The 54,956-nt window shown below is 46.8% G+C and carries 77 protein-coding genes and 1 pseudogene (2 of these 78 cut by a window edge); 65 read left to right on the top strand and 13 right to left on the bottom strand.

The annotated features are described in order from the left end of the window. From RE317_RS03645 to RE317_RS03655, 3 genes are all read left to right on the top strand, one after another. A protein-coding gene (locus RE317_RS03645; protein ID WP_303266180.1) for a hypothetical protein crosses the window boundary here: on the top strand, positions 1–302 show its 3' portion. Its footprint begins 136 nt before the window's first position; 302 of the gene's 438 nt are visible here — the last part of the coding sequence; the start codon falls outside the window, past its left edge; the stop codon is at positions 300–302. A gap of 151 nt (positions 303–453) precedes the next feature. Next, complete coding sequence (locus RE317_RS03650) at positions 454–675, top strand: hypothetical protein (RefSeq protein ID WP_217723729.1); 222 nt, start codon at positions 454–456, stop codon at positions 673–675. Between the two features lie 6 nt (positions 676–681). After that, positions 682–1,140 carry a hypothetical protein gene (locus RE317_RS03655; RefSeq protein WP_217723727.1) on the top strand — a complete coding sequence of 153 codons (459 nt, stop codon included), beginning with the start codon at positions 682–684 and terminating at the stop codon, positions 1,138–1,140. Positions 1,141–1,568: 428 nt separating this feature from the next. Here the strand turns inward: RE317_RS03655 and RE317_RS03660 are convergent, their stop codons facing one another. Further along, on the bottom strand, positions 1,569–2,348 hold the full coding sequence (locus tag RE317_RS03660) for a hypothetical protein (protein WP_303266181.1): 780 nt from the start codon (positions 2,346–2,348) through the stop codon (positions 1,569–1,571). A 1,868-nt stretch (positions 2,349–4,216) separates the two neighbouring features. Between RE317_RS03660 and RE317_RS03665 the strand changes: the two genes are divergently transcribed. The 16 genes from RE317_RS03665 to RE317_RS03740 all read left to right on the top strand — a co-directional run bounded on the left by RE317_RS03665 (position 4,217) and on the right by RE317_RS03740 (position 13,734). Further along, on the top strand, positions 4,217–4,954 hold the full coding sequence (locus tag RE317_RS03665; RefSeq protein ID WP_155268420.1) for a molecular chaperone DnaJ: 738 nt from the start codon (positions 4,217–4,219) through the stop codon (positions 4,952–4,954). A 522-nt stretch (positions 4,955–5,476) separates the two neighbouring features. Next, on the top strand, positions 5,477–5,869 hold the full coding sequence (locus tag RE317_RS03670) for a hypothetical protein (protein ID WP_032577786.1): 393 nt from the start codon (positions 5,477–5,479) through the stop codon (positions 5,867–5,869). A gap of 23 nt (positions 5,870–5,892) precedes the next feature. Then, positions 5,893–6,174: a hypothetical protein gene (locus RE317_RS03675; RefSeq protein ID WP_032534365.1), complete on the top strand. Its 282-nt coding sequence runs from the start codon at positions 5,893–5,895 to the stop codon at positions 6,172–6,174. Between the two features lie 101 nt (positions 6,175–6,275). Then, positions 6,276–6,524, top strand: a complete 249-nt coding sequence (locus RE317_RS03680) for a hypothetical protein (RefSeq protein WP_032577813.1) — start codon at positions 6,276–6,278, stop codon at positions 6,522–6,524. Beyond that, positions 6,521–7,048, top strand: coding sequence for a hypothetical protein (locus RE317_RS03685; RefSeq protein ID WP_032577788.1), 528 nt, complete (start codon positions 6,521–6,523; stop codon positions 7,046–7,048). The genes RE317_RS03680 and RE317_RS03685 overlap by 4 nt, the downstream gene beginning before the upstream one ends. 40 nt (positions 7,049–7,088) lie before the next feature. After that, complete coding sequence (locus RE317_RS03690) at positions 7,089–8,186, top strand: hypothetical protein (RefSeq protein WP_032577790.1); 1,098 nt, start codon at positions 7,089–7,091, stop codon at positions 8,184–8,186. A gap of 12 nt (positions 8,187–8,198) precedes the next feature. Next, positions 8,199–9,089 carry a hypothetical protein gene (locus tag RE317_RS03695; RefSeq protein ID WP_032577791.1) on the top strand — a complete coding sequence of 297 codons (891 nt, stop codon included), beginning with the start codon at positions 8,199–8,201 and terminating at the stop codon, positions 9,087–9,089. Continuing rightward, positions 9,086–9,544, top strand: coding sequence for a hypothetical protein (locus tag RE317_RS03700; protein WP_032577793.1), 459 nt, complete (start codon positions 9,086–9,088; stop codon positions 9,542–9,544). Before RE317_RS03695 ends, RE317_RS03700 begins: the two co-directional genes overlap by 4 nt. A gap of 15 nt (positions 9,545–9,559) precedes the next feature. Beyond that, positions 9,560–9,835, top strand: a complete 276-nt coding sequence (locus RE317_RS03705; protein ID WP_032577794.1) for a DUF3846 domain-containing protein — start codon at positions 9,560–9,562, stop codon at positions 9,833–9,835. A gap of 4 nt (positions 9,836–9,839) precedes the next feature. After that, positions 9,840–10,319 carry a hypothetical protein gene (locus RE317_RS03710; RefSeq protein ID WP_308821641.1) on the top strand — a complete coding sequence of 160 codons (480 nt, stop codon included), beginning with the start codon at positions 9,840–9,842 and terminating at the stop codon, positions 10,317–10,319. Positions 10,320–10,325: 6 nt separating this feature from the next. After that, the gene (locus tag RE317_RS03715; protein WP_101602782.1) at positions 10,326–10,643 is read left to right on the top strand and encodes a hypothetical protein; all 318 of its coding nucleotides are present in this window, start codon (positions 10,326–10,328) and stop codon (positions 10,641–10,643) included. 13 nt (positions 10,644–10,656) lie between these two features. Next, a complete protein-coding gene (locus RE317_RS03720) occupies positions 10,657–10,836 on the top strand; it encodes a hypothetical protein (RefSeq protein ID WP_032534373.1) in 180 nt (59 codons plus the stop codon). A 12-nt stretch (positions 10,837–10,848) separates the two neighbouring features. Further along, positions 10,849–11,094, top strand: coding sequence for a hypothetical protein (locus RE317_RS03725; protein ID WP_057279729.1), 246 nt, complete (start codon positions 10,849–10,851; stop codon positions 11,092–11,094). A gap of 30 nt (positions 11,095–11,124) precedes the next feature. After that, on the top strand, positions 11,125–11,781 hold the full coding sequence (locus tag RE317_RS03730; RefSeq protein WP_303266183.1) for a hypothetical protein: 657 nt from the start codon (positions 11,125–11,127) through the stop codon (positions 11,779–11,781). A 43-nt stretch (positions 11,782–11,824) separates the two neighbouring features. Then, positions 11,825–12,451 carry a hypothetical protein gene (locus RE317_RS03735; protein ID WP_303266184.1) on the top strand — a complete coding sequence of 209 codons (627 nt, stop codon included), beginning with the start codon at positions 11,825–11,827 and terminating at the stop codon, positions 12,449–12,451. A 17-nt stretch (positions 12,452–12,468) separates the two neighbouring features. After that, complete coding sequence (locus RE317_RS03740) at positions 12,469–13,734, top strand: reverse transcriptase domain-containing protein (RefSeq protein ID WP_303266185.1); 1,266 nt, start codon at positions 12,469–12,471, stop codon at positions 13,732–13,734. A gap of 375 nt (positions 13,735–14,109) precedes the next feature. Here the strand turns inward: RE317_RS03740 and RE317_RS03745 are convergent, their stop codons facing one another. After that, entirely contained in the window at positions 14,110–14,346 is a 237-nt protein-coding gene (locus RE317_RS03745) for a hypothetical protein (protein WP_303266187.1), read from the bottom strand. Positions 14,347–14,604: 258 nt separating this feature from the next. On the opposite strand from RE317_RS03745, the gene RE317_RS03750 reads away from it, so the two are divergent. The 14 genes from RE317_RS03750 to RE317_RS03815 all read left to right on the top strand — a co-directional run bounded on the left by RE317_RS03750 (position 14,605) and on the right by RE317_RS03815 (position 22,420). Next, positions 14,605–15,084, top strand: coding sequence for a hypothetical protein (locus tag RE317_RS03750; RefSeq protein WP_196045610.1), 480 nt, complete (start codon positions 14,605–14,607; stop codon positions 15,082–15,084). Then, positions 15,081–16,169, top strand: a complete 1,089-nt coding sequence (locus tag RE317_RS03755) for a ubiquitin carboxyl-hydrolase (RefSeq protein ID WP_303266189.1) — start codon at positions 15,081–15,083, stop codon at positions 16,167–16,169. Before RE317_RS03750 ends, RE317_RS03755 begins: the two co-directional genes overlap by 4 nt. Positions 16,170–16,558: 389 nt before the next feature. Then, positions 16,559–16,711 carry a hypothetical protein gene (locus tag RE317_RS03760; RefSeq protein ID WP_303266190.1) on the top strand — a complete coding sequence of 51 codons (153 nt, stop codon included), beginning with the start codon at positions 16,559–16,561 and terminating at the stop codon, positions 16,709–16,711. A 12-nt stretch (positions 16,712–16,723) separates the two neighbouring features. After that, positions 16,724–17,011, top strand: coding sequence for a hypothetical protein (locus RE317_RS03765; protein ID WP_303266191.1), 288 nt, complete (start codon positions 16,724–16,726; stop codon positions 17,009–17,011). A gap of 41 nt (positions 17,012–17,052) precedes the next feature. Continuing rightward, the gene (locus RE317_RS03770) at positions 17,053–17,283 is read left to right on the top strand and encodes a hypothetical protein (protein WP_303266192.1); all 231 of its coding nucleotides are present in this window, start codon (positions 17,053–17,055) and stop codon (positions 17,281–17,283) included. Positions 17,284–17,324: 41 nt separating this feature from the next. Next, positions 17,325–17,750 (top strand): hypothetical protein, encoded by a 426-nt coding sequence (locus RE317_RS03775; RefSeq protein ID WP_234207078.1) that lies wholly within the window; start codon positions 17,325–17,327, stop codon positions 17,748–17,750. Between the two features lie 11 nt (positions 17,751–17,761). Next, a complete protein-coding gene (locus tag RE317_RS03780; RefSeq protein ID WP_032577803.1) occupies positions 17,762–18,346 on the top strand; it encodes a hypothetical protein in 585 nt (194 codons plus the stop codon). A gap of 33 nt (positions 18,347–18,379) precedes the next feature. Beyond that, positions 18,380–18,595, top strand: a complete 216-nt coding sequence (locus tag RE317_RS03785; RefSeq protein ID WP_230297199.1) for a hypothetical protein — start codon at positions 18,380–18,382, stop codon at positions 18,593–18,595. A 1-nt stretch (position 18,596) separates the two neighbouring features. Continuing rightward, complete coding sequence (locus tag RE317_RS03790) at positions 18,597–19,529, top strand: hypothetical protein (protein ID WP_032577805.1); 933 nt, start codon at positions 18,597–18,599, stop codon at positions 19,527–19,529. Between the two features lie 11 nt (positions 19,530–19,540). After that, on the top strand, positions 19,541–19,804 hold the full coding sequence (locus tag RE317_RS03795) for a hypothetical protein (protein ID WP_032577806.1): 264 nt from the start codon (positions 19,541–19,543) through the stop codon (positions 19,802–19,804). A gap of 231 nt (positions 19,805–20,035) precedes the next feature. Then, positions 20,036–20,245 carry a hypothetical protein gene (locus RE317_RS03800; protein WP_032577808.1) on the top strand — a complete coding sequence of 70 codons (210 nt, stop codon included), beginning with the start codon at positions 20,036–20,038 and terminating at the stop codon, positions 20,243–20,245. A 60-nt stretch (positions 20,246–20,305) separates the two neighbouring features. Continuing rightward, on the top strand, positions 20,306–21,310 hold the full coding sequence (locus tag RE317_RS03805; RefSeq protein WP_032577809.1) for a hypothetical protein: 1,005 nt from the start codon (positions 20,306–20,308) through the stop codon (positions 21,308–21,310). A 3-nt stretch (positions 21,311–21,313) separates the two neighbouring features. Continuing rightward, on the top strand, positions 21,314–22,132 hold the full coding sequence (locus RE317_RS03810) for a hypothetical protein (RefSeq protein ID WP_229101765.1): 819 nt from the start codon (positions 21,314–21,316) through the stop codon (positions 22,130–22,132). A 9-nt stretch (positions 22,133–22,141) separates the two neighbouring features. Beyond that, positions 22,142–22,420 carry a hypothetical protein gene (locus RE317_RS03815; RefSeq protein ID WP_230297198.1) on the top strand — a complete coding sequence of 93 codons (279 nt, stop codon included), beginning with the start codon at positions 22,142–22,144 and terminating at the stop codon, positions 22,418–22,420. Between the two features lie 33 nt (positions 22,421–22,453). On the opposite strand, the gene RE317_RS03820 is transcribed toward RE317_RS03815, so the two are convergent. Both RE317_RS03820 and RE317_RS03825 read right to left on the bottom strand, forming a co-directional pair. Next, the gene (locus RE317_RS03820; RefSeq protein ID WP_195589105.1) at positions 22,454–22,882 is read right to left on the bottom strand and encodes a hypothetical protein; all 429 of its coding nucleotides are present in this window, start codon (positions 22,880–22,882) and stop codon (positions 22,454–22,456) included. A gap of 28 nt (positions 22,883–22,910) precedes the next feature. Then, the gene (locus RE317_RS03825; RefSeq protein WP_195589108.1) at positions 22,911–23,846 is read right to left on the bottom strand and encodes a hypothetical protein; all 936 of its coding nucleotides are present in this window, start codon (positions 23,844–23,846) and stop codon (positions 22,911–22,913) included. 307 nt (positions 23,847–24,153) lie between these two features. On the opposite strand from RE317_RS03825, the gene RE317_RS03830 reads away from it, so the two are divergent. The 29 genes from RE317_RS03830 (at position 24,154) to RE317_RS03970 (ending at position 42,147) form a co-directional block, all read left to right on the top strand. Beyond that, positions 24,154–24,966, top strand: coding sequence for a hypothetical protein (locus tag RE317_RS03830; protein WP_195589112.1), 813 nt, complete (start codon positions 24,154–24,156; stop codon positions 24,964–24,966). Next, positions 24,945–25,730 (top strand): hypothetical protein, encoded by a 786-nt coding sequence (locus RE317_RS03835; RefSeq protein WP_195589115.1) that lies wholly within the window; start codon positions 24,945–24,947, stop codon positions 25,728–25,730. Before RE317_RS03830 ends, RE317_RS03835 begins: the two co-directional genes overlap by 22 nt. 68 nt (positions 25,731–25,798) lie before the next feature. Beyond that, a complete protein-coding gene (locus tag RE317_RS03840; RefSeq protein WP_195589118.1) occupies positions 25,799–26,698 on the top strand; it encodes a DUF932 domain-containing protein in 900 nt (299 codons plus the stop codon). A 2-nt stretch (positions 26,699–26,700) separates the two neighbouring features. Continuing rightward, positions 26,701–27,291 (top strand): tyrosine-type recombinase/integrase, encoded by a 591-nt coding sequence (locus RE317_RS03845; protein ID WP_195589133.1) that lies wholly within the window; start codon positions 26,701–26,703, stop codon positions 27,289–27,291. A gap of 87 nt (positions 27,292–27,378) precedes the next feature. After that, entirely contained in the window at positions 27,379–28,035 is a 657-nt protein-coding gene (locus RE317_RS03850) for a hypothetical protein (RefSeq protein ID WP_230297239.1), read from the top strand. Positions 28,036–28,196: 161 nt separating this feature from the next. After that, the gene (locus RE317_RS03855) at positions 28,197–28,784 is read left to right on the top strand and encodes a hypothetical protein (RefSeq protein ID WP_195589139.1); all 588 of its coding nucleotides are present in this window, start codon (positions 28,197–28,199) and stop codon (positions 28,782–28,784) included. Beyond that, the gene (locus tag RE317_RS03860) at positions 28,771–30,672 is read left to right on the top strand and encodes a hypothetical protein (RefSeq protein ID WP_303266193.1); all 1,902 of its coding nucleotides are present in this window, start codon (positions 28,771–28,773) and stop codon (positions 30,670–30,672) included. Before RE317_RS03855 ends, RE317_RS03860 begins: the two co-directional genes overlap by 14 nt. Before the next feature lies 1 nt (position 30,673). Continuing rightward, entirely contained in the window at positions 30,674–31,546 is an 873-nt protein-coding gene (locus RE317_RS03865) for a DpnD/PcfM family protein (RefSeq protein ID WP_303266194.1), read from the top strand. Positions 31,547–31,686: 140 nt separating this feature from the next. Continuing rightward, a complete protein-coding gene (locus tag RE317_RS03870; protein WP_195589146.1) occupies positions 31,687–32,358 on the top strand; it encodes a tyrosine protein kinase in 672 nt (223 codons plus the stop codon). Then, positions 32,355–32,699 carry a thrombopoietin receptor gene (locus RE317_RS03875; protein ID WP_195589215.1) on the top strand — a complete coding sequence of 115 codons (345 nt, stop codon included), beginning with the start codon at positions 32,355–32,357 and terminating at the stop codon, positions 32,697–32,699. The genes RE317_RS03870 and RE317_RS03875 overlap by 4 nt, the downstream gene beginning before the upstream one ends. 12 nt (positions 32,700–32,711) lie before the next feature. Continuing rightward, a complete protein-coding gene (locus RE317_RS03880; protein ID WP_195589148.1) occupies positions 32,712–33,008 on the top strand; it encodes a hypothetical protein in 297 nt (98 codons plus the stop codon). 19 nt (positions 33,009–33,027) lie between these two features. After that, positions 33,028–33,447 (top strand): hypothetical protein, encoded by a 420-nt coding sequence (locus RE317_RS03885; protein WP_229101772.1) that lies wholly within the window; start codon positions 33,028–33,030, stop codon positions 33,445–33,447. Positions 33,448–33,479: 32 nt separating this feature from the next. Further along, entirely contained in the window at positions 33,480–33,998 is a 519-nt protein-coding gene (locus RE317_RS03890; protein ID WP_195589151.1) for a hypothetical protein, read from the top strand. Positions 33,999–34,032: 34 nt separating this feature from the next. After that, on the top strand, positions 34,033–34,212 hold the full coding sequence (locus RE317_RS03895) for a hypothetical protein (RefSeq protein ID WP_195589153.1): 180 nt from the start codon (positions 34,033–34,035) through the stop codon (positions 34,210–34,212). Beyond that, positions 34,163–34,456, top strand: coding sequence for a hypothetical protein (locus RE317_RS03900; protein WP_195589156.1), 294 nt, complete (start codon positions 34,163–34,165; stop codon positions 34,454–34,456). Before RE317_RS03895 ends, RE317_RS03900 begins: the two co-directional genes overlap by 50 nt. A 173-nt stretch (positions 34,457–34,629) precedes the next feature. Next, positions 34,630–34,971, top strand: a complete 342-nt coding sequence (locus RE317_RS03905) for a hypothetical protein (protein WP_303266195.1) — start codon at positions 34,630–34,632, stop codon at positions 34,969–34,971. A 17-nt stretch (positions 34,972–34,988) separates the two neighbouring features. Beyond that, positions 34,989–35,693, top strand: a complete 705-nt coding sequence (locus RE317_RS03910; RefSeq protein WP_230297234.1) for a radical SAM protein — start codon at positions 34,989–34,991, stop codon at positions 35,691–35,693. Between the two features lie 23 nt (positions 35,694–35,716). Further along, positions 35,717–36,172, top strand: coding sequence for a hypothetical protein (locus RE317_RS03915; protein WP_230297233.1), 456 nt, complete (start codon positions 35,717–35,719; stop codon positions 36,170–36,172). 19 nt (positions 36,173–36,191) lie between these two features. Beyond that, the gene (locus RE317_RS03920) at positions 36,192–36,662 is read left to right on the top strand and encodes a hypothetical protein (protein ID WP_230297232.1); all 471 of its coding nucleotides are present in this window, start codon (positions 36,192–36,194) and stop codon (positions 36,660–36,662) included. Then, entirely contained in the window at positions 36,616–36,957 is a 342-nt protein-coding gene (locus tag RE317_RS03925; RefSeq protein WP_195589165.1) for a hypothetical protein, read from the top strand. Before RE317_RS03920 ends, RE317_RS03925 begins: the two co-directional genes overlap by 47 nt. Next, positions 36,954–37,610, top strand: coding sequence for a hypothetical protein (locus RE317_RS03930; RefSeq protein ID WP_303266196.1), 657 nt, complete (start codon positions 36,954–36,956; stop codon positions 37,608–37,610). Before RE317_RS03925 ends, RE317_RS03930 begins: the two co-directional genes overlap by 4 nt. Positions 37,611–37,630: 20 nt before the next feature. Beyond that, positions 37,631–37,939 (top strand): LPD28 domain-containing protein, encoded by a 309-nt coding sequence (locus RE317_RS03935; protein ID WP_303266197.1) that lies wholly within the window; start codon positions 37,631–37,633, stop codon positions 37,937–37,939. 4 nt (positions 37,940–37,943) lie between these two features. Continuing rightward, entirely contained in the window at positions 37,944–38,219 is a 276-nt protein-coding gene (locus tag RE317_RS03940) for a hypothetical protein (protein WP_229101774.1), read from the top strand. Between the two features lie 290 nt (positions 38,220–38,509). Further along, on the top strand, positions 38,510–38,809 hold the full coding sequence (locus RE317_RS03945) for a hypothetical protein (protein WP_032532939.1): 300 nt from the start codon (positions 38,510–38,512) through the stop codon (positions 38,807–38,809). Next, positions 38,806–39,462, top strand: a complete 657-nt coding sequence (locus RE317_RS03950) for a hypothetical protein (protein WP_101602825.1) — start codon at positions 38,806–38,808, stop codon at positions 39,460–39,462. The genes RE317_RS03945 and RE317_RS03950 overlap by 4 nt, the downstream gene beginning before the upstream one ends. Before the next feature lie 160 nt (positions 39,463–39,622). Continuing rightward, positions 39,623–40,153 carry a hypothetical protein gene (locus tag RE317_RS03955; protein ID WP_303266198.1) on the top strand — a complete coding sequence of 177 codons (531 nt, stop codon included), beginning with the start codon at positions 39,623–39,625 and terminating at the stop codon, positions 40,151–40,153. Further along, the gene (locus RE317_RS03960; RefSeq protein ID WP_195589176.1) at positions 40,150–40,548 is read left to right on the top strand and encodes a ribonuclease H; all 399 of its coding nucleotides are present in this window, start codon (positions 40,150–40,152) and stop codon (positions 40,546–40,548) included. The genes RE317_RS03955 and RE317_RS03960 overlap by 4 nt, the downstream gene beginning before the upstream one ends. 17 nt (positions 40,549–40,565) lie before the next feature. After that, on the top strand, positions 40,566–40,769 hold the full coding sequence (locus RE317_RS03965; protein WP_195589178.1) for a hypothetical protein: 204 nt from the start codon (positions 40,566–40,568) through the stop codon (positions 40,767–40,769). A gap of 238 nt (positions 40,770–41,007) precedes the next feature. Continuing rightward, complete coding sequence (locus RE317_RS03970; RefSeq protein ID WP_303266199.1) at positions 41,008–42,147, top strand: IS481 family transposase; 1,140 nt, start codon at positions 41,008–41,010, stop codon at positions 42,145–42,147. 105 nt (positions 42,148–42,252) lie between these two features. On the opposite strand, the pseudogene RE317_RS03975 reads toward RE317_RS03970, so the two are convergent. Then, positions 42,253–42,600, bottom strand: a pseudogene (locus RE317_RS03975) (dihydrofolate reductase family protein); the annotation flags it as partial. Between the two features lie 364 nt (positions 42,601–42,964). Next, positions 42,965–44,248 carry a phage integrase SAM-like domain-containing protein gene (locus RE317_RS03980; RefSeq protein ID WP_230296887.1) on the bottom strand — a complete coding sequence of 428 codons (1,284 nt, stop codon included), beginning with the start codon at positions 44,246–44,248 and terminating at the stop codon, positions 42,965–42,967. Positions 44,249–44,794: 546 nt separating this feature from the next. Here RE317_RS03980 and RE317_RS03985 point away from each other — a divergent pair. Next, positions 44,795–45,169: a DMT family protein gene (locus RE317_RS03985; RefSeq protein ID WP_008669473.1), complete on the top strand. Its 375-nt coding sequence runs from the start codon at positions 44,795–44,797 to the stop codon at positions 45,167–45,169. On the opposite strand, the gene RE317_RS03990 is transcribed toward RE317_RS03985, so the two are convergent. The 4 genes from RE317_RS03990 to serS form a co-directional block, all read right to left on the bottom strand. Next, entirely contained in the window at positions 45,116–45,886 is a 771-nt protein-coding gene (locus tag RE317_RS03990; RefSeq protein WP_008669474.1) for a DUF4858 domain-containing protein, read from the bottom strand. The two genes, RE317_RS03985 and RE317_RS03990, sit on opposite strands and share 54 nt — an antisense overlap. A gap of 410 nt (positions 45,887–46,296) precedes the next feature. After that, positions 46,297–48,594, bottom strand: a complete 2,298-nt coding sequence (locus tag RE317_RS03995; protein ID WP_008669476.1) for a bifunctional dihydroorotate dehydrogenase B NAD binding subunit/NADPH-dependent glutamate synthase — start codon at positions 48,592–48,594, stop codon at positions 46,297–46,299. 182 nt (positions 48,595–48,776) lie between these two features. Further along, positions 48,777–49,994, bottom strand: a complete 1,218-nt coding sequence (locus RE317_RS04000) for an MFS transporter (RefSeq protein WP_005839387.1) — start codon at positions 49,992–49,994, stop codon at positions 48,777–48,779. 140 nt (positions 49,995–50,134) lie between these two features. Further along, a complete protein-coding gene (gene serS / locus RE317_RS04005) occupies positions 50,135–51,409 on the bottom strand; it encodes a serine--tRNA ligase (RefSeq protein WP_005839384.1) in 1,275 nt (424 codons plus the stop codon). Between the two features lie 119 nt (positions 51,410–51,528). Between serS and pnuC the strand changes: the two genes are divergently transcribed. Together pnuC and RE317_RS04015 are read left to right on the top strand one after the other, a co-directional pair. Continuing rightward, complete coding sequence (gene pnuC, locus RE317_RS04010; RefSeq protein ID WP_005851764.1) at positions 51,529–52,101, top strand: nicotinamide riboside transporter PnuC; 573 nt, start codon at positions 51,529–51,531, stop codon at positions 52,099–52,101. Further along, entirely contained in the window at positions 52,088–52,723 is a 636-nt protein-coding gene (locus RE317_RS04015; protein WP_005839379.1) for a thiamine diphosphokinase, read from the top strand. Before pnuC ends, RE317_RS04015 begins: the two co-directional genes overlap by 14 nt. A gap of 57 nt (positions 52,724–52,780) precedes the next feature. On the opposite strand, the gene rpmA is transcribed toward RE317_RS04015, so the two are convergent. The 3 genes from rpmA to RE317_RS04030 form a co-directional block, all read right to left on the bottom strand. Then, the gene (rpmA, locus tag RE317_RS04020) at positions 52,781–53,044 is read right to left on the bottom strand and encodes a 50S ribosomal protein L27 (protein WP_005839377.1); all 264 of its coding nucleotides are present in this window, start codon (positions 53,042–53,044) and stop codon (positions 52,781–52,783) included. Between the two features lie 21 nt (positions 53,045–53,065). Then, positions 53,066–53,383: a 50S ribosomal protein L21 gene (gene rplU, locus RE317_RS04025; RefSeq protein ID WP_005839375.1), complete on the bottom strand. Its 318-nt coding sequence runs from the start codon at positions 53,381–53,383 to the stop codon at positions 53,066–53,068. A 213-nt stretch (positions 53,384–53,596) separates the two neighbouring features. Beyond that, positions 53,597–54,956 carry the 3' portion of an HAD-IA family hydrolase gene (locus RE317_RS04030; RefSeq protein WP_308821637.1) on the bottom strand. Its footprint extends 710 nt past the window's final position, so 1,360 of the gene's 2,070 nt are visible here — the last part of the coding sequence; its start codon lies off the right edge, out of view; the stop codon is at positions 53,597–53,599.

Genomic DNA, 54,956 nt, shown 5'->3' on the forward strand with positions numbered 1-54,956 from the left:
GATATAAGGAGAGGCTGACACCCACCGGATGGGCTGTGGGATTGTTATATGGAAAAACTCCGGGCATTGTACCAATGGTACAGGCCAGGCAGGAAGCCGGAAGATGTACATTTTTCCGGGACGGCTTATGCGGGCTGCACTCTATCGGACTCAAACCTACGGAAGGAAGACTGTCATATCACACCATCACAAAGGAGAACCTGAAATTCAGCAAATCGCTCTCCTGGAACGTGCCCAGGGAGTGGCTGGACGAACGGAATGCCGGTACGATACGGGAGATCTGCCGGCTGATGGAGATATAGTCGGGAGACGGCTCCGTGAATGAGGCTAAAATATAACCCGTTAATTCCTCCGCGCCGATTTCATGGCCGTCTCTTATTAATTCATATCAATTGAAAACAATTTGCACCAGTCATGGCTATCCTTACCATGAAACCAAATAAAAGCAATGATATGGAATTAAAAAGCAGAATGACCGTCGAGGAGATGGCGGCACACCTGACGGAACATACCGGCAAGTTCGCCAACCGGGTTTCCGTGGGACGTTATGCCAAGAAACTGGGTTACTCCGTGTATAAACCGATGCGAAATGGCAAAATATGCCACTTCTATGTCAATCCCGCAATAAGGGATGATGAAGCGGGAAATTCACAAACGGACGTTTCCGGGAAATAGCGCGCCATGAAAGAAGATAATGAAAAAAAAGTGGTGGTGATACCGTTTCTGAAATGCTTCAGCGGACTGGTGGGAGCATTTCCACCGGAAGAGGTCATATTCATGATGTACATGGCGGACCGCACACGTCTGCGGGAGAAGGGATATGATACTTTGCGTAGTAAACGATATCATATGGAGAGTATGGAGATCGGTTCGCGCCTTTTTGATAAATGCGTGAAGAAGGCAACATGCATGGGATTGATTAAACGGGTTCCGCTTGGCGGAATGTATGACTATCTCTGGGATATGTGCGCTTATGACAGACTCGTGAAAATACTGGCGGAACTGAAAACATCCTTTTGTACCAAGGCATTCTGCCGGCAGGTGTTTGAGGTGGAAAAAAGAACAGTGATGTCCGTCTCTGACAAGGAGGTTTACCTCTGGAAGGAGAACGGGCAAAAGTACGGAACATGTCCGCCTTGAAAGGAGGCACATGAAAGAATAACAGACGGTATCATTGCATGCCGTCTGTTTTTTCATGTCCGTAGCCATATGCGCCAAACAACAGATGTCTATTTTGAAATAAAATATGGCGGCAGGGGGAGAAGCCCCGGACGCCCCGTTTTTTTTACCTTGAAGATGATACAAATGTACCGGATAACTGAGACGAGGGGTGTTACAAATGTAGCAACAATACTATAAGCAGTATTATACAAGAAGAAGATGGTAGATGTACTTTTTTCTTTGGAGCAAAGAAAAAAGATACCAAAAAAGAAACAAATAGATAGCAGACGGCATCGCCGTCTGTTTTTGTTTTTATAAGGGAAAGAACAAAAAAAGAAAGGGCTACTTCCCTTTCAGATTCCTAAAGGAGAGAACGATAAAATAATATTCTACCCCTGCTGCCATGTTTATCTCCTGACATCCTTGCCCCGGTTCAGCTTGACGATGGAACGTACACAGTCACACACCAGTTCGGCATCCTTACGTTCCCTGAAATAGTTTCCACATTCCAGTCGCTTTCTGTCTGACGGCCGGCTGCTGTCCCTGCATTCACAGATTTCCAGGACATCATTCAGGTAATAGTATTTCCCTCCACGATTAATATGCATTTCCAGCGGTTCAAGGCGTTTCAGCCGTCCGTTCCACACAATCCCTTCCCTGTGTAACGCAGCGGCAAACCGGCTGCGGGCACTGGTTCCTATCGGGGTAATCTGCCAATTCTCCGCAATGCCGATTTCCTCATGCAGTGAATGACGCAGGGTGCCGTCCTCCTCCATCAGGCAATACAGCACAAGATTTCCTTTCCTGTCAATCTCCTTGAACGCCCCCAATATGACATGCCCGTCCAAAAGACTCACTTTCACCTGCTGCCCGTCTTTGGGTATGTACATGGATTCTGACAATGCGCCTTTGCGCCTGTCCCATACCAGATGCCGTTTGTTCAACAGACGCTGTACCTCAATCTTCTGTTCCGTATCCGCTTCCCGGCAGTCTTTCAAGGGCATTACGACATCGTCCGTAAGAAGTTGTTTGTCCGCAGTCACCCTGACCGGGACTGAAATACACTCGCCGGAAACATCACCCACAAGTCCCGTCTCCAATGTTGTCTCATTGAACACGACCAACCCCTTGCTTATGCAGAGTTTGCCCGGAATATTCCTGATATTCTTTCTATGATATGGTTTCATTATTCATCCTTTTCTTCGCTTCCTTCCTGTAACATTCGAAAGCCATATTTTATACATAAGAGAAAAATTATGGCAAATATACACAAATCCAGCAAAAAATACAGGCGTTTAATTACCAATTCTCAGTATTCTTATACAAAATCACAAAAAACATACAAAAAAGTCAAAACTCGTACATATGCATTTCCGTATATATTCTATATGTTTAACAAATAGGCTGTAACATCGTACTCCCTATCGGTGAAAATCCCATCTTAACATACTGCTTTACAGGATTCAACAAGCCGTTTTTTACCGGTAAAACCAAGAATATGTACCAAAGGGAGGAGTACTTTGGGACTATATATTTATATCCCCATTTCCGGTGTTCCCCAAAGTCGGTCTTACCTGCAAGAAACGAAAATCTTCTGAAAGTCTGTATATCCATGAAAACCGGAAGTATGTGTATCTGTGGCCTGGAAATGTCTTATAAACGCAGGAATAACAGTTATGATTGTATTTAAATCCACTGTAAGTCCATGTCCCGTTACTATATATTTTTTGACGTCTACTTACAATTTTATGACAGGGCCCCATATTTGGCCGTTTTAAAAAACGGGATTTGGAAAAATGCCCCGAGGATAGAAATCGAATCCGCACCTTGGAGTACACCCACCCGGTTCTTTTTAAAATTGTTATTTTATTGATTTATAATAAGTTACTTGTCTTACTTTTATATAAAGTAAGCCTAAAAACGTCTTTTTTATTATCTTTACTTACAAATTGAAAGCGAAAAAAACTTTTCAGTCCTATTTTATCCGTTTTAAGTAGATAATAGTCTGATAATCAATAAACCAAACAAATTTTGATTTTATACATACATTGAAACGGGGCTTTTTTGATTTTTGCAAAGGAAAAAATTTTTTTCAAAGAAAATCACTTTTTATATTTGTTTGATATTCAATTACTTATAAACCTTCCCCGCGTGCGTGCGTTCCATATTCGCAAAAGGGTTGTTTTTGAAACAATCAAAAAAAATTTCTCAAAAAGTTTTGCAGTTCTGAAAAACGGTTTTATAATAGTCATGTACTCGAAAGCCAAACAAACGGCAAACAAGTACGGAGAAAAAAGAATAAAAATATAGATAGTAAAAAAAAAGATTTAAGAAACAGACAGACCAAACCGCCAAGAGCGAGAAACAAAAAGCCTTTTTTGTGGGAAACCTATTTTTGAGGCTTGGAAAATCAAAAATTCGCTTGTTCGCTTTGGAGCGATTAAATAGGGTGTTAAATAACCACACCGAGCAAGACTACAAACCAATGTAGCAAGTTGGAACGGCTAAAAACGTGTTTTTAGACCGCATACACAAAGCACGCAAATTTGGAAGTGCAAGTTGTATGAAAAAGGACGTGTAAGAATAATGCCATAATTGCGCCCAGTGCGCTCGGAATAAAATGCACGGTAACGGTAAAAACTATCCGTATAGGGGACGCCGGTAAATGTATATGCCAATGCTATGCGCAATATCCGGCTCGGCAGAACGCCTAAATGCCTCACCTTAAAGTTATCTGCCGGATTGGAAAAGATCCGGGACGTGCCAAAGAAACGTCTTGTCGAAATTGGAGTAAGCGAGCGTTTGCCATGATGCGAAGTTACAGGAATTTGTCATTTAACATTGCAAATATAGTATTTTTTTGCGAGCAAACTATAGGGCACGTTAAGAAAGTTGCGGAAATGAATTAAAACCCGCGCATGTAGGGTGAAATACATGGGCGGGGTATGGGCACGTGGCAATGGCTGCCACATTTCGCAGCAATGTGAGATTTCCGGTTCGATTCCGGAAGTGCTCGCAATACGCACTTTTGCGTAGTAACTAATACTTTATCATTATGGCAACAAGCAGATTAAATTCAGAACAGTTTGTAAATTTGGTGAACGGGTTGAAAGGTGTGATCCTTGTGTACAAAAGTACAGACCGTGACGGCAATGAAAAAGAAACTGCCCAACAGTTCTTCGGTGCGGATTATGAACCGAAAGACAAGACGCAGGATGAAATTTTCCGTGTGTGGAAAAATGTGGTGATGACTTTCTGGGCTGTCAAAGCCGAAGAAATCAAATTGCGTGAGGCGAACGACGGCATCCGCTCGAAACTCCGTGCCGCAACTCCGTGTGCCGTCATCTTCCGCACCGAAAAGGGTGAAACGGTGAAACGCTTTGAGTTGGAAGAGTCCGTATGGGCAAAAATCGGTCTTGTACCGACCAAAAAGGACTTTGAACGCACGGCACGTGACTACAAGAAAGCTATCCACGCCGCCGCAAAAGCGTCCTTTGATGCGCTTGGTTTCCGTGTGGCGCTGCCAAGAGAAGCGGAACAACCGGTACCACAACCTGCCGAAGTCCCGGCAGCAGTGACCGTAGAAACGACTGCCGGAACCGTGGCGGAACAGGCGGGCGCCAAAAGCAAGGGCAAAGGCAGAAACGCAGGCAGAAACAAAGCAACCGAACAACCGGCTGCCGGACAGTCCCAAGAACAGCCTGCTGAAGTAACCGCTGAAACAACCGCCGGATCTGTTTCCGAACAGGCGGCAGGACAACAACCTGCCACTGATATGAAAACTGCCGCCTGATTCATTGGAATTTCCAGTGAATTGCAGGTAACATGCCCGCATTGTATGGCAGTGTGCCGACTTTGCGGGCTTTTTCCGTCCAACTGTCTACATATCACTGTATGCCAATGGTATATCCTGCAACAAAGTGGTTTGTGAGAGTAAAGATGTTGCTATTTGCCGTATTACCGCCATTGTTATGCAGCGTGGCACATCCGGGCAAACACTTACGGGCAAAATGCCGCCATCAGCATAACTCCCGTTTTACAGGGAGATGCCAGATTAAATTCACGGGTGCTTCAGGTCTTGGCTGAAAACGGGTTCGATTCCCGTACACCCACACTTCCTATTTAACTTCCACAATTTACTTCTTTGCGTCGTGAGATGCCGTTCCCACCCCCGACATAACACGGTTGACGTAGTGCAGCAGGGCTGCCTTCAAATCACCCTTCACTGGGTGAGCTACGTCCCGCTGTTATCCCCAGTTTGGAACGTGAGGTAAAAGGAAACACTGAAAACAGATAACTTATAATATATTTCAACATGGTAGAGATATTCTCCACAGACCGTACCATGAGTCTGGGCTGCTTTGTAAATTTCAAGGCTGCCAAAGGTACACTCAGCGGGCTTGCCGATGCCGGGATACTCAGCGAAAAACCGGCTGTCATGGTGTGCAGCTACAAGAATGACGAACCTCAACAGGAATATGTCGCAACTTATTCCGGCGGGAAATGGCATACGCCACGGATACCCAAAGTTCCCCATGCCGTCGAAAACAGGACAAAAAGACGCCACAGGAAACGTTTGCGCAAAGAATACCTGACTCCGGAACACTGCTTCCGTGAAGGGTTTCCTGACTGGATGAACAGGTCATACCCGGTATATGCCGACAATCTCAGAAGTTGCAACCGGAAATGCCGGATACATGCGGTATAATGCAATAATCAAAACAAGACATAATGAGAACATTAGCAGATGTAAAAAGAAAAATGGAACTCGGTTCCAACTGGCACTGCGTCAGGCTGTCCGGAGGCAACGAGGATATGGGCGTACGTGAGGTCGGCAAAGTACAGGGCAATGCCGTGGCTTTCCTCAGCGGCGGGAAACTCTCGTGGCTCTGGTGGCCAAAAGCAAAGGACGTGCAGGTACAAGGCAACTCGTTTACCATATTCCGAAATGGAAAACCGGCACTTCGGTACACCCTTGTGGAACAGGCGCCACAGACAGTCAGTACAAAATAATATGAATTAATAACAACCATGGGGGCGGAATGCCCCTATGCTTTTACAAACAGGAGAAAAAAAAGAATGGCAAAAATAACGGAAAAACAAACAGGAGAACCATGGGAACAAACAACTTATCGACCCACCGGCGTGGTGTGATCCTGCGCGGTATCTGCGGCGGAGCCGCATTGAAAGACAAGTCACCGCAGATTTCAGAAGACAATACTGTCATAACCTGTGGTACGGAACTCAGTATCTGGGATATCTGTGTCATATCGAGCGATGCCGAAGCCTTTGGGCTGCAGGTCAAGTTCGGTTATGACGGACATACGAGAATCACTTTCACCCCTAAAGAACAACCGGAATGAAATCATATTATTACATGGATTGCCTGTACCGTGAAATCTTCCTTGAAGAGGAGGATATTCAGGCCGTGCCGGAATCAGGCAGGGCAGACGAAGCCTGTTCTGCCATTGCTGGGAAGCCGTATGTCGTGGAGCAGTTCATGGCGGACTCTTTTCGGACCCTCAAAGACGCGGTCAGCCGCCTGTGCGATTCCCCCGATGTTAAAAGCCGCCACGACGCTCTGATGTATATCGTGTGGAGGGTGGCACTGGACATTAAGGAGTGGCGGACTCTGAGCCATAGCGAAGCCGCCGTCAAGGTAACCTGTGAGGACGGTTTCGTGTGGCTGCTTGTATCAGCGGAAAATGCCCGGAAGCTATGGGAGGCAGACGTATTCTCCCTGTACAGGCTTTATGCCGATGATTCGGAATCCCTGATCGAAAGCGAGGCGGATTTGGAATCGACCATCAAGGGCGGATACCAGATAGGTATTGAAGTGGGGTTCGCCTCTGTAATGGACCATGCCGCCCGGATGAAGCAACAATAAAAATCGGAAACAATCAAATAACGAAATCAAGAAGAAAGGTATGGAAACAACATTATTGACAAAGGAAAATGCCCACCGTGTGACCATGGTGCGGCGTGTGGATGCCCCGGAAAGCGAGCCGGTGGCGTTTCTTTTCAGGGGAAAGAGACACGGGTATTGCAGCTATTCCCACCTTGTCGGGAAGCCGGGCGGGGAAGAAATCCTCACCCCGGCGAATTTCAAGGACTGGGAGGTTGTGGAAGTGGCGCATCCGGGTTATCTGGAAGAATACTTCCGCCGGGCGTGCGACTCCTATAATCTCACCTCGTTCTCACCCGAAGAGCGGGGCGAAACGGACATCGCCTCGCACGAAAAGGAACTGCACGAGGATTTGCAGTCTATGCCCGAACAGCAGCGGGAACGTTACATGGAAAACTACAAACGCTATTTCTCGGCAATGATTGCCGCCAACAGCCGCTGTGCCAGCGCGATGATCACGGGACCTGCGAGATTTAACACCGCCCGTAACGAAAAGGCCTGCAACAGCCACAACAAGAGTGTTACGGCATTCAGAGAGTGGCGCGAACGTGCCCTCGAAGCGATACGCAAGGCCCTCGAAGCCGCCAAGCCCGAAGAACGGCGTGCCGAAGAGGAATGGCAGAGGGTCAAAGCTGACATCGACGACACGGCCGCCACCATCCGTGGCATTGATACGGGCACATCACGCGGTTATAGCCGCTCCCTTTTCGTCAGCAATCTTGCCGGACGGCTCTCCACATATGCCAACCATGGCAATGTCGAAATGATCGACCGTGCCGTCGCCCGCCTCCGCGAGTGGAACGGCAAGGGCGGGAAACCCGTCGTCACGGAGCGTCATTCCATCTTCAAATACCCCGAGATTGCCCGCAAGGTGCGGGAGAAACAGCAGGAACAGGCCGGCCGTGAGAACCGTGAAATACCGTTTGACGGCGGCAGACTGGTATGGAATTACGGGGAGAACCGACTGCAGATACTTTTCGACGGGAAACCGGACGAACAGACCCGGACACTGTTGAAAAAGACCGCATTCAAATGGGCGCCGAGCCACCAGGCATGGCAGCGGCAACTGACACTGGCGGCAGAATCCGCCGCACGGCACGTATTGCGTATCGACTTCTAACATACCGGCATCATGAAATACATCATAGATTCACGTTATTTCGACGGAACATGCCTCACGTCGATGTCGGATGACATGCACAGCGACTACGGCGGCGAGACGCTGGAAGCACTGCGCGAAAGGGAGAAGAATCCGTACCTGGTCGCTGTATCACCGGTACGCATGACACTGCTTGTGAAGCGTTATACCCGGGCACTTTGCAAGCCTTTCCATGAAATTACGGAGGAACGTTATTACGAACTGCTGGAATGCCTGCCTCCGGCCCGCATGCAGAGCGACTGGTTCTTTGTCGGGGAACCGTATTACCGAAACCTGTACGCGCTCTGTTTCGAGTCGGACGGCAGGTATTTCCGAGCGGAACGTCCCATACGTCTTTCCAATGCGGAAATCTACCGCCAGATTCGGGAACACATGGAGAAAGTAAACCTGCATCCCGCTATCGTCAAGAAGGCTTCCTTTGTCAAATATGTCAATTGGTACAAAAAGACGGTCACCTACATACCGTACTATTTCGAGTATGGAGGTAAAATATATTTCCTGAAGAACCTCGCCACTCGGACGGGATCCGAATTTGGCGACCGCCGGGAACGGAACGAGATGGCGGCATTGCTGAGGAACCTGCGCGGAAACCGCTACGAATACTGCACTTTCTACTCCCAAAAGAAGGACATCTTCGAGTTTTTTGACTGGCTACGGAAGAACAAATACACGCTGGAAATCCAGGGCGACTTGTTCGACTTTGCGGATGACCGCTCCCACGTGGACTTTCACGGCAATGTATGCGAGTATTCGGCCGTGTTCCATTACCGCATCTATTCACGCGAGCTTTTTGGCCATATCATTAACCAGCTACGCACCGTGAAACGGTATCACGCGTGGCATAAAAGGAGGGAAATACGATGAAAATCTCAAATGAACCTACCCCATACCTCCTGCTCAAGGCAGGAACTGACAGTGCATGGGATTGCTGCGACTTTGCAATCGTGTACCTGTCAAAAGAGTGGAGACAGACACAGTCCGGCAGGCTGGAAGCCGTCAAGCCATTCAAGGATGACATCAGTTTCCAGTCTTTGAACTTTTATGACATATCGGTTGGTTTTTACCAGCCGGACGAGGACGGGATACTGGGCAGCGAGGACTTGCCGGAAGACAATAACTGGTGCTTCGTGGAACTGACCGAAACGGAACTGGAAAGGTTGGTTCCGCCGGACAATGTGCTGGTCAGCCATATCTTGGCGGTATTTGCAAACGGGGAAGCCAGATACCGGGCGTACGGCAAACATACCGAGGAGCGATTCTGGACTGAAAAATTTCCTTTGCAACAGATTTTGGATATACTGGCGAGTCATGAATCTTAAAATTTCAAAGCAACTATGACAGAAATCATCAAAACGGACGGAACACGCCAACCCGTGCAGCCAGCCAATGGCTCAGACTTCACGCTGGAGGAGATGCAGGCGATTGTCGGCGGCTACATCGAACTGGTGGAACTGGACGGGAACACGACAATGGTCGTCAACGAGGAAGGCAAACTTATCCCTCTGTCCCTCAATCTTGAAGCGAGCAGGATATTCCGTGCTCATCACCCGACATCGAAAGACTTCATCGTCGGGGACGTACTTGTGTGCAATAACAATCAAATCAGATAAAATTATGGATAAAGAGAAAGCAAAAACGCTCAGCGAGACCCTCGCATGCTACAAAGAATTACAAGAGAATAACAGTGTAAACCTGATCGAGTTCCATACCGCTGACGGGCAGAAACACGGTATCGGCAACCCGGAAGCCATCAAGCTGTTGCTTTCGGTGGCCGTCATCGAACTGGAACGCCAGCTCCAGACCGCACAGTTCGGTGATATTCCGGAAAGCCTGGAGAACAGCCGCGAGTACAAGGCGGCCAAACAGCTGGAATACGCCATGAACGATTTGGGATTCAAGTCCGAACGTTTCGCCCAGGCGCTTCCTTATTTCCACAAGACACTGGAACAGACATTCTTCAGAACTGTAAAAGCCGGTATTCTCGCCATGGCGGAGCGTGACCCGCGCCGTATCGACGGGCGCAACGAGGCCTCTTACGAAATGTGCCGGATGCTGGCCCCCATGTTACAGGATACCAGACTTCCATTCATCTAAAAGGACATGTTCATAGACGAGAGGACACAGAACCGGATCCATGCCATCCCCGGCGAGAGCATTTCCCATAGCACGATGCGTACGCAAGACCTGATCCCGGTGTTCATGGATGTTATCCGTGACACACCGGAGTACGTGCAGGTGATGGATGCCGTTCCCGCCCATGCCATGGAAGACAAGGATGCTGAATGGTGGAACAGCGATGACGCGGCCGGATTGCTGGAATCGCTGTTCGACACGCTTGACAGCTGCTCCCCGGAGGATTACTATTTCGGTGCCCACCCCGGTAACGGCTCCGATTACGGATTTTGGAAAATGGACTAATGAATGCCGGAACATGATACGGATTAAAAAAGACAAGTGGCATGGCATCCTCAAAGACGGGATTTGTATCGGGCAAATCTATCTTGCCCGTGCCGAAAGCAGGAAATTGAGATACTGGGCAATCTCTTGCGTGAGTGGAATCGGTTTCAACACTTTCAATGAAGCCCGCAGTTATGCCAAAAATTTCCTTTAATAAAAGAACCGCATGATAAATTGGATACAACAGATGCTTTTGTGCCGCAAAAAGACGGACAAAGGCAGAATGACACTCGGGAAGGTGCAGGAAGAGTATGGCGGGAACGATGTATGCATGGGAGAACTCCTTGATGCCCTTCCCGCCGACGGACTTTCCATAGAGGAAGCGTTCGGGCTGGCTATCGCCGCCAAGAAATGGGCGGACGGAGACCGTTTCTACCGAAGTATCAACGATGGAGAACCGGAAGAATTGTAAACAACAACAGAACAATGAAGACAAAGAAAAATGGACAGATATGATTTCATAAGATTCGGGGAACAGGTACGCTGGTACAACGAAAGCGAAGACCTGATGGAAACCATGCAGGTGTGCTGCCCCGTATATCCTCCCGTGCAGGGCGACACAAGGGTACAGCTGGTATCCGCCGGAATAGAGGCGCTGCAATCGGGATGCGGGTCGGAAAAGACGGTCAGGGCTTCGCAGCTCGTGCCCTTCATAAGCCACTTCGGCAGGGGATACTGGGAGGCTCTCATACAGGCAGCGGACAACGGGGCAGGCACGGACCTGCTCGAAGCGATGATCAGAAACAGCTGTCTGGGCCTGGGAGAACAGATATGCCTGCTTTGTGGCAAGGTGTCGGCAAGCGTGCACGCTGCATTCTGCAGGGTATATCCCGAAGAGGGAAGCCTGCTCGACGTCATTGAGTGGCAGGGAAAGGAGTACCCCATAAGGAAGCTGACACTGTTCCGGGGGACGGAACAGGAAATGGAAACAACCGTATCGGTCACCGCATTGCAGAGGAAGCTCATCGGACGCAGGAGCGGCGCACCCGTTTCAAAAGCCGCAGAAAGGATCGATGAAGGTATTTATTATTACTGTGAACAGGAAAAGGAGTTCCTCCTCCCGCAAGAAGGCCTCACCGCATTTGTAGAAAGGGGATGAGACAGGGAAATGATACGATATACACAGATAAAGACAATTGAAAATGAAAAAAGAACCGAGTAAAACGCAAGAAAACGGCATATCGGATACCGGCATTCCCATGCCGGACGACATCCTGCCGAAACTTGTCAAGGAAAAAGATGCCGGCAAAGAATATATGGCCGCTACCCGTGAAAAACTTATGCGCCTGCTCAAGGAATACCTTGGGCAAAAATACGGGCGGAAAGTCCGCTTCATCCTTCCGACGGGTGATCCGGCCGGTGACCTGCTGGACGGGAAGGGATTCTATCCCTGTTCGGTGACCATATACGACAAGTACGGTTTTGCAGCCTGCAGCAGTGCCGTATCGGTAGAGCTGACTGCGGAAGGAAAAATTCTCATCCCTACCGACGAGGCCGGAAAAATCCACGACGCGGAAGAGTACCTCTCAAATGACGACCTGCTGTCCTTGTGCGGAACGGTAGAAGAATACGAACGGCTGTTGCCTGAAATCCGCAAGGAACTGGCAGAAAACGGGAACTGGAAAGAATTTGCCCGAAGAGTGCTGGAGGAAGAATTCCCGCAGGCAAAAGCTGAGGTACGGGAGGAGTTTATCCGGGACTGCTGGGAGAACCTGCAGACAGAAAGTTATAACCTCCAACACTTTGAACGGTATTGTCAGGAAAAATAACAAAAAACATACGAACCATGTCAGACAAGATATTACAGATGTTCTTCGATATCGGCCGGTGGAGAAAGGCCATTGAGAAAGGAGTGCTGAAAGACATCCGGAAAGACCAGCTTATCCGGCTGACCGACGAGCATACCCGTATGGCCATGGCCGATGCCATGATACAGGGGAAGTACGAAATCGCCCCCCCGCATACCGCACAGATACCGAAGGAGAACGGCGAGTTCCGTACGGTATACATCAACGAGCCCGTCGACCGGGTAGTGCTGGGCATTGCCAACGACCTGCTCTTTGAACTCATGCCGGAAATGGTACACCCCTCGTGTAAGTCCTACCAAAGCGGTATCGGCTGTGGTAGCGTAGTCACCGAGGCCAGCCGCCGGATAGCGGAAACGAGAGGCGGCGGCATTCTGGGCTGGAAGTCGGACCTGAGCAAATATTTCGATAGTGTGCCGATACGGTACATTGACGAGGCGTTCGACAAGGTCGAGGCCAGACACGGACGCTCCTCCTTAATTGACGTGCTCAGGAAGTACTACCACAACGATCTTTACTTCGATGAAGACAACCGCCTTCAAGCCAAGTACCAGTCCCTCAAACAGGGCTGTCCCGTGGCAAGCTGGCTGGCCGACGTGCTGCTCCATGATCTCGACGGGGAACTCTCAGGAATGACAGGCTACTACATCCGATACTCGGACGACATGCTGTTCATCGGGAAAGACTACGGGAAAGCAATGCAAGTGCTGGAACAAAGGCTCGGCGAGAAAAGCATGAAGCTCAACCCGAAGAAGGTGGAATACCTGATGTCCGACCGCTGGTTCAAGTTTCTCGGGTTCAGCATCAAGGGGGACATGATCTCCCCTTCGGCAAGCCGTATCAAGACTTTTCAGAAAGAGATTGAACGCCGCACGATCCGCAATCCCCGCACTACCCCGGCAAAAGCGGTCAATGCAGTCAACCGCTACCTGTATAAGGGCAACGGTGAGTTCAGCTGGGCGATCCAGGTGCTTCCGGTATGCAATGTCCGCAGGGACCTTGACGAACTGAACAAGTTCGTGATGGACTGCCTGCGGGCCGTAAGTACGGGCAAGCGGAAGGTAGGCGGTCTGGGATATGTCAGTACCGGGCAGGACGGCTGCATTGTCCGGGGCAAAGGGCGCAACGTGAAGGCGAACCGGGGCAAGACCCCGGGAATCATTCCGGGCTACCTGACCATAGGATGCATGCGCGGCGCCTTATTGACGAGCCGGGCGGTGTACAATACGCTGGTAGCATCGTTATAGGGCATGCCGGGCACACGGCAGAACAGGTGAACGGGCAGGTTATTCAACGTTACAGGCTTATAACCAGAATCCATATAGGAATTAACCGGTCTAACACCCGGTTAATCCCATCTCGATTCTGGCTGCGCCTGTAATGTATCGGGAAATTAAAGTCATGTGCCGTCTGTCCCGCACCCGTTACCGGAGCACACCGGGAAAGTTCAAGGAATAGGTTTGAGCATCCCGCGTACCGACGTCTTCTTTCCGAGTCTGAAGGCGGCTGACCGTCGCCTTCGGACTCCGCAGAAGACCCATACGCGGGATACATCGGAAGCATAAAGCCATGTGCCGGTATTATGAGAACTTTCAGTCTTTTCCAGCACGGGAACGTGCGGTTCAGGGGAATGGATTCAGCCCGCTGTCCCCGATAAGCCCGTATCGCGCCGTCGTATCCCTAACGTCATACGACGGCGCCATTCCGGCTTCCGCCACAGCAGACATCGGACCTGTAAAGGAACGTGCCGGCATTCCGGGAACCGCAAAAAGAACAGCACAGGGCAAAGGGGGCAAGGCCGGGATTTCAACAGAGCCGCGATTTACGCGGCTGGAACCTTTGTCATCTCCTGCTAACACGACAGATGACACAGGATCCAGCCGTACTCGCGGCCCGTATCAGGTTTTTAAAGGGATGTGCCGTCCGGATGAGCCCCCCTGAACAGAAGGTAGCGCGACCGCATATGCACGAGGAACCCAAATTCAAGATACAGTATTCAAGCTTGGTCCTGAGCCAGGCAACTACCTGGTTCAGGACCGAAGTCCTACTGTATTTATCAGGACTATAAAGATACGCGCCAGGGGTTTGAGTGCCATTAATTGTAAACAGGTGAGAAAATGGAAGATATTTACCGAGAAACCGTCACCGCCATAGAGAACGGCGCAAATTTCCGGATTGATTTCCAGTCCAGAAGTTTAAAAGTAAACGGGAGACACATGATACGGAACGGCAGGCATGATGGCGCTCCGTGGTTGCCGGAGTACGGCTGCGGGGATTTTTTCACGGATGTGGAGGAGCTGTACCGCCGCTATAAACATTCGATACCATCGGAGCGCAGCCAGAGCAAGTCCCGCCGGTATTTCATGGCATTGCCCGAAAGTGACCTCGAGGACGGGGACATGCTGTACGGGCAACACCGGGACACCGCTCAATTCGAGCTGGAATTCTATATCCTCTGCCGGATTATGGGCGGGTTCACATGGAATCCCGAAACGATGGGCAAATGGTTCTGGCAAAGCGAAAAAGACAAGGACCTGGTGATACTCAGAGAATGGGTGGAGCCCGGAAGTAATCAACTATTAACAAATTCACAATGAGCAGAAAGAAACAAGAGACAAAAATCCTGTGTCCCGGATGTGGCACGGAATTCGCCATCGCGGACAAGGAATTTACCGCCACGGGCATCGTTGTCGGCAAGAATTCGGGTTTGGGCACGGTCTATCCGGCGGTGGCCGGTCATAATCCCCCTGCCGGACTTCCCAAAGGGGCGCGCGAGCGTATCGAGGCGCTCCGAGGCGCTGGTGTGGACGTGAGCTGTCTGTTCGCCATGCAGGGAGCCGAGGGCGGCGAGTACGTCGCCTCCAACAAGGACGGGAAACTTACCATCCTGGATGACAACGACCCGATATTCGGCAGCATCATGGCACAGGGTACCGTTCCCAACAACCGTCTCTTCCGCCGGTGGGTCATGGCGCAGATGTTCCACATGATGTCATATACGCATCACCGCCGGAAAGAGCCGGCAGGGGTGACCGAGATGATCCACAGGAAAGGCTATGATTACCAGTGGAAAATGCTTCTGAACGAGCTGTACGCCCAGATGAAGATGGAACACAAGGACATCACGGGTTTTACCGAGAGAAACCGCTGGTTCAACCGTGATGTGGTTTTGGCCATCGCGAGCGACTATGTCAGTGCGCTGAAAAAACACGTGGGTAACCTGGAAACAAGAAAATGCAAGGGAGTTCCCTACAAGCGTGTACACGGTCGTAATATTTTCGTGGAGGACCTGCAATCCAAACTGTACTACCCGCTTTCCATCGCGATAACCCACATCAGGCACGCGCTGGACGCCACACAGCTTTACAACGCGGTCAGACAGTTCAATGACCGCCGTATCCGGCTGCCATGGGATACTCCTCAAAGCAAGGCATGGATGGACGCCTATAAGGGCGCCGGGGCGTTCTTTACCATGCAGAACCTGATCCGTTTCCACGGCTGCACGGCCATTGACGATTCGGGGCGCAGGCTGGACAAGTACCAGTCACTGGCGTTCCTGTCAGCAAAAGCGGAAGAGTATAAAAACGGAGAAGGATGGCGGTTGCTGGCAGTCCTGAAAAAAATGCTGGCGGACAACAATATCAACATCAAGAAGAAGATGGCGGCATGGCGTAAGAAGTAGGCCGTCAACCCGGTCCGTCCGGTAGGCGGCACGGTGTGGCGGGTCAGAATAAATCAGTACTCCCTCCACTAAAATGATGCTCATCCCTGTTAACACAAGATGAGCTTCTTTCAATGGAGGCATTACATCGAAAACGTAAAGAAATACCCCGGTTTGACGACCATACCACTATTCTAATCAAAACGACATAATCCTTTATACGATGAGCAAGAAACAACTACGACGCAGGGCTTACCTGCTGTACCGGTTACGAAAACAGGGTATCCGATGCCTGACACGTTGCCGGACCATCTTCTACCCTTACGGGGAGGATCCTAAATCAGTACCGCATATCTGCAGCCTGATAAGCGAATTCCATTTCCATGTCCAATTTGAAATACCCGCCTGACATGAAACCGGGAGACATTGCAACATTGAAAGTGGCCTACAAGGGCTATCGCCGTATAGAGCTGCTGGAATGGCTCCAATACACCTGGCTGGTACGCATCTGCGAAAGCGGTAAGGAGATCGAGGTCTATGAAGATGAGTTCGAAACGGATTAAAGGCACGGAACAATGAAAGGAGAACAACGGGAAGAACGCATACCGAACTTTATCGGCAATGCCGTCATTATCCTCACAGCCGCCCATCTGGGCTGCGAGGTGGAAATGCTCACCACCGCACAGGAGGTGTGGCGGACGAAACGCCTGCCCGAGGCGGTACTGCTGGGCATGTACGAGAAGGCCGCACGCAAGGCCGTGTCGGCTGTCAGGAAGAAAGGCCTGGCGGAACAGGCGGACCGTCTCAGAGAGATATTTTACAAGACGGGGGAATTTCCCCCGCCGGAAGAAGACAATACATAAAAAGGAGTAACAAATGAAAACAAGGACTTTTCAGGAAATATATGACTTCTGCCGTACGGACGATACCTACCGGAGTTATTTCGAGGCATCGGACGAGTCCCGCATTACCGGAGCAAGGACAAGAAAGTACTATTACGGCGACATCCGTCGCGGCCAGTGCCGCGTGGGAACATTCATCTACTGCCAGTCGATGCGACAGCTTGAAAGGTTCCTCGGGGGCGCAAGGCAGGACCACTACATCCATGTTGACCCGCCGGCCTGCCGGGAAGTGAGCCTCAAGGACGATATGTTCCCCGGTCAGGCTGCCTATATCGTGGTACACGTCAGACAATGGGGTGTGCAGATTGAAATCGAACACCCGCTGCATGGCGGATGGGTGCATTTCACGGCACGCTCCCACCGTCCCTTCACCAGGGAGGGGATCATAGCCGAGGCGAAGTCCTACATTGACGGCCACATCCTGCTGGCACCGGGAAGATACCGGGACTTGCAGCTGGAACATATGGTTTCCAAGGAACAGTTCCCCGCATGGTACAGGCAGTATAAAATGAGGCTGCACGACCGGGCGGAAGCCGAACATCGGGACATGGTGGACAGATACAGTCACAGGAACGACCTCACCTACGGGGAAGCCCATGACATGCTCGCGGCTTCGGGTATGTTCTTCGACCTGAACTGCGACGAGTTCGAGCGGGACGAGATTACGGAACAATTTGTAAGACTTTGTAACAAGACATAATACACAGGCAAATGAACCTATATAATCAAATCAAATATAACGGGTATCACATCAACATCTACTATGATGATGACGCCCGAAGCCCGCGTGAAGCGTATGACAATCTCGGTACGCTTTATACGGCACATCGTCGCTACCGCCCGGAGAAGGAGTTCGATGACCACTTCGATATTGACAAGGTTTTTGAAGGGCATATCGGAAATTTCCGGGAATCGTTCCTGAAGGAATATATCGCCCTGCTGGTCTATCTCTACGACCATGGCGGCATTACAATATCCACCTCGCCGTTCAGCTGCCCGTGGGATTCCGGATTTTTCGGCATCATCGCGGTACCGTTGGACAAGGTGCGCCGGGAATACGGGTGGAAGAACATCACCGCGGAACGCAGGAAGCGGATCGAGGAATATTTGCAAGACGAAATCAGTACCCTTGACAACTACTATACCGGGGAAGTTTTCGGGTATCGCATCATGCCGGAAAGTGACGATGACAATGAACTGGACAGTTGTTGGGGATTCTATGGTACGGAATGTCTGAAAGAACTGGAAGCCGAATGCAGGCATATTATCGACGGGCTGAACAAAGCGGCAGCATAAAATAGAAAAATACGCATAATAACTGGAAATACAATGAAGACATCATACGGACTTGAATTTAACACGGTAACAGAAATCGATCCTGAATGGAGCGACTATGACAAGACGATAGCAGGATGTCACCTTGCCAATGCCGGGGTGGTCATCGTGGATACGGAATACGGGCAACCGATAGACAACGAGCATGACCTTGAAGAGATCTACCGGATTCTCGAAAAAGAGAAGACGAGCCATCCTAAAAATAAATGATATGGAAGGAAAACGAGATAATAAGGAAATCAGGGTACGTCTGCACCATATCGACCGTGGAAACTGCACGGAAGTGTGGGAGGTGCAGACAGAGAAGGGTAAGCCCGGACGTTATCTAGGTCGTGATGACGGTTATGGACCGAAGGAGTGGTACACGCTCTGCGATGCTCCCTACGGCTATTGCGAACGCGACTGTCATGTGAGGGAGGGCCTCACCCTCATTGTCTGCGACAAGGATTGGAACGAAGTGTTGCGTGACGGCACGGACAGGGAACGCTTTCCCGAAAGTTTCCCTTCACAGGACGAAGCCTGCAACGAGGCATGGAGCAAGGTCGTGAAAGGGCTTCCGCATGTCACGCACAAAGGTTTTGGGCAGTGGATCACCAAACAGTCATTCCTCCCGCTCAGCCAGACCGAAGAATTGAATTGGCGGGATAGCTACTATGAGGAAGAAGCGAGCGAGATACTCTCACGTTTTACATGGATCGGTGAAGAGTACGCCATATTCAAAGTTGCCCAGAGACACACCAAGTGCGACGCCCGATGGTACGAGTATTACGCGGGGAAGACAAACCGGCAGGAACACGAGTGGTATATCCGTTTCTTCGGTTACGAGTACCACGACCGGCATATCAGCGATGTGCTCCGGACACTCGGAAGGCGGTGCGACGACATTATCCGTACTGCGGTGGAAACTCGCACGGACCACTATTACGGGCGTACGGTTTCCTATTTCATGGACGAGTTCATCGGTTACGACCTGTCCCATGAACAGGTCCGTGATGTCAAAGAGTGCAGGTTGCGCAAGGCACGGGAAGATTACAACGAAGCGAACGCCTACTATTACAAACTGAAAGAGAACGAGGAAAGCATCCGTGGTATCGAGGCAATACTGCTTGCCATGAGAGAACAAATGCTAAAAGCAAAAAAATAATAAATATTGATATGGAAACAAGTAAAACGATTAAACCAGAAGAAAATGCCGAAGTATCCGAGATGCTCGGCTATGTCATGGGGCAGCTGAAACACAACGGTGGTAAATGGGACCTGACCGATGATGCGGGCAAGCCCGTCATCTTTGATGCGGAAAAGAACGTGTATATTCCTGATATCATGCTTTCAAAAGACTGTATTCCTTGTGCGGTAATCCCGCTGGGATATTTCGAGGATGACACGATCCGTGCCATCGTGGAAATGATTTCCTTGTAATAATCCTCCAAATGAGATTCAAGGACAACAGGCTGGACAACCTTCATGACCGGAAATGAGAGGAACGCGGTTTCTGCTGCATGCAACTGATCATATTCCTTACAGACAATGGAGTGAAGAGCTGGGATGAATGGCACCGGGCGCATACCGATGCGGCCCGGGGCGAATGCAGATACCGCAAGCGGTGCCCGGTTTATGAACGTAACAGACATTTAATGAACAATAAATAATATGGTACTTAATATTGTAAAAAACGACCTGCCTGCCTCACGCATTGAAGAATATGTAAGATGCGTGTTTGACAATGCCAAAGTAAACATCAAAGATGAAAATGCAGTATCCGTCGACATCGAAGTGACCGGAAAGAACGAGCTGCACTCTTTGGAAGGATTAAAAGAGTTGGAATACTATTTTAAAGATTATGACATAAGAATATGGTGACCGCCATGCAACGGGCGGCAAACCGGAAACTGTCCAACTACAGATAAAAAAACAAGCAACATGAAACAAGAGAATCCCACAGTACCGGAAACAGGCAGAATTTTTCCGGAAGATGATGACGCGCTTTACCGTGAAATGACAGTGCACATGCCTGGTTGCTATTTCCCGACTTCGCTAAGCGAGGATGGCATCCACGAATTTGCCGGGGAGGAATTTCACCGCATCAGGAATATTGTCTGCCGGCACTATAACTTCAACGAGGACAAATATATCCAAGAAAACGCCAGCGTATCCCCTTTCGATTCCGTCCAAGACAACTTCGAGATGGAAGTGTACAGGCGTATCCGTAAGGATTATGTGCAACTCAGTGTCATCTCCATCAGAGAATCACTTTTGAGGAAAATTCGCCATGCCGTGGAAAAAGAGAACAATATTATCGGCACGTTTTACCGTAACCGTGGCGTACATTACCGGGAGTCGGAATCACCGGAGTATGAAACCTCCCCGATAGTGGTGGTCCATAATCCCGTTTTTTACGGATACGGCGGTTACGAAGGTGCGACAGTTTATGAACTTTTCATCGACGGGAACGGCAAACTGCTCTGCACGCTCAACGGTGAGGGCGGCGAGGATTTTGATGAGCCTGCCGAAAACGTACAGACCGAAGGACTGCTTAATATCACCCACTGGCTGGAAGAATACGGGTTTATCCCTGATGATACTGATGACGACGGGATTACCGTATGCGACGAGTGCGGTTCAGACAATATCCAGACACAGGCATGGGTGGATCCGAATACCCGCATATTCATTGGCACTACGGGCATTGACCGTGAGGACAACTGGTGTGACGAATGCGAGGACCATCTGCCCTTTACCACGCTTAAAAAATTTAAGGAACGTATGCAGGAATGGTGGGATTCGCTGGATTCAAATCAGATGGAGAAGATTACAGGCTACCGTCAGAACAAGCGTCAGGCATTTGTAAATGCCTGCAATATATGGTGGGAAAACAAGAACTACGACGAGAAACGTAAAATATGGAAAGAACATAACAATTATTGACTCATGGTTTACAATCTTCTTAAACATATACAGAACCTGTTGGTCTCCAAGCCGTCCGAAACAAAGGAGGAATTGGAAATCCTAAATCTGGTCAACCAGACGCTTCCTACAATGCTCAATGGGTGTGACACCGAAACACTTGCCCCCAATGAACTACTGGTACGGATATGTCCCGACACCAAACATCCGGTCCTCGTATGCCATGACGGCAACGGGCAGTGTCTGTGCCTGCATAACGGGACAACGGAAGAGGATGCCATTGACGTGGACTTATGGCTGCGTTCCAATGGTAAAGACTGTAATGGCGGTTTCAAATTGTTGGAAACCGTTGCTGATCTGGCCTATAATGCCGGGGCGGACGACCTCTGCAAAGACAAGGATTCCCGTGCGGTCATGGCCGATATCGTTGAATGGGCCAAAGAATTTTCTGAACATCATGCGAAAACTGCTTGGGAAACTGAAGACTACATTTTGTCAATTGACAGATTCTATCGGAAAAAAGTTCCGACGCAGATTGGTAACATATATCTGTCCACTGTAAAGCATAATCATGCCGGTTCCCCAGAAACGTCAGTAGAAGAAACGGACAGCTATGAGACTATGGAAGATGTTCTTGCCTCGGAAGAGAATTGTGAAACTTTTATTGAAACGCTTTTGGGAGAGATAAACAGCGATGATGAGACTTGCCGCCATAAGGCGAGAGACTTGATAAGTTCCTACCGTATAGATGATTGTGAAGGATTGCTAATGGCTCTTTGCGGTTGGTCCATGAAAACTCTGCTGTCAAAATATAGGAAAAATAAGGAGGACGACAATGGATAGGGACTTGGATTGAACATCATCCGGGAGCAGCGCATCCCGGACGGACAGGAGTTACAGACTTACGAAGCCGAACGCCCGCATGAATTTGGTGGATTCCAAAACGAAGAGGAACAGCTTGACGACTTCGACCGCTGGCTGCAGGTTGGAGGACGAACACTTTTACAAGAGAATGCAGGAAATCAATCATTGGTCATCATTGTAGCCCAGCCCGGTAATGAACAAATAAAAAACGAATTATCCGGTAAACTCCCTCTTGTAGTCGGTTCTCGTTTTTCTCCTGATTCATGAGTTAAACGGAGATTCAGCATTCCACTGTGAGTTTTATTTTTGTAGGGATTTCGTATCACAGCTCCCCTCACGAAAGGATTGCAGCAATTCCAAAAAAGCGGGAACATCCTGCGGATATAGGAATGCACGCTCTTTACCGTTGTAACGGATGACCGCCCTGGTAAGCAGGAGCCCCCTCTCCAGAGAGGCGCTGTCTATTTTCTGAATATCAATTGTTTCACAGAAAAGACTGTTGGACGGTTTGTAGACCAGTTCTCCTCCGTCTGTAACCACTATTTTCATTCTATGGATGAGAATATAGTAGATAAAAAGACAGGGAATTCCCCAAACAGGCACATTGTACAAAGTCTCCGTGACGTTACGGGTTACCACATAACAAGCAAAAAGATAAGTAAAATAAACAGCCAGAAGCCCCAGCATATACCACAACTTATATTTGAAACTGACCTGTATTGTTTTCATATGGAAAATATAGATAAAAGTTAATATATCATTGGACTGTTGTCCAATAAAGTTTACTATTCACTATAATGTTATCCAAAATTTTAAAGCTTTGCTTTTGTGTTTCCGAAATATTAGAATCATCTATGATCTTATAAAGTTTTTCTCCATATTCTATAGTCTTTTCATTTTCCAAGTAGAGTATGACATTTGATATTTTACTACATATTTCTTTTATGCTACTGAGCTCCTTTACAGATATCCCTAATGCTTCACCTTCCGACTCAAAACTTGTAAAACTCTTGTCGAGAGTCTGTTCATCATCTGGATTGAGCGTGTTTATAAAAATAGATACAGGGGAGGAAAAGGCTGCAAGTTCATTTTGAACTGAAGCTCCAGAATGTACCTGTTTTTTTTCATCAAGCATAGCTGTTATATCTGTGAATAACTCTTCCATGTCTACCTCACCGTTCTGATCAAGATATGTCTTACCCGATTTTGCGATCTCTGCCAACAGCATATTATGATAATAACCGACAGAATCAACAAACGTCATATTTCCTCTTTCGGGTGCGAATATAACCACTGGAACAAAAGCCTGATTGTCGGTTCCTGTGGACGAACTGCTTTCAACTTTGTCCAGAATATTACCCAAATATTCCTCATATGCCCATGAAGCTCCTGTGCCTATAATTGTTCCTCCTATGGGAGTAGTGGCCGCTGAAGCCACAGCACCGACAGAAGCGTCAACAACTGCGGATAAAAATCGGCTTCCCCATTTCCTAATATTGGTGCGCGTAGTATAAGGAAGATAATTATCATTAAGACTGTCAACGGCAAGAAAAAAAGCATTCAGCTCCATATCCGTATCTTTTTCGGAGATTTCAATAAGCTGGGGAATGGGATCAACTGGCATATCTGAATTATTACAACCACTGACTAAAAGTAAAAAAAATAAAAGATGGAAAAAGGTTAAAATTTTCATGGCGTGATTTTTAGGTTAGACATTGATCAAAGATAAAATAATATAATCAAAAAAGCAAGCACCGGGGCTATTTTTTATTGTATCACTGTTTGAAACAATCTTTATGTAGCAATCTGTTCTGCCAAAGGTGAAACGTTCAGGCCGAATACTTTCATTTGAACAAAAATAAACTATGAGCAAACAGCCTGCCTTGGAGCGGTCATAGATGATTCCAGCCCCTTCATACTCCAATTAGGTGCATGGGCTGACAATACTATAAATGAATTATCCAACCTTGTTTGGATTTTAAATCTAAAGAAATAAAATTATGGTAAGAGAACTTTATCAACGACTCAGGGACTATTTGAACAACCTACCCGAACCAACAGAAGAAGAAAAACTATTTATTCGGGAACTGAACGCCGGGTATTTCCCCATCACGTCCGTCCATCGCGATGACCTGGAAGGGAAAGGTTTCGATGTGAAAAAGATCAGCGATGACGACATGCGGAACTTGGCGGAAAAGATGGCGAAAGATTACTATGAACAGTTGTTCTGGCCCAGTATGGAAATTATCGCCGGAGAAATCCTGGGTTTTCCGAAAGTAAAGAACAAAGATATTATCTGTCCGAAATGCAATTCGGAAAATATCCGTTATGATATTCACGAAAGCCGGTTCCACTGCGACGAGTGTTCCCTGGCATGGGATGACATACTGTATGTGCTCGTGGAATTTCCCGAGGACAGTGCCCCTTTCGAGGAAGAAGGAACCGGTTACCCGGCATGGGAAAGCGGGGATAACGGGGCGCTTTACGTGTCCGAGGAAGACTATATACGCCATACCGGCAAATCTCCCAATCGGGACAAATGTTACCGTGCCGTATGCTGGCCGGACTCCCAGAAATACATGGAGACAAAGGACTGTGAACCCATACAGGGTGAAAGTGGGATACGGGATTTCGGCACATCGGCATACTGGGTGCCGCTGATTCTGAAGGAAGAAGCGGCAGGTCGACGAATGGATAAGAAAAAGGCACCGGTATGCCCCGAATGTAGGGGCACAGATATTGACATTCTGAGTGACGAGGGCGTGGCTGTATGCAATGGCTGCCGCCTTGAATGGCCTTACGTGGAGGATTGAGAATGGAAACGGTAGATGTTTATACGGAACGTGGCGATCTGGTCACCTGTTCCGATTGCGGCAAGGTGATGCTCCTGCCGTATGGAGCGGATAAATGTCCCGCCTGCAAAAGAGAAGGTTGCCTGGCATGGACGGACGAAAGCTTGCGGGAAGCCGACATCGACTCCCTGCTTGAGAGGCACTGTAACCCGCACCAGAAGAGCGAACTGCAACCGGAGGAGTATCTTTCACTTTCCATACTGGTGACCGAGTATATTCCGTATCTGGCCGATAAACCGCAGACTGCGCATGAAACCCTGTCACTGCTTCTTGAAACCGGCTCTCTTTTCGAGAAATACTGGCGAGATACAAGATGCTTCCAATCCGAAAATATCTACACGCCCGCCATCAAGGTACTGCTTGACAAGCTGGACGTGAAACTGCGAGAGGGCGACACGATTCCGGTAGAATACCAGGATTGCCACTCCTTGGGAGACTTCTTCCGGGTCGTTGCCGGCGAGCGTCCGGCAAAGGAAGAGGTATCGTTTTCTTCAGATGAGGAGGGAAACTATTATTTCAACGGGCGCAAGGTCAAGGTGGAAAATTCTGACGAGTACGCCTACCGCCTGTTGAAAACCAAAATACAGACGAGCTACCGGCGTCCGGTAGATTTTTACTTCCGCTTCCTTGCCCGTTTCGGACCATACGGAACTTATGGCAACGTGTATTACCCGAGTATCACGGACTTGATATGCAGGTGCTACCTGCCTAAACTCACAAAATGAATCCTGAAAAGGCGATGGACGACGCTCCACCGCCTTTCTTATTGTATAACTTTTTAACACCAATCATTATGGCAACAGCATTAGCAACAACGGCTGCCCCCGTGCAGTTCGATTTCCAGAACAACAACGTCGAGGTGATGACGCTCGACACGCTCCGGCGCACACACAAGGAGAATGACATCTACGGCAACCCGCTCAAGGGAATCTACCATTACGAGGTGATAGAGCGCATGGCGGGTTTCTGCCAGAAACACAACCTGAACTACGAGGTGGAGGAAATCTTTGCCGCTCAGAACAAGAACAAAGCCCAGCCCGGCGTGGTCGTCCTGCCCCAGGTGGAACAGAAGTTCGGAACATCGGCTGTCGAGGCACATATTCTACGCCGTGTCTACACGACCATCCGCATCAAAGAATGGGAAACGGACGAGTTGACCACCACGCTGGTCGTTGCGTTCCATCAGGACGGCATACAGGCTGCAATAGGCCCCTGCGTTAAAGTGTGCCACAACCAGTGCATCCTCTCTCCCGAACGCAGCGTTTCGAACTATGGGAAAGAAAAGGTCTCCACCGAACAGCTTTTCGAGCGCGTGGATGAATGGTTGTCTAACTTCGAAGTGCAGATGAACGAGGACCGGGAACGTATCCGCCGTCTGAAAGCGAAAGTGATTACTCCCGTGGGAATGTACGCCTACATCGGCCTGCTGACCGCCTTGCGCGTATCACATGACAGTTCCGACAAACGCCTCTCTTCCAAGGTGGAAACCTACCCGCTCAACCAGTCCCAAATTTCAATTTTTACCGAGGATCTGCTCAAACTTGCCGAGGAGAAGAAAACACTTACAGCGTGGGACATCTATAACGTGGCAACCGAAATCTACAAACCCGGCCGTACGGACATTCCAGCCATGATTCCCCAGAACGGGGCATTGGCCGAGCTGATGCTCTCGGAAAACCTGCCTGAAGCCTGACCATGACCCGCATCAGAGGACAACTGACAACAGCGGACTACCTTCCCATGGATATGTTCCGAAAATTGCTCGATGCATTGGAAAAAGACGGTGAATACCTGTGGGCGACCTACTGCTGGCTGTCATTCTGTACGGCATTCCGGGCTTCGGACGTACGTACACTGCGATGGAAAGACGTGCTCGGCCGCAACCGGCTGGTAAAGACGGAGAAGAAAACCCGCAAGAGCCGTATGGTGAAGTTCAGCCTGTATGTACAGGAAAAAACGCGGCATCTGTACGGGCTGCAGGGCAGCCCCGATGTGGAAAACCTAATTTTCATGAACCCGCAAACCGGCAATCCGTACTCTCTGGAATACATCAACCGGTTGCTTAAGGTGTTCCGGGTCAGATACCGAATTCCCATACGCGCTTTTTCCACACATACCTTCCGCAAGACCTTCGGGCGCTATGTCTACGAGATGATGGGGCGTTCGGCGGAAGCCCTGATCCTGCTCAACCAGATATTCCGCCATTCCAATCTGGAGACCACACGACGCTACATCGGGTTGGCGCAGGAGGACATCGACAAGGTATTCAATTCCATACGTATCTGACAACAATCTCAAGGATGCCCGGAAACCGGATGGTTGGTTTCCGGGCTATGCTTAATATGACAACATCTAAAAAACAACACTGTAAAAATGGATAAACCGATATATACAGACACCTACTTCCGCATCGAATCTGGTTACGAATGGGGACATGATATGTCAGAGGAAAAGACAGAGGCATTTTTCGCCGAAATCAGACGCCTGTTCTCGCAAAACGGCTTCACAATCGAGGAGCGCAAATACGGCGGTTGTCCGGATGTCGTGCTGGATAAGACACGGCTCTACTGCCACCCGCAAGAACTCTCCGGTCCCGTAAGGAAAGAACTTATCGAACGCATCGAGAAGATTCTGACGCAAGGTACGACATTCCAATACCTGCGTACCGACACCTACGGGGAAATCCTCGACCTGACGGAAGAGGAAGAACTGGCGTATTATCGCGAAGTCCATGCCATGGGCATTGAGGGGATATTCAGCGAAGCCTTCCACACCAGACGCCGAAACTTGTACAAGAGCCGTGAGCAGGTGCAGGAGATACTTGTCGAAAAACTCCGGGTCAAGACGTTCCGTGAGAGTTCCGTCTATTCAAACACCTCCCCGGCGTGGCGCTATATCCGTGAGATCTACGAAAAGATGCTGGCCGAAGGGAAGCTCGTGGAAGGGTACAAGCATATCGGTTCAGGGAAACTGATGCTCTGCCGTACGGCAACCGACAGGGAAATCCTGCCAGACAAAGCAAAGAAATGACGGGAAGGAACCGTTTGCCATACACTCTCCGGCCATCGTCATGCCGGTCAAACACCCTTTTCAGGCGACCGCATGCAAGTAATCCGGCAGATATCAATTTCCAACCAAAACTGCAGGCAGAAAGAAAGCAGCCAGATTATACTTTAATAAAAAACAAGACAATGAGCATACAAATCGGGAAACTGTTGCCGGACGGCAGAGTCCGGCACATCAAGGCGCTCCATGAGACGCTTTCGAAAGACCTTGTGAGGAAACTCCGGGTATTCTATCCTAACGACTGCCGGGTGGATGCCCTGCTTTCGCTGGGCGACATACATGAACTGGGACCGTCACCCTATGGGAAATGGACAGGGGCCGGTGACATTGTCCATTGCTTTTCAAAGACCCGTGACGGACGGGAGACCCGGCAGCAATCCATATCACGCATCGCGGACAACACGGACATTTTCAGCCGCATGGAGAACACGTGCCTCCTGTTCGATAGTGGTAAATGGTATATTATAGACAAGAGCGAACGACGTGAACTGCAGCTTTCCGTTGAAGATACGTCCTCCCATGACAGCATGAAGCCGATAACTGTTTATGTAAATAACCGTGCCAGACTCGAGAAGATCGAAACGCCGCATTGGCAGGAGCTTCAGGAGCTTGCCGAACGGGAATCCCGGATACTCTATGTCTACCGCGGTAGCCGTCTTGTGAGAATCGTACGATCATCCAAACTTAAAAAGAAACTGTATGCTACACAATAACATCGTATCGGCCATAGAATGGTTGCCGGACTACCTGTTCACGGAAGAGATCGTGGAGGCAGCCGTCGAGAGCAAGGAAATAGAGGTGCTGAGCCATATTCCGGGACGCTTCCTCACACCCGAACGTATTGAACGCATCATCGCGGGCAGTACGGACAACTGGCACAGCTTCGAGCTGCGCAATATCCCGGAGGCGTACCGTTCGGGAGCAGTCTGTGATTACGCCACGCGCAAAAAAACGAAGAATATCACGGCCGTTCCCGAAGCAATGGTTACCCGAGAAATGGCAGAAGCGGTCATCCGAAACGGACGCGGGGATTTCGACATTCTCGCCTTCATACCTGAACGCCTTTGGGACGCGCAACTGGCATACCTGGCCTTGCACAGCTATATTTACGACCCGTATTACACGGACAGCAGGACAGACGCCGTCATGAAAACGGGTCTTATCCTCGGATATGTCCCCGTTGAGGTAAAGACTCAAGAGTTCTATTACGGGATGCTCGACGGGATGAAAATATTGAGCACTGTTACCGATGCCGTCGTGCCGTCCCGTTTCAAGACTGCGGCATACTACCGCAAGATGGCGGAACATGACCTCTCGCTTGTTCCCGCCCGGTTCTATTCCTATGAGATTCTCCATGCGGCTGTCTGTTCGACCGAAGGGAAAAACTTCATCACAGACCCCCAGTTTTTCAAGCCGTTGTCGGTATATCTGGACGACATGCTGGCGGACCGGCTGATGGAGAAACACCCTTACATGTTCGGGGAGCTGCCGAAGCGTTTCAAGACACCGGAAAGACTGGTCATTGCCATCGATAACAGCAAACGGGAGACGAACTGCTATATCGACGAGAAAACAGAACAATCCCTGCTCACGGTGGAAGTGTGCAAGGCATTCATCCGAAGAAACGGCAACTGCCCCGAATTCCCTGAAAATGTATGGACGCGGGAGTTCGTCGACTACTGTATGGAGCACGGGACATGTTTCCGCTGGTTCCGTCAGATGCCCAAAGAGTTCCAGACCTCCGCGAACACGCGGGCGGCGTATGATTACAGCCATCACCATATCCGTGACTTTGCCAAACGGTTCATCACCCCGCAAATGGCGAAAGAGTGCTGCCGGGAGCGCAGTTATGCACGTGCCATCCCCGGACATTTCCTCAAGGAGTTCTGTCGGCAGACGGGACTGCCCGAGAAGTTCTATGGCGGGGAAACCACCATGCTGTCGCTGAAAAATAGCCGTGACGACTATACTTACTGCAAAATCGGCAATACCTGTCTGGCCTTTTATCTGAAAGAACAATACGAGCCGTCCTCGGCACACCTGATGATGCCCCGGTCGGATTCAAAATACTGCACGCCGGAGAAGGTGTTCGACGTACCTGTCAGAACCTTCCACCGCACGTGGCTGGAAAAGACCGTGGCGGAGAATGATCCGCGTTTCGTCAAGCCCCGAGTGGACAAGTCGCTGAAAGCCGTGCAGGCAATCTGTTATTACGGTGTCGAGAAATTGAAGGACCTGAACCGTACGGAAATCTTCCGCAACACCTTCATGGGAGAGACCATCGGTTACTGCGCCCGGCGCGGGAACCTGACCTACCACAACGACAACTGCAGGACCCTTATCGAGGGACTGAAGTTCAAGATCCGGGGAATGGCTGTCCCCGTAACCCTGGCGGAAGACATGACGCCTTATACGGCCGACATGCTGCACCGGAAGTTCGGCTTCTGCTATGTAGGCATGACGGCATTCGCCTCCGACTACGGTCTGGACATGGAGAAGGCGTACACCTTTGCACAGATGCGCCAGATCGTAAAGGAGAAAGGGCACAAGCCGTCATTGAGAAACTACAAACGTGAACTGAAACAAATAAACATCATCTGATATGAAAAAATACCGGATAGCTATCGAAGAGACACTCCGCAAGGTCGTGGAGATTGAAGCGGAAACGCCCGGCCTGGCCGTCTGCCGGGCGGAAGACGAATACAATGAAGAGAAACACGTGCTGTCAGCCGACAATTTCGCTGGGGCCGATATCGCGCTCTCGGCCGATGATACCACGCTCATGGAGGCACTGGGCAATACGGATTTCATGGAGTATGTGCAGTGCCGGTTCGAGGAATACCGGGAATCCATATCCATCGAAGACAAGATCAGACTGGCGTTCGGAAGTTTCGACAATGCCCTGTATGAGTTCGGCGAATACCGCAAGGAGGCGGCCCGGAACCGTCCGCAGGTCTACCTGCTGTACAGGAGCGACGCCTGGCACAGCCGTTCTTCCATGGAACTCATAGCCCCGTTCTCCTCCCTCGAAAACATGATGGAGTACCTGCGACGCAAGAAGAAGGAATTCCGCCTGACAGAAAGTGACCTGGAAGAGTTCGAGAACAACCGGCAGACGCAGGGACGCGACGAGAACTACTTGTACGAGTCGGATTATCTGGATGTGCTGCCGGAACAAGAACCCGAACTGCCGCCGAAAGATGACGTTTTCTATGACAAGGTTTTCACCTGCGGGCAATCCGAGCTGTCACGCAGGGAGTTGGAATCCCTGCCGGAGCCGTTCAACACCTGCCATGTTACGGACGAACAGATGGAACAGATTGTGTACGAAACGGAAATGGAGACCCGCGACCAGCTGCGGCTCGGTGAAGGCGAGTCCATCGATTTTAACAACGACCACCATAGTGAAATCTGGTGGGAAGAAATGGAAAAAGCAGTGGTTAGGCACGGTGTACCGTACTACGAAGACGAATAACGGAAACAGAACCTGTTCATCACATGCCATAATGATGACGGGCCGTCGCGGCTACGGCTGCGGCGGTCTTTTTTTTTAAAACGAGGTGAATATTCCACCCCTTATACAAAACGATTACCTACTCTTAAAGAAACGGATTTATGAAACAGACAAGACAGGATTTCTTCACGGCAAATGGGGGAGGAATCAAAATCATGACGTTTGCGGAGTTCGCCCGGCATATCCTGCATATGGAATGCGGGGAAAGTCTGGAACTGTATGCCGCTGTGAACCGACAGACACGGGAGTGTTCCCGGCCGCTCTCTGTCAGAAAGGAACAATGGAACGGTACGCCCTTTTACCTGCTCGGCGGGCACGGACAGGAAGTCCGTACCATAAATTTTGTGGGTCGCCCGAAAGAGGAGTTTCAAACGACCTGCCATGATGCTCTGGACAGCTACGATGCCGTGGAAAGTATCGGAGCGGTCGTGTCGATACTGCGTGAATTATCTCCCGAAGAGCTGCATAAGCGGATTGCGGAAGAGATGAAGACCGGCTGTAAATACCTGATGGTCTACCGCAGCGAGGAGGAGATGACGGCCGCACTCGACGGCAAGATATACGCCATCAGCGATACGGACGGCAAATTCCTTTGCAACCTGTATCAGCCGGATTACCTCCGTCTGGAAAACGGGGGCGATATTGTGGACATCGCATCCATTCCGGACATGCACTTCCATTCCGATTGGGCAATCGCCAACCCCACGGTACGCGACAAGGTGCTCTCCTCCCGGATGGTGATTATATATACCCACGAAACGGTAACGCTATGATAGAGATTGGCAACAGGATAGAAACGCCGGAAGGTGTGTTCTATGAACTGGAATATGGAGGGGAAGGAAACATCTACAAGAACGAGGATGCCTTTCTCAACCGCCCCGATGAAGTGTGCTATGTACCCGAATACGCGGCAGAAGACCATGAGGGCTGGCGTGTACCGGCGAGCAGTGACGGCTGTTTCACGCATAACTCACTGCTCGCCCTGTGCAAGGGTAATGCAGAGGTATGCCAGGATCTGTTTTACAGCCTTGAATGGACGTACCCGACCACCTTGCTGGAAGAATGGGACTCGAACGGTTATTTCGATGAGATCGAGGGCTGGTATGACGATTAAAACAGACAGGCTATGGAAAAATATAAAATAGTGTTGACCGGACCGACCGGAAGCAGGACCTCGAACTACATCCTGAGTTTGAGAATGCACATAAAAGCATACTTCTCCCAGCCCTACGGCAAGGAAGAATTCGGTCACGTGCTTCATTGCATCAGCTCGTTCATTGATGATTTTACCTTCAAGGTACGCAATTCCCGATACCGGGGAGACATCCTGAAAAGGACTATCAGTAACGACTGCCTGAAAGTGTTCAACCTGGGTGACGAGATAGTGATACTGACCGTCTCCTTCACCCCACTGGAAACATGAAACCAACAATATGACAGATATGGATAAAATACAGAAAGACAATGCGGAGCCGGGCAAAGCCCCGGACAAAATGAGTGCTGACAAGCTGCATCTGTTCGCCACCCGGTACGCCTTTATCGACGAACGGCTGCACGAGGCCGGGCAAGCCATGCTGAAATTCATGCTGGAGTTCCTGGCACAATATGGCCGCGTATCACTCGGCCTCACGGAAGAGGAGGAACTCGACGACAACAACTTCCCCGTCACGACAACCCTGTACGGGAAGCACGACACGCCCCGTATCAAGCTTACCGATGTCTACCTGACGGATGACGGGGAATATCTCCTTGCTGACGGAATAGATGCGGAGACCGGGGAAAAACGGGACGGATTCTATATCTACAGCGAACAATACGCCGATATCTTCCAGTTCGTCGGCCATGCTTCGGAGATGAACTGACGAATGAGGAACAACCATAAAACGAAATATCAATGGATTGTATCAAAGATTTACAAGCCGCCATCCGCAACATTCTCGTAAACAACGGCCTTACGGAACTCTGTCTGGGAGAGCCTGACGAACTGGACGATCCCACCTATATCATTTGGTATGACAGGCACTGTGAGCCTAACGAAGACCCAGTGTTGAAGGTTTGCCTTGAAGATGAGGGCATTGCCGTTGAGGTCGAAGCCCGCAGTTTCGGGAACACGATAACCGTCTACGATTATGACATAGACCGTATTGAATGGTGGAAAGGCATTCATGCCAATATTCTGGAAGTGCTGGAGCGTGACGGCAAGCGCCGGTGTCCGGCCTGTGGCAGGACGGTCAAGGGGAAGCAGCGGTATTGTGGTGCCGGATGCCGTGATTTCATGACTCCCGGACCGACAGTGGAGCAGGTCGCGGAAAAAGCCAACCGGAATATCCGCAAACTGGCAAGCCTTGCCGCCGGAAAGGACAAGGCGTACCGGAAGCGGCTGATAGAGAAATATACCGTCGGCCCGTCATAGGCCGGCTTTGTTACACTAAAAAATGTATGATATTATGGCAACAAGAACCATTTACCTGACCGTACGGCTCGATATCGACAACCCGAAGGCCGATGAGATAACGGACGAAGAGGTTGACAAAATTATCAGCGAAGTGGACTATGAATTCAAAAATTACGGGGATTATGAAATCGACACGAAAATCTGTGGGAAAAATGACGAAGGTGGTCTTTAGACGCTATCCCGACGGACAGATCATCGCCCTGTTCCCGGAAATACCGTGGAGTGGACGGCGGGGTGAAATAACCTCCTACATGCACGTCGGCCAGCATGGCGCAGCCGACTATGCGGGTGTGATCGCCGTGACGCGGCCAGTCCGTGAAAAGGAGTACCGCAACCCGCTTTCCGAACTGAGAGCCATCGGTTATGATGACCTACACATCGTGCGGCATGCAAGACCAAAATTCATAAACAGCTAAAAACAAATCTTATGTCTCATAAGCCGAATGCCGTTCCTGTCTTGCAGGAGGGAACGGTCTATACAATTATACTTGACGACGGACGAAAGGTCCACGGCGTAATCTATCATACCTGTGTCGCCTCCGGCAAGTCGTATTTCGCCAAAGGCGATAAGACCTATCCCGCCGAAAAGGTGCGGAACCATTCAATCACCGGACATGCCGCATCGGACGGCTCTAGAAGGAACGGCACACCCAATCCCGACCGCTTCGCCATCACGGATGAAGTGTGCGAGGTCGTTGATGTAGTTACCACGCCGGAAACCAATCCGAAAATGTTCCGGTGTCGTGTCAAATGCCTGATGTATTCAGGCCTGTCACAAGCCGAGGCTGAGAAAGTCATCGCTTCAACGCCGCTAAAGCTGGAACTCTTCTACGACGTAGGCCGTGGCAGTTTCGCTATTGACGCCGAGGCAGTTGGCAACACACCGCTATATAATCCTTACACGGGAAAGGAAATCCCGGATGAAACTTAAGCCGAACTACATCGAATATGAGAGAACTATATATCAAGAATCTCTGCATCGAGATTACCCGACGTTGCAACATGCGCTGTGCCCACTGCATGCGGGGAGATGCCGAATCCGTGGATATCTCTTTGAAACATATAAGCAACCTGCTGCGGCATGTCAGGCATATCCACCATTTCAACATCACGGGCGGCGAGCCGTCGCTTAACGTCCGGGCTATCCATCATATACTCGGACGGGTACGTGCATACGGCATTACAGTCAATGATTTCTATATCGTGACCAACGGAGCGGCTACCTCCCGTTCCGGGGAATTCATAGCAGCCTGCGCCGCGCTGTACGAGTACCAGGAGGAAAAGGAGCAGGACTCCGGCCACATGCTCGAAATGAGCGACGACCGCTTCCATGATCCGGCGGAGCATGCTGCCACACTTGCGGCACTTTCCCCGTATCCCTTTTTCGGAGTCAGGGGACAGGCCGAACGGATCTTCCTTTTCCGGGAAGGTCGCAGTACGGAGGGATATCCGAATCCCGTTCATAGGATTTACCTTACGGAGGAGAACTACGTTTATGGCGATCTCTGTCTCAATGCCGACGGCATGATTCTCTCCAACGGTGACCTGAGCTATGCCCGCCAGCGGGAACATGCCCTGTGTCCTTGCGGAAAGCTCATGAAATATCTCCGGAATACCCTGAAAGAGCGTAGAAAAGAAAGATTATACAAATAAACCATTCAAAATAAAAAGACAATATGATAAAGATAACCATGATTTTTGGCGAGGATGCCGTAAGAAAATATGACGAGAGCAAGGAACTGCCTTCCGAGGAATGGCTGATGGACAACGGGGGTGTCGTGGACGAGAAAGAGTTCAAAACTCTTGAAGAATATAAGGCCTATGTCGCCGGGTTGAATGACGGTGACGGCTGGAGCGATTATCAGATCATACGTCATAAGGACGAACCGGAAGATACGGACACCCAGTGTGAAGAGTCGGTATGGATGCGCCTTGGTGCCACGGTAACAGGCAAGCGTGAGGAAATCGAAAAAATACTGGAAGGTCATGTGGATACGCTCGCGCAGCTGTTGGCGCGGGAAAAGTTCGAGATAAGCGGTGAAACATATATTCCCTCAATGGTCATAGAGGAATACAATAAAGAACACCTGACCGATTTCGAGGAAAAGGATATGGATTTTTACTTGTTATAAAAAAACGATTGCCACGATCATGATAACAGTGACACTTTTGCTCGGTAAGGACACCGTAAGCATATACAAGAAAACCGGGATCATCCCGCCGGAAGAGAATACCGCCGACTCCGGCGGTTACATGATAACCAGGCAATTCGGAACTGAAGTGGAATATAGAGCCTACGCAATGGCTATGGAAGACCTGGAAGGACATAGGGACTGGCAGATGCTGGCTCCCGTCACAAGTCCGGCACCATCATTCCGCACCGAGGATTTCGTACGCCTGACGGACGGAGCGGTCGGTTCGATATGCCGAAGTTTTGGAGACGGACCGGCGGATTACCGTAAGGAAATGCTGTTTGGTCAAGAATTAAATCAAAATCAAATGGATATGAACTGTAAAAAAAATCAGGCTATTACGACTTTTATTCATGGAATACAAACGATAAACAGACACAGCCATGCCATACAGAAGCACGGGAATAACCATTTGCGGGACACGGTATGACCGCAGGCAAAAACTGACACCCGAACAGCGAGCAGAGATTTTCCACCGTTACATGACGGAAGATGTCAGTCAGCGCCAACTGGCACGCGAGTACGGTGTAAGCCGCCGCCTGATTACGTTTATCGTGAATCCCGAAAGGGAGAAGCGTAACAGGGAGCTGCTGAATAAGCGCAAGGCGAAGGGGATGTACAAGCCTGACCGAAAAAAGCACACTGAAATTATCCGTGAATACCGGCGCTACAAACAGAAGTTATTCAAAGAAGGCAAAATTCAATTAAATACTGACAGAAAATGAAATTACAGGAAAAACAGAAAGAACTGGAACAGGAGATTATCGCCAATCTCAGGGCGATTCCAAAAATGCCGGAGGACTTGCTGCCCCACAAGGTCTATGTCGAGGAGGAAGGCGAGGACGCTGAACATCACGGCATACCGGTATATACCGTGTACAAGCTGGAAGAGATCAGGCCGGACGGGAGCTGCATGCTCTATAATCCCGACAGCCGGGAGCGTTTCCCCTGCCGTCATCTTTACGAAATCAATATCGACTGGCTGGTTACCATCTGGGAACGGTATCTGGAACTGTGCGTCGGGCAGAAACTCTGGAAACAGAACGCCGTCGCTTTCCTGAAAGAAAGTACGGATAAAATGGAGGCGGAGATCTCCGCTTTCGTGGACTCCGGCTGGGACAGATGTTCGGCTTACACGGACAACCTGAAACGATTTCTCGGAAAAGATGAGGCCAAAGAGGTGTGGGTGTTCTCTTTCCCTATGGATGATTTCGGACGTGACGCTCCTGACAAGGAGATTATTTTCGATTATGAAAACAACCCGCATACAGAGGTTGAAAAGATGACACCGCTGGAGTTCACGGCAAGAATCAATGACGAGATGTTCAATGACCAGGATAATTGGGTTCGGGCCATTGAACTTCCCGAGCATAAGTAATAACCACAAAACAATTTAATATGATTACCCAAAGAAATATTCAAGACGAGAGCTTTGACTCTATGACTGTCAACGGTATACCGGCATTGCTCACCAATTTTAGGATTGACCGCAATGTCGTTCCGGAAGGACTGTATGCGTATGATATCCGGGAGTCGGATGACGGCAGGCGTTTTGCGACCATTGAACCGGAGGTAATGGTAAACCATGCCGGAACAATCCTTACAAGAGAAAAGCTGGTCATGGGAGAAAATGGTTACGTGCGGATTGAAGAGTACGGATTTGAAGATTCCATGACACTGGACGAATGGCTTGCAGAGTATAATTAAAACGATGGAAACAGGTGTTAAAGAACTGACAGAAAAATACCGTAAACGTTTTGAGGCTTTTTATCATACGGAAGGAAGCAATACCGACAGAAAAGGAAGCAGGAGGAAGAGAACGGAAGAAAGTCCGAGCTTTCTAAAAGAGGTCATACACTCGATACTTGATACGCTACCGGAACTGTTACCGAGTATGGTCTTATCAAAACCACGGGTGATTACGCTATGTACGGAAAATATTGCCGTATTAAAGCATGCGCTGTCCTTACTGGTGGATTTTCTATAAACGAGAACTTGAGCTACTTTTTACACCTCCGTTCCATGGTAAAGCCTGTAGTAAAAGCCATAGGATAGACAATATGAACAATTCGTTAAAACCATCAGCGAGGAGTTTGAAAAAAGGAGGTGAAAATGAGAGAATAGTTCCGCTTATAAAAAGTGGGGCGAGTCCGCAATTTATTGTATATTTGTCCAATAAAAAAGTCTGTATATACCTTTCGGATGAACCCCCAACAACTGAATTGGTTGCAGGCACTTTTTATGTTTGGCAGGCACCAAACCATACACATATATTATATGAAAAAGGAACAGATTATCCGTCAGTGTTACGGAGGTATGAAAGAAAAGCATGGCATGGAAACTATTACCCTTTTCCATGTAGGTGATTCATACGAAGCGTATTTTGAAGACGCCGAAACGATTTCCCGGATCATGGAAGCGCCTCTTTTCAAGATGACGGCGGCGAATATTCCTGCTGTCAGGATATCAGATACTGCCATGGAGGAATGCCGAAACCGGTTGTTGGATGCAGGACATGAAGTATGCGTGTCCGAGTTCCGGGGTGCATCCGGCCGCCACATCCTCAAAATTCTATGAAACAGTTAAGAAAGCAGGCTGATGAGTTTGTTTTCATGACAACTACAATCGGTCCACGGGCGATATTGGTATTTCTTGTCATTGTGGTAGGACTGTTACGGATGTGTATTCCCGATAAGACTGATCCAATGGACAACAGTATCAACAAATCTTCCGAGATAGTGGCCCATGTCATGGTCAGGGACAGTACGAACAATGGTTTCCGGGTGGTATATGCAACAGCCGAACCTGTAACAGATGAACGGTTTGCGGAAATATGCACACGGACAAGCGTACGGAATGGTTTTGAAAGTCTGGAAAAGGAAGCTCCGATACATTTTGGAAACAATCTTTTGGAAACGGATATTTGCGACTTCGCCCTATACGTTTACAGGTTTCCGATTGACAAGGATATCCGCGTACATAACATTTTCGTAACAGGGAAAGAGAAGATGGATTTTTATGTCCGGGACAACCCTAATCTGCCGGGATGTGCCAGATGGATGCATCACGGCACAGAACAGGGAAACCAATATCTGAACGCCGACGATATAAATTACTATATACCTAACGGTGGGCGGATTTACCGATATTGGAAATGCCGTTATCTTCTGCAAACCTCTGATACTGATGAACGTTTCAGCCATTTTACAGAGGAAGAAAGACTGTACTAAGTGCAGTCTTTCTCTATATATTCGTACATAATTACCTGAAAACTAATGATTAAAACACTTTGTCAATACGCTTATTTGATATATATTTGCATGATAAAGTGAGTTATTAAAGACATATTGTTAATTGAAAGTAATAGATTGAATATGAAAGACCTGTAATATGACATCGGAAAAATCGCAACTGAAGTTTGCGAAATCGGAGCGGACAGGCGAACTGATCGGATTCGTTTCGCGCCACTCCAAAACACGTAAATTGATGGGAGTTCGTGAAGACTCAAGATTTGGCAAACAAATATGTGTTCTTTCAGAAGATCTGAAAGGAACTATTGAGCCAAACATCCTCTATTCGGTAGAGTTGAAACCCATGCACAACGCCAAAGGGCATGTAGTGGTTGCTGCTACCCCTGTCTTGTTTCAAGCGCATGTGGAAACAATAATTGTCCCGAAAACATTGTATCAAGTAACTGTGACATTCGGCAACAAAAAGATTTTCTTCGATCCCAAGGACGGAAAGAGTGCTATGAGCCGTACAATAGACGGTGTATTGGAAATTCTCAAAGGGCGCAAGGATATCAGGCATCAGGAGAATGTAATCAACGATTACCTGAACCAAGCACAGGCTTTGGTACGACGCATGGAATCTGACGGATTCATCTACACGAAAAACGGACATTCGGGAAGAGGCAAATGAAAGGAAAACCAAAGATAGGCATAGCGACCGATGGTACCCATAAGGCAAAAGAGAGATTGACACGCTTCCGGGCTGTCGACCTCTCTTCTGGAATGGAACTCTTTTCGGAGTCAATTGGCAACTGGACAAACAATATCGGGGAGTTTCTCGGTATTGTGACAGCTGTCAAGTATATTTTAGAGCATCCGGGAACTCCGCGCACAATCTATTCCGACAGTATAACGGGTATTACATGGTATAATAATAGACAGACCGCTTCCTCACGCACATGTCCGGCATTACAGAAAGCGGAGATATTTCTCAAGGTAATGGAAGCAAGGATAGTGGATATAGAGGTATTGTATTGGGACAAGCACTTATGGGGCGAGATTCCTGCTGATTTCGGAAATAAATAATAAAGACAATTAATGATATGGCAAAATTGAAATCCCAGTCACAAAAATATGTTGAGCTGAAAGAGGAGGACTATTTACAGCTGGTTGAGAATACCATTAAAATGGAAGCTCTAAAGATTGCTGGCATTGAGAAGATGCCCATCTACAAGGCTATGAAGCTTATTCTTGAACACGAGCACATCGACTTGCTTATCAAACCCGTTTCAAGGAGATATTCCTAATCTTTAAGTGGACAATACTATACTCCCAATACCGGATAATTATATATAGTCCATTATTTTATTTATTCTTTATTGAAAACCCAAGAGAATGTGCCAAAAATTATATTCACAGAATTACACGGATTTACGCAGACAAATATTACAGAGCACCATCTGTTAGTTAAATTGAATTAGTCAAGACTTAATCTGACAGTTACGTATAAAAAGAATAAATTTGTAACAGAAAACAGATTAAGTTATGACAACATCAGAAAAGGTCATCAAGAACAAACTGGGATTGCTTGAACTCTCCCAACAGTTAGGAAACGTATCACGTGCTTGTAAGGTTATGGGCTACAGTCGTGACAGTTTTTATCGTTTCAAAGAGTTGTATGAACAAGGCGGTGAAGTCGCCTTGCAGGAGATTTCTCGTCGTAAGCCTGTCATAAAGAACCGTGTGGAAGAACACATCGAGCAGGCAGTCGTACAGATGGCGATAGACAATCCTGCATTGGGGCAAGTCCGTGTATCCACTGAGCTACGTAAGAAAGGTATTCTTATTTCGCCGGGCGGAGTGCGTTCCATTTGGCTACGGCACGATATGGAGACCTTCCAGAAACGCCTGAAAGCATTGTCAGCCAAAGTGGAACAAGAGGGCATTATCCTTGATGAGAACCAAGTGGCGGCATTGGAAAAAGCAAAAGAAGAAAAGCAGGCTCATGGAGAGATAGAAACTTATTATCCCGGTTTTCTACTTGCCCAAGACACTTATTATGTAGGATATATCAAAGGTGTGGGACACATTTATCAGCAGACCGTCATTGATACTTACTCCAAAATCGGATTTGCCAAGTTGTATGACAGAAAGAATGCGCTTGTTGCTGCCGATATGCTTAACGATAGGGTTATTCCTTTTTTCGAGCAGCATGACTTGAAACTGATGCGTATGCTAACAGATAGAGGAACAGAATACTGCGGAAACAGAGAAAATCATGAGTATGAATTGTATTTGGCTGTGGAAGACATTGATCATTCTAAGATTAAGGCGAAAAGCCCTCAGACAAACGGTATATGTGAGCGATTTAACAGAACCGTGCAGAATGAGTTCTATGCTATTGCATTCAGAAAGAAAATCTATACCTCTATCGAACAGCTGCAAGCAGACCTTGATATGTGGATGAACTCCTACAATACCCAAAGAACACACTCTGGAAAGTACTGTTTCGGGAAAACGCCCATGCAAACTTTTATCGAAGGAATCGCTGTGGCAAGAAAGTATCAACTGCAAAATCAGGAAATGATAAAACCGAATGAGCAGGATAAAATCTCATTCGGTTGTGAGGATGATGAAACTTGTGTAACTTCGCAACAAACATCTGACAGTTTTTTTGTCCGATAGTAAAACAAATGTCAGAACAAGTCTTGACTATTACAGTTAAATTTAGTCTATGTACATCTGCGTAATCTGTGGCAAATTATGACACATTTCTTTTGTATTTCGTCATCACACCTTTCCGTACACTGTCCGCATTTTACCATCCACCAGCATCTTGTTCGACCGCACAATCCAAGTTCCACCGTCACTCAATCCGCATTTCAGTGCTTTCTCATCACCTCCGACCAGTATCGGTACGGTCGTTACTGTGATTTCGTCCGCCAACCCGTTATCCAAAAGCAGAGTTCCAATCTCCTTACCGTAAGCCACCACCGTACCGTCACCATCCTCTTTTATTCTCTGCAGTTCTGCCACTACATCCCCTGTAATGAACTGCACTCGTTCATTCTCAGTCAGTTTGATAGCATTGTTCGTTACAACCAAAGTCTTTTTCGCTACAATTGGCCAGCCCAAATGAATCGGTACACGTACAAAGTAATTTGTTTCATATCAATAATATTTTAATAGTTATGCTCGCCTTGTACCCAAAAGAACAGCGTGAACTCATTTTATATAAGCATACACAGCATGAACATTGCGTATACATCTTGCCTTTTTGAAAAGTGCAAGTTTTTCTATTCCAAGACGTTCAGCGAACGTACAATGTGTATATCCCCCGTCTATTTCCAGGCTGGGTATAAAGACGGCAGGAATCATACCCAGCCTGTCGTCTTCATTGCAACAATGATAGCGAAACTTCCCGAATAATAAAACAATAGCCCTGTCAAATCCGGCTTCATCCATTAAAATATCTGGAAATTCTAACTTATTGGTTGCCACTTTAGAATACAGAATTCATTTTTGTCAATAAGGTTTCGCCTTCGGTGAACTTGTAATAGTGCTTAAAGATTACCGCAACACTGTTTCCTGCTTGTTCTGCCGTAACAGCAGGAGAACAACCGGCATCTACCATACGGGAGATAAATGTACCTCGTGCAGAATACCAAGTTATATTCTCTTTTATATCCAGAATATTACAAACTTTAGTCAACGTCTTGCTGACTCTATTAGAAATTTGAATGACTCTATTACGCATTTTAGCCTCTGTGGTATGTTTTTTTGTGAATATAGGGAATACATAGTTGTCGATGCCTTGGCCTTCATATTTCTCAATAATTAGTTTTGATTTCTCTATCAACAAGGGTTTTCCAATTTTCGGGAATTTCATCCGTTCATAGATAACCTGGTTTCCTTGAATCATATTGTACGTCAAATGACAGACATCCACATTGGCCATACCTCCTGTGTAATAACTGAAAAGAAATAAATCCAAGCAAAATTCCTCTTTAGGTGTAAGCAAGCTTCTATCAACATTCTCAATTAACTGTATCACTCTCTTGGAAACAGTTCTCGGTTCAAACTTGTGCCATTTCATCTTATCCTCCACACAGCCGAATATTTCCGGATCAGCACCGTGCATATTCAGCCCTTTGGCATAGTTGACTATAGCTCTCAGTTTACGCAACTTCTGGTTCAAGCCTGCTTTATTACCATTGGCAATTCCTTTTTTTTGTGTATATAGAACAAAATCCAAGAGGAACTGTTTTGTTATGTCACTGAAATAAAACACGGATAATGGTTTATTGTATTTCTTTTGTGTGAACTCTTCCAAAGCCTTCTTTATGATTTTATAGTCCTTTACACTCGCCAGGCTTTTCACAATCTTGCCGTTTTTCTCTTTTTCCTTTTCAGAGAATTTTTTAATCAAATAATCAATCATCTGGGAAACGGACAGAGAACGGTCTTCCTCTTTCATTTCCTTCCCTTTCTTTTTATCAAGACTAAGTGCCAGTTCGGTCGGACTCCATTTACGTCCTTCCTCTTCCCATTCTTCCGCAATCTTCTGATACTTTAATTTCAGATCAAGCAACATCTTGTTCTTTTTGATGGCATCGCTTGATTTGGAAATAAATGATTGTGACGCATTGTCCCAGTCTTTGATGGGACCGGTGATATTTAGCACCTTAGAAACTCTGTTGTAGCCTGTTTGGAAGAAGATCATTTCCAGTTTCACCAGTTTTTTGTCTTTTGAGGTCACTTTTCCTTTAATGTTGATCGAATACATTTTAATTAGGTTTTACGTGTACTCATGTAGACCAATTTTTTGCCTACATAACAGCCTACATAAGAATAGAGGTTACCCGCTATTTTTGTTTATTTCGGCTATTTATCCGTTCTACCACCTTTGATTAATTATTTGACAGTCAGAATATTAAGCTTTCCTCTTTAATATATGGGCATAAAAAAAGGCTATCTTCCCAGACAGCCAATCTTTTGTTAACCTTAAATCTAATACTATGAAAAACACAGTGCAAATATACGAATTTCTGAGATGGGTCCAAATTCTTAGAAAGAAAAAAAGCTTGTTATAACATGGTTTAGCAAATGAACTTTTTTCTTAACAAATAGCAGATTGAAAGAGTGGAATTGGTTGCTTTTTTGTTCAACGGAAATAAAACATGCTTGTTGCGGCAATAACTCATTGTATTATTCTTAATTCGATTATTTCCATTATCTTTGCACTCCCAAAATGCTTGTTGATATGCAGTTGTTAAAAGCATAATGGATATTATAGGCAGATTGTTTCCAGATAAAAAATAGATTAGAATATATGTTGTCTCATGGTATTTATTCAGTAATTTTGCTGATTTTTTCAAATGTCTTTATGACGTTTGCTTGGTATGGTCATTTAAAAATGCGACAAGAGTTCAGTTGGTTTGCAGCCCTTCCGTTGATTGGTGTGATTGCACTTAGTTGGGCAATTGCTTTTTTTGAATATTGTCTTCAGGTTCCTGCCAATCGTCTTGGGTTTAAAGATAGTGGAGGACCGTTTGATATTATGCAACTCAAGGTGATTCAAGAAGTCATCACATTGGCTGTATTTACATTATTTTCTGTTTGGGCATTTAAAACAGAACTGAAGTGGAACCATTTAGCGGCTTTTCTCTGTTTGGTCCTTGCCGTTTATTTTGTCTTTAAGAAGTAATGAGTTTTGGTTAATAATTGCTGAATCCTTTTTGATAAGCAAAGTGTCTTGTTTGGGCAATGAATCTTGTTCAGATACTTTGCTGATTCTAGGAAACAAGATGGAATCCTGTCGGGTTGGTACGTAACTTTGATAGATTTTCCAACCTTTGGCACGATTACGATTACGTCGGATGGCACGTCCTCGTTTGGTTAAAGATTCATACAGGAATTTGTCGGTATCCAGTCCTCCTATTAATGGGTTATTACTGGGAGTTACCGTTTGATCCATGCCGGCAGGTAATATTACATAGCCGTTTTGCAAACCGGGAATCAGTTTGATATTTAGTTTCCATGATATTGTCAGAGAGTCTTTTCTTTTCAAGAAAATGGGATCATTAACCGGATCTTCATGCCATGTGGTGTAAGGAGTGTAGGGAGTAAGACGCACAAAGTTAGGGCGTACCCATTTGGTTGTGTCGCCGAAGTTTTTAGGCAAGTCTTTCAGAAACTTCATCCACGGTTTGTCTTCGGACATGATTGGAGTACCTTTTATATTGTCTTTGTCCGATTGAAAGTCGAAATGGATAGACTTTACGGCTTCTGTGTTGATTTTTAGTTCTCCATCTCCATTCAATAGCTCCTGTAAACGAATCGAGTCCTGTTTGTTCCATTGTGCTTGTGCTGTCAGTATACTGATAGTGCAGAATAATATGCTAAAATTTACCCTTTGGGTCATTCGTTTTTTCTTTATGGTTATAATTGGTAACAAAAGTAATCTGGAGTGAGTTTAATGCTGGTTAAATTTGAGTTATTAATTGTTTATAATGTGAATACTTTAAATTTTATTTGGTTAATAAAAGGATTCGTTTACACCTCTTTTGTTGTCATGGAGCACATTTCATATAGACATTTAGATAGTTACTTCAATATTTGGTAATCAAGTTTTGTATTTTATTTCCAGATATAGTGACAGGGTTCATATTCATGGTATGTATTTCAATTGATGTCAGTACATTGGTCAGATAGGCGATATAGGTCTATATGGATTTATGGGGTCCATTCTGTCTGTGTGATTTATTTTCGGTATAGAATAAAAATAGCCCGTTAATTTTTAATAACGGGCTAAATTAGTGAAAATGATAATATTTATTTGGAGGAGAGTTGTGCATGCATGGAAGTAGCTGCTTTACGTCCGTCACCCATTGCAAGGATAACTGTAGCTCCACCACGCACAATATCGCCACCGGCATAAATAGTCGGGATTGACGATTGCATATTTTCATTTACGGCAATTGTTCCTTTGCGTCCCAATTCCAATCCCGGGATGGAACTGGGAACAATCGGGTTAGGGGAGACGCCTACGCTGACTATCGCCATATCAATGTCAATGGTTTCTGTTGCTCCTGGAATAGCTATCGGACTGCGACGGCCGGAAGCATCTGGTTCGCCTAATTCCATTTTCTGTAAAACGACTTGTTTCACACGCCCCTTTTCATCGGCAATATATTCTATGGGGTTATGCAGAGTCAGGAATTCCACACCTTCTTCTTTAGCATGTTTCACTTCCTCCAGGCGGGCAGGCATTTCTTCTTCCGAACGGCGGTAAATAATCATTGCGCGTTCTGCTCCCAAGCGGCGTGCTGTGCGGACAGAGTCCATAGCTGTGTTACCACCGCCGATTACTGCTACACGTTTGCCGAATGTTACAGGAGTATCTGAATCCTCACTGGCTGCATCCATTAGATTTACACGAGTCAGATATTCATTGGAAGACATGATATTGATAGAATTTTCACCCGGGATATTCATGAAGTTGGGAAGCCCGGCACCTGATGCTACAAATATACCTTTGAAATCTTCTGCTTCCAAGTCTTCCACACTGATTGTCTTTCCTACGATGCAGTCCTTCATGAATTTGACACCCATCTTGGATAAATTGTCAATTTCTACATCTACGATTTTATTGGGTAGGCGGAATTCGGGAATCCCATATTTTAATACACCCCCTATTTCATGTAAAGCTTCGAATACAGTGACATCGTATCCCTGTTTAGCCATATCTCCAGCAAATGAGAGTCCGGCGGGACCTGAACCGATAACAGCCACTTTTATGTTGTTCTTTTGCGCTACTTCCGGTACGGATATTTGACCGCTTTCACGTTCGTAATCAGCAGCAAAACGTTCCAAATAGCCTATGGCAACGGCTTCGTGTCCGGCTTTCAGATGAGTGCATTGTGATTCACACTGTTTTTCTTGAGGACATACACGCCCGCAGACAGCAGGTAATGCACTGGTTGCTTTTAAGGTTTTGGCAGCTTCAAGGAATTCACCGCGTTCTATATTTTTGATGAATTTCGGGATATTGATTCCTACGGGGCATCCGTTCATACAAGTAGGGTTGGGGCAGTCCAAACAACGTTTTGCTTCCGTTACAGCTTGCTCTTCATTCAAACCTAGATTGACTTCTTCCTTACGGCTATGTGAACGGTATTCTGCATCCAGTTCGTTCATTTTTACACGGGGGATAGCCATTCGTTCTTTAGGTTTCATGGCTTTACGTAAGCTTGCACGCCATTCGGCATCCCGGCCGTCCAGTTCTTTAGTCGCTTCACAAGTCGTCGGCTTTTCGGTGTCTAGTTTGTGAATTTCTTCTTTTTCTATATCTTTGAAAGCTCCCATGCGTTTCAACATTTCGTCAAAATCTACTTGATGGCCGTCGAATTCCGGGCCGTCAACACAAACAAAACGTGTTTTGCCTCCTACAGTGATACGGCAGGCACCACACATACCGGTTCCATCCACCATAATGGTGTTCAGAGAAACGTCGGTGGGAATTTCATATTTTTTAGTCAGCAGACAAACGAATTTCATCATGATGGCAGGACCGATGGCGAAACATTTGTTTACCGTTTCACGTTTGATTACTTCCTCCACGCCTTCAGTCACTAATCCTTTGCGCCCGTATGAGCCGTCGTCTGTCATAATGATTACTTCATCAGAGCTTTCACGCATTTCTTTCTCAAGGATAATTAATTCTTTGGTACGTCCGGCCAATACGGTAATTACGCGGTTGCCGGCAGCTTTCAAGGCCTGTACGATAGGAAGCATCGGAGCAACGCCTACTCCTCCTCCGGCACAGACTACAGTTCCGAAATTTTCAATGTGGGTGGCTTTACCCAGCGGACCAACAACATCTGTAATATAATCTCCTTCGTTCAATTCACAAAGTCGTGTAGAAGAAAGACCAACTTCCTGTACTACCAGTGTGATGGTACCTTTTACGGGATCGGCACCGGCGATAGTAAGTGGCATACGTTCTCCTTTTTCACCGACACGGACAATTACGAAATGTCCGGCCTTACGTGACTTGGCAATCAGAGGTGCCTCTATGACCAATTTAAAGACCTTTTCCGAGAAATGTTCTTTTGAAATAATCTTATTCATTTTGCTATACTATAAGTTCGTTGTTTTTCTGAGTTGATTGTCAAATTGATAATTTATGCAAAGGTAGGATTATATTTTTTAAAGACAAAAGAAAAGCCGCCCTTTTGTGAGGGGCGGCTGATCCTATCATGATAAATCCGTTTTTGATTTTGTTGCAGTTTGTTCTTGATGTGAAAAAGAGATTATTTCTTTGTTCTGATTTTATATCCTATCATTCCATAATATAGGATGAAAAGGAAACAGGGAACACAGATCCAGTAGGAGGTCTGGAAGCTAGTTGCATCTTGAACCACACCGCGCACCCATGGCATAACCGCTCCACCGGCAATAGCCATGGTTAGCAATGAAGAGCCGGCTTTGGTGAATTTGCCGAGATCCGCCATTGCGAGAGGCCATAATGCGGGCCACATTAATGAGCATCCTAATGCCATAAAGAATATGCAATAGATTGAAATTTCAGCCGGCATGGTTGCTACTAATGCAGAACCAATGATGGCTATGATGGCACATATTTTCATTGCGGTAGCCTGGCTCAGATATTTAGGGATTAAGGTTGCGCCGCAAATGTATCCTACTACCATACCGATGGAAGGGATAAATCCGTAATTGTCACCCGGCAGCTCCAATGCTTTGGCATATCCGGTTGCAGTTGCCAAGGCTATGGTTTCCACACCTACATAAAGGAAAAGAGCAAGTACTCCTAATAGCAAGTGAGGAAATTGCATGATGGAAGTTTTACCTTCTGCATACGGACAGGCAACCGCTTCTTCCGCATCTGTGGCGGCATCCTCTCCGGCAGCTTTTACTTCAGGCAGTGGAGCCATTAAGGCAATAATGCCTAATACAACGAAAATACCGACAATAATACCAAATGGCTGGAACAAATCTTCCATTTTTATTTGGTCTATGGTTTTGCCGATTACTAAGGTAATAAAAAGAGTAGTAGCAGGCCAAGCCAGTTTGTTGCAAATACCCATGATGGAAATACGTTTTGCGGCAGACTCTATAGGTCCAAGAATAGTTACATATGGATTTACTGACGCTTGGAGTACTGCATTGGCGGCACCACAGATGAATGAGGCGAAAAGAAACCATACAATAGATTCTGTTGCGGCTGCTTGGATGAATAATCCGAAAGCGATCGCGAAAATGATGAATGAAAGAGCCATTGTTTTTTTGTAACCGATGGCTTCAATGCATTTGGTGGCCGGTATACCAAAAATTAGGAATGGAACAAACGTGGCGGCAAGCAGAAGATTGGATTCTGAAGCCGACATTTCCATTGACCGTTCTAATACCGGCATTAGGAAAGAGTTAATGCCCAATGCAAAACCAATTGCAAAAAACATCATGCCTACAAAGGCAAGAGGTACCATGAAATTTTTCTGTGAAGTATTCATAATAATAGGTTAAATGGTTAGTAATCAGGTTGAAATAATAAAAAAAGAATGTCATTCTGCATACAAGACAGAATCTGTCGGGAAAGATCGGATTCTGAATAATACTCAGAATGACATTCAATATATGTAATTAGCTGTTATTAGTCAATCATCTCGAATCCGCAATAAGGAACTAATGCTTTAGGGATACGGATACCTTCCGGAGTCTGATTATTTTCTAATAAGGCTGCAACAATACGCGGCAAAGCCAGTGCGGAACCGTTCAAAGTATGGCATAATTCTGTTTTCTTTTCGGCAGAACGGTAACGGCATTTCAGGCGATTAGCCTGATACGTATCGAAATTGGATACAGAACTTACTTCCAGCCAACGCTGTTGTGCTTCCGAATAAACCTCAAAGTCAAAGCAAAGTGCAGCTGTAAAACTCATATCACCACCGCAAAGGCGGAGAATGCGATAGGGGAGTTCTAATTTCTTCAACAGGCCTTCTACATGGTCCAACATTTCCTGATGTGACTGTTTGGAATGTTCGGGTTTGTCAATGCGTACCAGTTCTACTTTTGAGAATTCGTGCAAACGGTTCAACCCACGTACGTCTTTGCCGTAAGATCCGGCTTCACGACGGAAACATTGAGTATATGCGCAATTCTTGATAGGCAATTGTTTTTCGTCCAAAATCACGTCACGATAGATATTGGTTACAGGAACTTCTGCGGTTGGAATCAAGTACAAATCATCTACTTCACAATGATACATTTGTCCTTCTTTGTCGGGAAGTTGTCCTGTTCCGTAGCCCGATGCGGTGTTTACTACCGTCGGTGGCATGATTTCTTCGTAACCGGAAGCGCGGGCTTCATCCAGGAAGAAATTGATTAATGCGCGTTGAAGACGTGCCCCTTTACCTTTATATACAGGAAAACCTGCCCCTGTGATTTTCACGCCCAGGTCAAAATCTATCAAGTCGTATTTTTTGGCAAGTTCCCAATGGGGAAGCGCATTCTTGGGGAGTTCGGTTTCCATACCGCCCATTTTTTCCACCACATTGTCTTCAGCGCTTACACCTTCGGGCACACTGTCATAAGGAACATTGGGAATGGTGTAAAGCAGGTTGGTCATGTCTTCCTGTGCTTTGTCCATTTCTGCTTGTAAAGCTTTGCTGGTTTCTTTGATTTCGGCTACACGTGCTTTAGCTGTTTCAGCATCTTCTTTCTTCCCTTCTTTCATCAGTTGCCCGATAGATTTGGAGAGCGAGTTCACTTCTGCCAGGTTTTTATCTAATTGATTCTGCGTGCTACGTCTTTTGTCATTGAATGCAAGCACTTGTTCTATCGTTGCTTTTGCATCTTTAAAATGCTTCTTTTCCAGTCCGCGGATTACCTCTTCCGTATTCTCTGTAATTTGTTTAATGGTAAGCATATCTTTTCAGTCTTTTTGATATTTCTTGAATTAATGGACAAAGATAGATAAAAAAATGGTAAGGTGTATGAGTTATTCGTTACTTTTGCATCCGGATTAGAAAATGAAAAGTAAGAAAGATGAATTATCTTGAGATAGCGGGCGCTTTAATCGGTCTGCTTTATTTATGGTTTGAATATAGGGCGAGCATTTGGTTGTGGCCGGTCAGTGTCATTATGCCTGCCATTTATATAGTTGTTTATTATCAAGTGGGTCTGTATGCCGATTCTGTTATCAGTATCTATTATTTGTTGGCTGGAATTTATGGTTGGTGGATGTGGTTGCGCCATACGCCGGATAAAGGGGAGAAGCCTGTTTCCGGCACACCGTCTAAGCTGCTGTTGCCTATGTTTGTTGTGCTGCTTGTGGTGTTTGTGCTGATAGGGATTATTCTCGAAACTTGTACAGATAGTACGGTGCCCTGGTGGGATAGTTTTACAACAGCACTTAGTATTATTGCCATGTGGATGCTTGCACATAAATATGTGGAACAATGGTTGGCATGGCTGGTTGTTGATGCTGTTTCTTGTGGTATCTATATTTACAAAGATTTATATTTCACTTCTTTTTTGTATGGACTTTATGCGGTAATCGCTTGTTTCGGTTATTTGAAGTGGAAACAATTAATGAATTTATCTTATGAAAGAGTATAAATTACCGATAGGATGTGACGTGCCGGAAACAATTATTCTGGCTGATGGTGATTTCCCTTCCCATCCGTTGGCACTGGAGTGGTTGAGGCAGTGTCCTTATGTGGTTTGTTGTGACGGGGCAGCAAATACTTATATTCGTTCAGGTAGAATGCCGGAAGCCATTGTTGGCGATGGCGATTCTTTATTGCCGGATATTAAAGAGCGATATGCTTCGTTGATTCATAGTGAGGCAGAGCAGGAAACAAATGATTTGAGTAAGGCATTTCGCTTCTGCCTGTCACAGGAGAGGAAGCGTATTACTATCATGGGGGCTACAGGAAAAAGAGAAGATCATACAATAGGGAATGTCAGCTTGCTGGCGGATTATATGGAGCAGGCGGAGGTTAGTATGATGACTGATTATGGTATCTTTGTTCCCATAAGGGAGGACAGTATGTTTGAATCTTATATCGGTCAGCAGATTTCTGTTTTTAATATGAATAGTACGGCTTTATCTGCCGAAGGGTTGGCTTATCCTTTGTCTGTGTTTACCAATTGGTGGCAAGGGACTTTGAATGAGGCATTGGCCAGGCATTTTATAATCCGGACTGAAGGTAAGGTCTTAGTGTTCAGGGTATTCTAAAAGAAAAGACTCTTCAAGGAATGAAGAGTCTTTCAATTTTTTTTATTTTGTAACTGATTATGCTTCTACAGCCGGAACAACAGAAACAGATCTTCTGTCATTGCGACCTACTTTGAAACATACTGTACCATCTACTAAAGCGAAAAGAGTATGGTCACGTCCCATACCGATGTTTTCACCCGGATGGAATTCTGTACCTCTCTGACGAACAATGATGTTACCTGCTTTACAAGCCTGTCCACCAAATATCTTAACGCCTAATCTCTTACTTGCTGATTCACGGCCGTTCTTAGAACTACCTACACCTTTTTTATGTGCCATTTCTTCTTAAATTTTAAATGATTAAGCAATAACTTGTTTAATAGTTAACTCTGTAAACTGCTGGCGGTGACCGTTCAGTTTTCTATAACCTTTTCTTCTCTTTTTGTGGAATACAAGTACTTTGTCGCCTTTTACCAGCGGAGATACTACTTCACAAACTACCTTGGCACCTTCTACAGTAGGAGCACCTACAGTTACTGTTCCATTGTTGTCTACCAACAATACTTTTTCAAATTCAACAGTTGCGCCGTTTTCTGCGTTCTGAATGTGGTGTACAAACAGTTTTTTGCCTTCTTCAGCTTTGAACTGCTGACCGTTAATTTCTACAATTACGTACATCTTTTTATAATATTAAACGGTTTTCTCCGTAAGGTGGAATGCATCACTGCCTTCACTTTTCTACCTCATCGGACTAAATCGGGCACAAAATTACTATATTTATTTATATCTGCAAAGAAAAAACATCTTCTTTTTTCTTGTACTCAATGTTTTTATTCATATTGCATTTTGTGGATGCGCGATTGTATAAATAAGGTTTGTGTGATTGTACTTTTATTTACCCCATTGTATAATATAGGCTATCAATACAATGATGCCTATAATGATAGAACAGACTAGCAACAGTCCCAAAAAGCAATACCAAAACATGATTATTGTACGGCAGAAGCTTTTCCACCAGGAAAGTCCGAACAGTTGGCGGTAATCCCAGACAAATAATATAAAGATTGCTTTGTAACTTAAATCAAAAATATCATTCAAATGTGCTGTTCCGGTAAATGGCAGGATCAGTAAAGAAATCCATAAGATTTGGCAGGCTATATAAACTTGTGCAAAAAAGTTTTCCGTCAGATTTAGTCTACGTCCGATAGAGGTCCGGCAGAAGCTTAACCGGGTGCTTATTGTAAAAAGAGGGAGCAGAGCAAGGATGCTGAAGGCTTTGTTGCCATGTATCCAACTTTTCATCAGGTTACCGACTGCAGAGAGAAAGCTATTTTCTGTGAAATAATTGTTAGTCATTTCGTTAAAGACATTTTTCATTTCACTTCCGGCTTCGCTCAAATCATTCCAGATATCTTGATCTTCATAGGGATTATCTTGTTGGGCCATGTTTGCCAATATGTTTTTTCTTATTTCCGATATGGTTGAGTCTTGTTTGTTGGCTTCTCTTCCTAAAGTGGCCATCCGTAAGCTATCTTGTCTTGCCAAAGTCGTACCAATTTCTTTCATCAGACCTCTCCAGTCATCAATCTCGCCGTTTTTTGCTTTTATTTTTTGTTTAAGCTCCTTTTTTATTTGTTTGCTTATTTCTTTTTTTAGCTCATTGGGGTCTTGATTGCTGAATTTTGCATCGATTTGTGCTTGTATTGATTCTGATAAACTGTGAGTTTGGGCCCACTGTGCACTGTCTGCATAGGTAATACTTTGTCCTAGATAATATTTGGTACAACTGTCTGATGTCTGTTCCTGTTGGTACTTGATGTCGTCCATCAGGCTGGCGATAGTAGGCTCTTCTTCCATTTCCTTTTCCGATAGTTTTATCGCTGCCGGGTCAATGAGTTGTACGCCCATGATGTATAGAGCAGCCAGAACGAACAAGGTTTGAAATGGTTTATAGTAATGTACACGTTTTCCCTTCAGATAATCCCGTATCATGTATCCTGGTCGGTAGAGTAGTTCTATCAGGTTACGGCTGAAACCATGGTCTATGTTAAAGAACCCACTTAAAATATTCTGAAAGGCATTTCGTATGGTAAAACGTGGCGTGTGGCGGTTTTGTCCGCAATGGGGACAATAATTTCCTTGAAACGTGTTTCTGCAGTTCTTACAGACGCAACATGTCGGATTTTCTTTTATTTCATGTTTCCCTCTTATTTGTTTTTGATGGAGCAGTTTGTAGAAGGCTACTATTTTT

Origin of the sequence: Phocaeicola sp. GP0067 (assembly GCF_031119655.1) — a bacterium.
Classification (GTDB): Bacteria; Bacteroidota; Bacteroidia; order Bacteroidales; family Bacteroidaceae; genus Phocaeicola; species Phocaeicola vulgatus.

Coding starts and splice junctions, on each gene's coding strand:
- RE317_RS03650 (WP_217723729.1), top strand. CDS start 454: ATGGAATTAAAAAGCAGAATGACCGTCGAGGAGATGGCGGCACACCTG.
- RE317_RS03655 (WP_217723727.1), top strand. CDS start 682: ATGAAAGAAGATAATGAAAAAAAAGTGGTGGTGATACCGTTTCTGAAA.
- RE317_RS03660 (WP_303266181.1), bottom strand. CDS start 2,348: ATGAAACCATATCATAGAAAGAATATCAGGAATATTCCGGGCAAACTC.
- RE317_RS03665 (WP_155268420.1), top strand. CDS start 4,217: ATGGCAACAAGCAGATTAAATTCAGAACAGTTTGTAAATTTGGTGAAC.
- RE317_RS03670 (WP_032577786.1), top strand. CDS start 5,477: ATGGTAGAGATATTCTCCACAGACCGTACCATGAGTCTGGGCTGCTTT.
- RE317_RS03675 (WP_032534365.1), top strand. CDS start 5,893: ATGAGAACATTAGCAGATGTAAAAAGAAAAATGGAACTCGGTTCCAAC.
- RE317_RS03680 (WP_032577813.1), top strand. CDS start 6,276: ATGGGAACAAACAACTTATCGACCCACCGGCGTGGTGTGATCCTGCGC.
- RE317_RS03685 (WP_032577788.1), top strand. CDS start 6,521: ATGAAATCATATTATTACATGGATTGCCTGTACCGTGAAATCTTCCTT.
- RE317_RS03690 (WP_032577790.1), top strand. CDS start 7,089: ATGGAAACAACATTATTGACAAAGGAAAATGCCCACCGTGTGACCATG.
- RE317_RS03695 (WP_032577791.1), top strand. CDS start 8,199: ATGAAATACATCATAGATTCACGTTATTTCGACGGAACATGCCTCACG.
- RE317_RS03700 (WP_032577793.1), top strand. CDS start 9,086: ATGAAAATCTCAAATGAACCTACCCCATACCTCCTGCTCAAGGCAGGA.
- RE317_RS03705 (WP_032577794.1), top strand. CDS start 9,560: ATGACAGAAATCATCAAAACGGACGGAACACGCCAACCCGTGCAGCCA.
- RE317_RS03710 (WP_308821641.1), top strand. CDS start 9,840: ATGGATAAAGAGAAAGCAAAAACGCTCAGCGAGACCCTCGCATGCTAC.
- RE317_RS03715 (WP_101602782.1), top strand. CDS start 10,326: ATGTTCATAGACGAGAGGACACAGAACCGGATCCATGCCATCCCCGGC.
- RE317_RS03720 (WP_032534373.1), top strand. CDS start 10,657: ATGATACGGATTAAAAAAGACAAGTGGCATGGCATCCTCAAAGACGGG.
- RE317_RS03725 (WP_057279729.1), top strand. CDS start 10,849: ATGATAAATTGGATACAACAGATGCTTTTGTGCCGCAAAAAGACGGAC.
- RE317_RS03730 (WP_303266183.1), top strand. CDS start 11,125: ATGGACAGATATGATTTCATAAGATTCGGGGAACAGGTACGCTGGTAC.
- RE317_RS03735 (WP_303266184.1), top strand. CDS start 11,825: ATGAAAAAAGAACCGAGTAAAACGCAAGAAAACGGCATATCGGATACC.
- RE317_RS03740 (WP_303266185.1), top strand. CDS start 12,469: ATGTCAGACAAGATATTACAGATGTTCTTCGATATCGGCCGGTGGAGA.
- RE317_RS03750 (WP_196045610.1), top strand. CDS start 14,605: ATGGAAGATATTTACCGAGAAACCGTCACCGCCATAGAGAACGGCGCA.
- RE317_RS03755 (WP_303266189.1), top strand. CDS start 15,081: ATGAGCAGAAAGAAACAAGAGACAAAAATCCTGTGTCCCGGATGTGGC.
- RE317_RS03760 (WP_303266190.1), top strand. CDS start 16,559: ATGAAACCGGGAGACATTGCAACATTGAAAGTGGCCTACAAGGGCTAT.
- RE317_RS03765 (WP_303266191.1), top strand. CDS start 16,724: ATGAAAGGAGAACAACGGGAAGAACGCATACCGAACTTTATCGGCAAT.
- RE317_RS03770 (WP_303266192.1), top strand. CDS start 17,053: ATGACTTCTGCCGTACGGACGATACCTACCGGAGTTATTTCGAGGCAT.
- RE317_RS03780 (WP_032577803.1), top strand. CDS start 17,762: ATGAACCTATATAATCAAATCAAATATAACGGGTATCACATCAACATC.
- RE317_RS03785 (WP_230297199.1), top strand. CDS start 18,380: ATGAAGACATCATACGGACTTGAATTTAACACGGTAACAGAAATCGAT.
- RE317_RS03790 (WP_032577805.1), top strand. CDS start 18,597: ATGGAAGGAAAACGAGATAATAAGGAAATCAGGGTACGTCTGCACCAT.
- RE317_RS03795 (WP_032577806.1), top strand. CDS start 19,541: ATGGAAACAAGTAAAACGATTAAACCAGAAGAAAATGCCGAAGTATCC.
- RE317_RS03800 (WP_032577808.1), top strand. CDS start 20,036: ATGGTACTTAATATTGTAAAAAACGACCTGCCTGCCTCACGCATTGAA.
- RE317_RS03805 (WP_032577809.1), top strand. CDS start 20,306: ATGAAACAAGAGAATCCCACAGTACCGGAAACAGGCAGAATTTTTCCG.
- RE317_RS03810 (WP_229101765.1), top strand. CDS start 21,314: ATGGTTTACAATCTTCTTAAACATATACAGAACCTGTTGGTCTCCAAG.
- RE317_RS03820 (WP_195589105.1), bottom strand. CDS start 22,882: ATGAAAACAATACAGGTCAGTTTCAAATATAAGTTGTGGTATATGCTG.
- RE317_RS03825 (WP_195589108.1), bottom strand. CDS start 23,846: ATGAAAATTTTAACCTTTTTCCATCTTTTATTTTTTTTACTTTTAGTC.
- RE317_RS03830 (WP_195589112.1), top strand. CDS start 24,154: ATGGTAAGAGAACTTTATCAACGACTCAGGGACTATTTGAACAACCTA.
- RE317_RS03835 (WP_195589115.1), top strand. CDS start 24,945: ATGGCCTTACGTGGAGGATTGAGAATGGAAACGGTAGATGTTTATACG.
- RE317_RS03840 (WP_195589118.1), top strand. CDS start 25,799: ATGGCAACAGCATTAGCAACAACGGCTGCCCCCGTGCAGTTCGATTTC.
- RE317_RS03845 (WP_195589133.1), top strand. CDS start 26,701: ATGACCCGCATCAGAGGACAACTGACAACAGCGGACTACCTTCCCATG.
- RE317_RS03850 (WP_230297239.1), top strand. CDS start 27,379: ATGGATAAACCGATATATACAGACACCTACTTCCGCATCGAATCTGGT.
- RE317_RS03855 (WP_195589139.1), top strand. CDS start 28,197: ATGAGCATACAAATCGGGAAACTGTTGCCGGACGGCAGAGTCCGGCAC.
- RE317_RS03860 (WP_303266193.1), top strand. CDS start 28,771: ATGCTACACAATAACATCGTATCGGCCATAGAATGGTTGCCGGACTAC.
- RE317_RS03865 (WP_303266194.1), top strand. CDS start 30,674: ATGAAAAAATACCGGATAGCTATCGAAGAGACACTCCGCAAGGTCGTG.
- RE317_RS03870 (WP_195589146.1), top strand. CDS start 31,687: ATGAAACAGACAAGACAGGATTTCTTCACGGCAAATGGGGGAGGAATC.
- RE317_RS03875 (WP_195589215.1), top strand. CDS start 32,355: ATGATAGAGATTGGCAACAGGATAGAAACGCCGGAAGGTGTGTTCTAT.
- RE317_RS03880 (WP_195589148.1), top strand. CDS start 32,712: ATGGAAAAATATAAAATAGTGTTGACCGGACCGACCGGAAGCAGGACC.
- RE317_RS03885 (WP_229101772.1), top strand. CDS start 33,028: ATGGATAAAATACAGAAAGACAATGCGGAGCCGGGCAAAGCCCCGGAC.
- RE317_RS03890 (WP_195589151.1), top strand. CDS start 33,480: ATGGATTGTATCAAAGATTTACAAGCCGCCATCCGCAACATTCTCGTA.
- RE317_RS03895 (WP_195589153.1), top strand. CDS start 34,033: ATGGCAACAAGAACCATTTACCTGACCGTACGGCTCGATATCGACAAC.
- RE317_RS03900 (WP_195589156.1), top strand. CDS start 34,163: ATGAAATCGACACGAAAATCTGTGGGAAAAATGACGAAGGTGGTCTTT.
- RE317_RS03910 (WP_230297234.1), top strand. CDS start 34,989: ATGAGAGAACTATATATCAAGAATCTCTGCATCGAGATTACCCGACGT.
- RE317_RS03915 (WP_230297233.1), top strand. CDS start 35,717: ATGATAAAGATAACCATGATTTTTGGCGAGGATGCCGTAAGAAAATAT.
- RE317_RS03920 (WP_230297232.1), top strand. CDS start 36,192: ATGATAACAGTGACACTTTTGCTCGGTAAGGACACCGTAAGCATATAC.
- RE317_RS03925 (WP_195589165.1), top strand. CDS start 36,616: ATGCCATACAGAAGCACGGGAATAACCATTTGCGGGACACGGTATGAC.
- RE317_RS03930 (WP_303266196.1), top strand. CDS start 36,954: ATGAAATTACAGGAAAAACAGAAAGAACTGGAACAGGAGATTATCGCC.
- RE317_RS03935 (WP_303266197.1), top strand. CDS start 37,631: ATGATTACCCAAAGAAATATTCAAGACGAGAGCTTTGACTCTATGACT.
- RE317_RS03940 (WP_229101774.1), top strand. CDS start 37,944: ATGGAAACAGGTGTTAAAGAACTGACAGAAAAATACCGTAAACGTTTT.
- RE317_RS03945 (WP_032532939.1), top strand. CDS start 38,510: ATGAAAAAGGAACAGATTATCCGTCAGTGTTACGGAGGTATGAAAGAA.
- RE317_RS03950 (WP_101602825.1), top strand. CDS start 38,806: ATGAAACAGTTAAGAAAGCAGGCTGATGAGTTTGTTTTCATGACAACT.
- RE317_RS03955 (WP_303266198.1), top strand. CDS start 39,623: ATGACATCGGAAAAATCGCAACTGAAGTTTGCGAAATCGGAGCGGACA.
- RE317_RS03960 (WP_195589176.1), top strand. CDS start 40,150: ATGAAAGGAAAACCAAAGATAGGCATAGCGACCGATGGTACCCATAAG.
- RE317_RS03965 (WP_195589178.1), top strand. CDS start 40,566: ATGGCAAAATTGAAATCCCAGTCACAAAAATATGTTGAGCTGAAAGAG.
- RE317_RS03970 (WP_303266199.1), top strand. CDS start 41,008: ATGACAACATCAGAAAAGGTCATCAAGAACAAACTGGGATTGCTTGAA.
- RE317_RS03980 (WP_230296887.1), bottom strand. CDS start 44,248: ATGTATTCGATCAACATTAAAGGAAAAGTGACCTCAAAAGACAAAAAA.
- RE317_RS03985 (WP_008669473.1), top strand. CDS start 44,795: ATGTTGTCTCATGGTATTTATTCAGTAATTTTGCTGATTTTTTCAAAT.
- RE317_RS03990 (WP_008669474.1), bottom strand. CDS start 45,886: ATGACCCAAAGGGTAAATTTTAGCATATTATTCTGCACTATCAGTATA.
- RE317_RS03995 (WP_008669476.1), bottom strand. CDS start 48,594: ATGAATAAGATTATTTCAAAAGAACATTTCTCGGAAAAGGTCTTTAAA.
- RE317_RS04000 (WP_005839387.1), bottom strand. CDS start 49,994: ATGAATACTTCACAGAAAAATTTCATGGTACCTCTTGCCTTTGTAGGC.
- serS (WP_005839384.1), bottom strand. CDS start 51,409: ATGCTTACCATTAAACAAATTACAGAGAATACGGAAGAGGTAATCCGC.
- pnuC (WP_005851764.1), top strand. CDS start 51,529: ATGAATTATCTTGAGATAGCGGGCGCTTTAATCGGTCTGCTTTATTTA.
- RE317_RS04015 (WP_005839379.1), top strand. CDS start 52,088: ATGAAAGAGTATAAATTACCGATAGGATGTGACGTGCCGGAAACAATT.
- rpmA (WP_005839377.1), bottom strand. CDS start 53,044: ATGGCACATAAAAAAGGTGTAGGTAGTTCTAAGAACGGCCGTGAATCA.
- rplU (WP_005839375.1), bottom strand. CDS start 53,383: ATGTACGTAATTGTAGAAATTAACGGTCAGCAGTTCAAAGCTGAAGAA.